The organism is Bradyrhizobium sp. AZCC 1588 (genome assembly GCF_036924735.1).
Lineage (GTDB): Bacteria > Pseudomonadota > Alphaproteobacteria > Rhizobiales > Xanthobacteraceae > Bradyrhizobium.
Genome location: NZ_JAZHSC010000001.1, coordinates 4,080,001 through 4,137,671, shown reverse-complemented (window position 1 = coordinate 4,137,671; position 57,671 = coordinate 4,080,001). Strand labels below are relative to the sequence as shown.

The following is a 57,671-nucleotide window of genomic DNA, read 5'->3' as shown; positions in this document are numbered from 1 at the left end:
ATTCCGATCGGGCGGCAGGTCCATCGCCGGGTTCTCGGCAAAGAAGCCGTTCGGCTTCAGCGTAAAGCCGACATATTCGACCGGCATCACCGGAAAATCCTCGGGCCTGCAGACATGCGTCGCCCCAAAACTGTGCCAGACCACGATATCCTGGTTTTCGATGGCGCGGTTCTGGGCGATATATTTCGGCAGGCCGTCGCCGCCGGCATGCTGGTTCGGAAACTCGCCGCTCGCGTAGCGCTCGTCGGGCGCATAGCGGGTCACCCAGACGTGCTTGGTCGCAAAGCCGCCACGCGAGGTCATGTAGCAGCCCTCCTGAGCCAGCATTGCGGGCGCGCTGTGCGCTATCAGCTTATACGCTGTCGGACCGCCAACACTATTCTTTCTGTTGGGGTTGCAGATCTTCCAGTATCGCCCGGTTCGGCCGTCGGCCTCTCTGACCGCGTCGCGCTCGCGCGAGAGCGTTCGGGCCGTGACATCGAACACGTTGCCGTATGGGTTGTCCGTACCCCACGGCCGCGGGCGGAATTCGTGTTCGGTGACGGTGTTGCCTTCGCCGTCGAGCATCATGTGCAGGCGGGCATTGAAGAAGTGCTGATGGGTTGGGCCGCCGAGATTCTCGGCGACCATGCCGCCCCACGGGTAGTCCTTGCCTGCGGCGATCGCCGCGGTCTGGATGATGCCGGTCAGTTTGACTTCGAGCTGGATGGTGCCGTCCTGGTAAAAATACCAGAAGAAGCCGTAGTCGTAGTTTCCGACAGTGGTGAAGAAGGAGATGACGAGGCGGCGCGACCGCCGCACCTCGAACGTCTCGTTGCGGAACTCGTAATGCTTCCAGAGGATCCCGTAATCCTCCTCGTGCAGGCAGATCGCGTTCTTCATGATGCTGGGCTTGCCGTAGTCGTCGGCGACCGGCACGTCGAAATAATTGATATGGCCGAGGCAGTCGCAGCCGAGTTCGAGCGCGTTGGCGAGCTTACCCAGTCCATACTCGCCGGCATCGAAGGCGCATTTCCAGAAATGGTTCGCGGTCGGATCGGCATAGGGCACGATCATGTCGGTGACGCTGGCTCGATAAATGATCGGCCGTTCGAGCGCACCGTCGCGGAACGATATCTGGTGCAGCACAAGGCCCTCGCGCGCGGTCCAGCCGACGCGGAACGACCAGTTCTGCCAGCCGACCTTCCAGCCCTCGACCGTAAAGCTCGGGCCGTCCTTTTGCACAACGTCGAGCGGCTTGACGTCCTTGCGCGTTTGCGGGATCGACGCCCGGTCGTAGTTGCGTGACTTTTTCGGGATCGGGATGATGTCAGGCTCGTCGACCAGATGGACGATCCTGTTCTCGATCAGGTCGACCAGCGCAACCACGCCCTCGATCGGGTGCGCATAACCGTTGTCCTTGATATCCCTACGCCAATATGACACGGCGCTGACCAGCCTGCGGCCCTTCTCCACCTCGCGGTCGAAATAGCCGGCCGAGAACGGATCGACCTGAACCAGCTCGATGTCCTTGTCATCGAGGCCGCGCCGCTTCATCGCGCGCCGCCAGTCCGCGTCGGCCTTGACGATGTCGCCGACCTTGAACACCTCCTCGATGGTGATCGGCGGCTGGCCGTAAGGATGCGCCTTGGTCGAATATTCGCGCCACGCCGTCACGGACTCTGATTCAAGGTCCACGGTGGCGACATGCGTCGCGCCGGTCTTGCAGTCGAACAGGGTGGCGGCAGCCCGTCGCGGCAGGCCAACGCCCGGCTCCCAGCCGAGGACGTCGGACTTGGCCGGCTCTTCGAGCTGCACATGGGTAAATCGCGCGTGGGGCCCGAGCCGCTTTTCTTTCTTCAATATTTCGGACGTCAGCGCGACTTCGGCCTCGCTGAGCGGGTCGAGCGGGTGATCGGCATCTGTGCCGACAGATGGCTTTGTAGGTATCATATCGGACCGAATTCCCATGGACTGGTTGCAGGTTACGGCGGTCCGAGACGGCGTGTCTTGAATGAACCTGCCACGCCCAGCGCTGGTTCGGCCCTTGCCAGAGCCCCCAATCCTGCGCGACGCTGGGGGTTCATCAACCGGATCTCGTTACGCGATGCCGATCAGCGTCTCCACCGACCCGATCCGTCCGACGGAGCGTCAGGCCTTCTGGACCGAGGCGATCTGCCGGTCTTTCGCCAACATCGAGACCAAGCCGCTCGGCTCCGCCATCGTCAGTGGCCACTTCGAGTTCGTCGAGATCGGCGATGCCAAGCTGGTGCGCTTCGACAGCAGTCCGCAATGCTACACCCGCGATGCCAGGCTGGTGAGCCGGGCCGGCTCGGACGAATTCATGTTCGATTTTCAGCGGCGCGGGCGCAGCGCGATGGTGCAAGCCGGCAACGAGGGCACGATCGATCCGGGATATGGCGTGCTCTACGACGCGCGGCGTCCGTTCGAGGATCGGCTGTTCGGCCCCGAACAGTGCGCGGAACTGCTGATCGCAACCGTCCCCGCCGCGCCGCTGTTGCGGTCCGTTCCCGGCGCGGAGCGATTATGCGCCAAGCCTGTGCCGCTATCCGGGACTGTTGCGCGTTCGATTGCCGCGATGGTTCGCAATGCGATTTCCTTGCCCGACGCGCCGGGGCGACAAGATGAGCCAGATATCGTTGCCTTTCTGTCGGCTCTGCTACGTCTCGCCGCAGGCGAGAGCCATCAACTCACCCGTCCCAGCCTGTTCTGCCTGATCGATACCTATCTGAGGGCCAATATCGCCGCTGTCCGGCCAGTGCCGGCGCTCGCCGCCGAATTCGGCATCTCGGAGCGGACCTTCCATCGCATCTTCGCCGACCGCGACACCACGTTCGAACGACATGTCCTTCATCTGCGGGTCGAGCTGTTACGCAACCTGCTGCGGCAGGCTTCGCTGGCCAACATTTCGATCGCGAGATTGGCGCATCAGTGCGGGTTTGCCGATGCCGCTCACGCTGCACGCGCGTTCAAGAACAAGCATGGCACCACGCCGCGGGATTTTCGCGCAAGCGTGCCGGTTCGGTTCTAGATTTTTGTTTTGACGCGTTTTCTTGACGCGAACCGGTGTCCACCCACGGATCAAGTCCGAGGGCATGCTTCGCTGGAAAACGCTCTAGGATGCGGCCATCGCCTGGTTTGCTTCGTAATAGCTGCGATACCAGGCCGCGAACCTCTGGATGCCGTCCTCGATCGGGGTTGCCGGGCGAAAGCCGACGTCGCGCACGAGGTCATCGACATCGGCATAGGTGGTCGGCACGTCGCCCGGCTGCATCGGCAGCAGTTCCTTGTTGGCCTTGCGCCCCAGCTCACGCTCGAGGATGTCGAGTACGAGCATCAATTCCTGCGGCTTGTTGTTGCCGACATTGTAGATGCGCCAAGGGGCGATGCTCGATCCCGGGTCCTGAATTCCGTCCAGCCCGGGCCCGGGCTGCCCGACCTGCGGCGCGCGATCGATCAGGCGGACCAGAGCCTCTGTCACGTCGTCAATATAGGTGAAGTCACGAAGCATCCGGCCGCCATTGAACAGCTTGACCGGATTTCCGCGGACAATCGCGTTCGCAAACACGAACAGCGCCATGTCGGGCCGATACCACGGGCCGTACACCGTGAAGAAGCGCAAGCCGGTGCACGGGATTCCGTAGAGATGGCTGTACGAGTGGGCCATCAATTCGTTGGCCTTCTTGCTCGCGGCATAAAGGCTGATCGGGTGATCGACATTGTCATGCACCGAGAAGGGCAACTTCCTGTTGGCCCCGTACACGGACGACGAGGATGCGAACAACAAATGACGGCAGCCATGGTGCCGGCATCCCTCCAGGACATTGGTGAAGCCAACCAGATTGGCGTCGACATAAGCGTGCGGATCCTGCAGCGAGTAGCGCACGCCCGCCTGCGCGGCCAGATGGATGACGATGGGAAACCGATGGCGCGCAAACAGCGCCGGTATCGCGACGCGATCCGCCACGTCCAGCTCCTCAAACTGAAAACGCGAATCGTTGCGCAGGATCGCGAGCCGGGCCGCCTTCAGTTGCGGATCGTAATATGAATTGAGGTTGTCGAGCCCGACCACGCGATGGCCCGACTGCAGCAACCGTTGCGCCACGTGAAATCCGATGAAGCCCGCGGCTCCCGTTACCAGAATTGCCTGATCCGGCATCATGCGTGCATCCTCCCCACCAGCCGTTGTCATGACGGCTCATGCTTGTCAGTACGCCACCGATTTCGGCCGCCCCACGCCGCAGTACAGAAAACCGTTCCGCCTCACCTCCTCCGGAGAGTAGATGTTGCGCAGATCGACAATCACGGGACAGGCCATGATGGTGGACAACTCCTTGAGGTCCAGCGCCCGGAACTGCTCCCATTCCGTGACAATGACGAGCGCGTGGCATCCTTTCGCGCAACGATAGGCGCTGTCGCAGAAGGTAACGTTCTCGAACACCTTCTTCGCCTGCTCCATGCCGACGGGATCGAAAACGCGCACCTCGGCTCCCATGTCCTGCAGCGCAGTGATCAGCGGAATGGATGGCGCGTCGCGCATGTCGTCGGTATCCGGCTTGAACGTTACGCCGAGCACCGCGATGGATTTGCCCCTGATGTTGCCGCCGAACGCATTCGCGACCTTGCGCGCCATCGCCCGCTTGCGCTGGTCGTTGACCGCGACCACCGTTTCTACGATTCGCACCGGCGCTTCATTGTCCTGGCCGGTCTTGATCAACGCCATCGCGTCCTTGGGAAAGCAGGAGCCGCCGAAGCCCGGCCCCGCATGCAAAAATTTCTGGCCGATCCGGTTGTCGAGGCCGATCCCGCGCGCGACCTCCTGCACATTGGCGCCGACCTTTTCGGCGAGATCGGCGATCTCGTTGATGAAGGCGATCTTGGTGGCGAGAAAGGAATTGGCGGCGTATTTCGTCAATTCGGCGGTGCGGCGATCGGTATAGAGGATTGGGGAAGCATTGAGGTGAAGCGGCCGGTACACCTCGGCCATCACGCTGCGGGCGCGCGCGTCGTCCGTTCCAATCACGATCCGGTCGGGATGCTTGAAGTCGCGGATCGCCGCCCCTTCGCGCAGGAACTCGGGATTGGAAACGACAGCAACTTTGGCCTCGGGATTTTCTTCGCGGATGATGCGCTCGACCTCGTCGCCGGTCCCGACCGGGACCGTCGACTTGGTGACCACCACCGCCCGGTCGGGAAGTACGCCGGCGATCTCGCGCGCCGCCGCATAGACATAGGAAAGATCGGCATGGCCGTCGCCGCGGCGTGACGGCGTGCCTACCGCGATGAACACCACTTCCGCACCGCTGACGGCCGATTTCAGATCGCTCGAAAATGAAAGGCGGCCTTGGCCAACGTTTCGTGCCACCAGTTCGGCCAGTCCGGGTTCGTGGATCGGCATCTCCCCGTTATCGAGGCTCGCAACCTTCTCCGCATTGCTGTCGATACAGACGACCTGATGGCCGAAATCGGAAAAGCACGCCCCTGACACCAGCCCGACATAGCCGGCGCCAATCATCGCTATATGCATTACGGTTCCTGTCTGAAAAGCCGCGCGGCCCAAAGGCCGCGCCGGCGGAGAGGCGGTGAAACGACGAGCTAGCTGCTCAATATCGATTCGCCGTCGAGATGCCGGGGAAAGAAGAAGAAGTTGTTGACGTAGAACTGTCCGTTCTTGCGGCCGCCGTCCGGCCGCAGCGCATCGGCATCCTGAAGCCTTCGGGAATCGAACTGTTCCACTCCGATCACGTCGTTGTCCTTCAGGAAGAACCCCCGATAGGATTTATTCCGGAAGAATTCGAACACCAAGCGGGTCGCCTCGGCGCGGTGGCGGTCCTCCGCCTCGACCAGGAATACCGGCTGGCAGCGTTCCAGAAGCTCGACGGCGCCGTTCAGCACATTCAACTCGTGGCCTTCGACGTCGATCTTTACGAACGCCACGTCCTGGTCGATGACCGCGTCGAGCCGCGCGATCGGCACATGGGCGGAAACGAGTCTTGCCGATGAATCGGCTCGCGCCTCCAGCGAGGCAAGGCCGTACACTAGGCCATCTTCGCCTTGCGGGATGAACAACTCGGCATCGCCGTCATGATCCGACAGCGCGATCTCGTGGACGCTCACATTGCGCGCCGAGGTTCGGCGCAACAACCTCGCCATCTGCTGCGAAGGCTCGAAGGCATGAACCTGCCGGGAAAGGCGCGCCAGCTGCCGCGTGTAGAGGCCGCAGTTCGCGCCGACGTCGACCGTCACCGCGTCGTCGGGAATGACCTTGTCGAGATACGACAGTTCACGCTCCGCCGATTTGGGGCGCTTCATGAAATGCCATTGCAGCCATATCGAGGGAAACGCATCCTTCACCAGCTCCTTGACGTGTTGTTTTGTGTTCATTGCTGCTTCCCTTCGTGTCGCGCGCGCACGCCTCGTTGCGGCGTGCGCCGTCCTCGATGCGGATGCTGCCTCCCACCCCACCACACCTCAAATGCGGTCATAGATGTCCTGCACGCGGACGATGTCGTCCTCCCCGAGATAGGCGCCCGACTGGACCTCGATCAGGTTGAGGGGAACCTTTCCGGGATTCTCCAGACGATGCATGCATCCCAAGGGGACGAAGATCGACTCGTTCTCGCGCAGCAGGATTTCCTCGTCGTCGCGCGTAACGATCGCGGTGCCGTTCACCACGACCCAATGTTCGGCGCGGTGATAATGTTTCTGCAGCGACAGCTTGGCGCCGGGATTGACGGTGATGCGCTTGACCTGAAACCGCTCCCCGGCATGGATCGACTGATAGTATCCCCAGGGGCGATGGACGCTGTGGGTCTGGGTTGCCGAGCGATGGCCGTTTGCCTTCAGGCGCTCGACCAGTTTTCCGACATCCTGGTCGCGTTTCCGGCTGGTCACCAGCACCACGTCCGGCGACGTGGCGATGACGAGATCCTCGACGCCGAGCGCCGCAACCAATTGCCCGTCGCCCCGCACGTAGCAACCCGAAGCATCTTCCACTACCGCATCGCCAATCACGACGTTGCCCGACGAATCCTTCTCCGCCATCGACCACAGGGCCGACCAGCTTCCGACATCGCTCCAGTCGAACGTGGCGGGAACGACTACCGCGTTGTCGGTCTTCTCCATGATCGCGTAGTCCATCGAGATGGTCGGACAGGCCTCGAAAGCGCGCTCATCAAGCCGGAGAAAATCGAGGTCGCGGGTTGCGCCCGTCAGCGCCTTGCGACAGGCGGCCAGGACCTCCGGCGCCCGGTGCGCCAATTCGTCGATGAACTGACGCGCCGGCAGCAGAAATATCCCGCTGTTCCAGACATGCTCGTCGCAGGCCAGCAGGCGCTCGACCGTCACCAGGTCCGGCTTCTCGACGAAGCTGGCGACGTTACGAATCGGAGAGGCGGCTTCCAGCTCATCGCCCATCCGGATATAGCCGAATCCGGTCGCTGCCGACGAAGGCCGCACACCGAACAGAACGAATCGGCCGTAGCGCGCGGCTGTGATGCCCGTCGATATGGCGGCGCGAAACGCGGCGTGATCCCGCACCCAGTGGTCGACCGGCATCGCCAGTATCACGGCGTCGGGATCGGCCTCGCTGGCGAGCAGCGCTGCAACCGCGACCGCAGGAGCGGTGTTTCTTCCGAACGGCTCGAGCACGATGGTCGGGCGATCGACGCCGACCGCGCGCAACTGCTCACCGATCGCAAAACGATGCTCGGCGTTTGCGATCACCATCGGGTCGGTAAACAGCGAGCGATCGTCGACCCGTAGCGCCGTTTGCTGCAGCAGAGTGTTCTCGCCGAGCAGCGAGAGCAGTTGCTTGGGATAGGTTTCGCGCGAAAGCGGCCACAGCCGCGAGCCGGCGCCACCGGACAGGAGAACGGGTACGATACGGCCGCGCGGCTCGATCATCGGCATTGCATGGTCCTTCGATGTTGCGACGTTGAGCTCGGTCAGAATCCGCTTCCCGACAGGAATTCTTTGCGGATCGTGCGGATGATGATCATGATGTCCATGCGCAGCGACCACCTCTCGATGTAATCGAGATCGTAATCGATCCGTGAAACCGCCGGACCGAATTCGGCCGTGCTTCCCCTGCAGCCGCTGACCTGCGCGAGCCCGGTAATGCCCGGCCGCGCCGTATGCCGCTGAAAATAATAAGGCACGAGGTGTTCGTAGGGCAGATCCGCGGCCAGCATTCCCGGCACATGCGGCCGCGGCCCAACCAGCGACATGTCGCCCTTGATCACGTTGATCAGTTGCGGAATTTCGTCGAGGCTGGTCTTGCGCAGAATTCGCCCCACCGGCGTCACGCGCGCGTCGCCCTGAACCGTCTGCCTTACGCCGCGCACATCACCCGCATCCGCGCGCATGGTGCGGAACTTGTAGATCTTGAAGCGGCGATTGCGATAGCCGTATCGATACTGGAAGAACAGCACCGGGCCCGGCGACGTCAGCTTTATCGCAACTGCGATGACGATCAGGAGCGGCGCGAAGAACAGTAATGCGCCGCTTGCCGCAGCAATATCGAACACACGCTTCGCAAGCGACGAGGACGGTTCGTTTCGTGCCCTTCGGCGCGACCGCCGGCGGGCTCGATACGCGCCATGCGTACCGCCGCCGGCAAATTCGACAGGACGGACTGATATCTCAGTTCGCTCTCTTCGAATCGGTGCAACGTTGCTCCTCGGCGCAACGTCGCTCCGATCGAAGTTGGCTGTCACGATGGAGGCCATGACTCTCCTCTCTGCGGGAACCGGACTGTGAATCAAGCGCGTGGAATTCACCCGACAGCGAGTGCGACGATTTCGCAGCAGCGAACGTCCGCACTTCGCGGTCGCTAAGACTTTCCAGAATCTTGAGCGAAGTTTGGCGCAAATGCGAAAACGGTGCCGCGCCACCACGGAACTGAATCGTTAACGAGATTTGTGCGACGCGATATTCCGATTTGTTCGGAGATGCTTAGACTCGATTTGCCTGGTTAATGAGCTGCGCGTGACTCGAGGCTGCCATGCATAATCGAAAAGCGCGGAACAAATTCCATTGTTCGATTCTCGACGAATGTAGCTTCGCTGCACGGGCAACAAATGCCTGTCTCGTCGTTGTTTTGATCGAGTTTGTTAATCGAAAGCCAAGCGATCTTCTGCAGCCTGACGACTGGTAGTGACTAAGGCGCACGGGCTGGTGCGGTGGTCGCAACGTTTGGAAAGAAAACAGAGACGGCAGCGATTCGCGAGCCGTCCACCTTGCGGAACGCTTTCCAGGGAGGCGCCCATGATGGCCGAACGTCTGCACAGCCGTGCGCTGGTGCCGCACGGCACATTGTCGTCCGATCGCAGGCTGAGGAACCTCATCATCATCGCGAACGCGGTTGCGTGGATTGCGATCGTGATCCTGATCTGCCTGCTCTTTTTCTAATCTATTACTTGTGGCTGCATCTCGGCGCATGGTGTCATGGATTGACCGCCGCGCGGTTCCATGATCGACATCGCACACCATGCACCAAACGTCTGCGGGACCTTCACGCTCCGTTAACGCTTCAACGCCTGCCGATACACGCATCTATGCGGTCGGCGACATCCACGGCCGCGCCGACCTGCTGAGCGAGATCATTGCACGCATCGACGATGACATAAGGCGTCGACCGATCGCGCACACGGTCGAGATCTATCTCGGCGATTATGTTGATCGCGGACCACACTCCAGGACGGTGATCGACCTGCTCACAGTCAGACTCGTTGCCCATCACGCGGTATGTCTACGCGGCAACCACGAGGCCGTGATGGAAGGGTTCCTTCAGGATCCGGCCATCCTGCAGTATTGGCTGCCACTAGGCGGCACGCAGACGCTTGCATCGTATGGTGTTGAACTGCATGACGAAACCGCGACGGCGAACGAAGTGCATCGCCGCTTTCTCGACGCGTTTCCGCGTGCACACGAACTGTTCATGCAGTGTTTGCGCAATCAGTTCAGGTGCGGCGATTTCCTGTTCGTGCACGCCGGCATTCGTCCGGATGTCCCGATCGAGCATCAGGATCCCAACGACCTGATTTGGATTCGCGATGCGTTCCTGGACTCTACACGGGATCACGAACAATTCATCGTGCACGGCCATACGCCGGTGCCGCATCCGGATATCAGGCATAACCGAATCAACATCGATACTGCTGCGTGGCGAACGGGAACACTGACCTGCATTGCGATCGAAGGATCGGCGATCCTCTTCCTGTGACTCGCATGCAACGTCTCGTTAACGCATGCGCGCATATTGGGCACATGGAACTTCGTCATCACATTCTTTCGCCGTTTTTGCTTCCCTATCATCCGCGGCTGTTACGTGCATTCATGGAGATGCAGCCATGCAGCAACGGTCGTCCAGCGCCGGCCCGACGCTTCCCTCTCTTCTCTTCGTCCTTGTAATCGCCGGCATCAGTGCCGGATTTTCGATTCGTGCTTCAGCACAAACGCCGCCATCCGCATCGTCTGCGGAGCGTTACGTTCTCGGTCCGAACGATCGAATCAGGCTGAAGGTCTACGGCGAACCTGACATCACCGGCGAGTATGAAATCGACAATGGCGGTCAAGTTTCGATTCCGCTCGCCGGTCTCATCAAGGCTGCAGGCGCCACGACGCGGCAGCTTGAAAAAGCGATAGCATCCGCGCTTGCAAAGGGAATCGTGCGCGATCCGCGCGTCAACGTCGAGATCGCGCAGTATCGCCCGTACTACATTCTCGGCGAAGTGAAGAAGAGCGGTGAATATCCATACCGCAATGGGTTGACTGTCATGGACGCGATCGCAAGCGCCGGCGGATTCACGTACCGCGCCAACGAAAACAAGGTCTATCTGCGCCGTGCAGGTGCCGGTGCGGAAGAGACCCACCCTCTCGATGCTCCCGTTCCGGTCTATCCCGGCGACAACATTAGGGTTCCGGAACGCTACTTCTAGCGTCTCGGAATTCAGATGGAGTGCATGCGCCCGTGAGCGGATGATGGCGCGCATGTTGCGCTGTTGTCACAGTTCGCATTTTGCACATGCGAAATATTTTGCGACGCGAGGAAAACTTTTTCCGGCAAGGCGCGTTGCAAGCGAGCGCATCACTTCAATCTCACAACTCAAAAACCTTGCGCCCGCGTACCGAGTAGAGGCCTGCCGTTCTTATGCGCAGTCGACGATCATTATTTGAGCGATGGGCCTCGCCCGATAAGTGTTCGCCGCCTTCGCGTTCCCGCAAGGGATGGGTGATGGGATTCGATTCTGCATCGCTGAATACGTCTGAGGGAAGCGGAGAGCGATCGCGTTCCATAGGCGTGCCCGGCCGATGCCGCTTCAACCTGTTGCCTGCTCCGGCGGCGGCCATCCTGCTCGGTCTCGGATCGTCCGCGAATGCACAAGCCATTCCGTGGACCGGAGAGTTCGCTTCACCCTGGAACGCGCAGAAGATCTTTGAACCGTCATCGCTGCCGGACAGGACCGATCCGGACAACCGCGAAGAGATACCGCCCGAGGACATGCCGGTGAAAAAGCGGCAACAGCCTGGCTATGAACCCATCGGTATTCGCGCCGGCTCCTGGATGTTCAACCCGTCGCTGACCGCCGGCACTTTTTACGACAGCAACGTCTTTGCGTCGAACACCACCAAGCGTTCCGACATCGCGGCGGTGATCGAGCCCACCCTTCGCGCGCACTCACTATGGGGACGGCATGGCGTTGATCTGAAGCTGAATGCGCAGCAGACGCTCTACAACCAGAATTCGAGCCTGAACCAGACCAGTGCCAGCCTGAAGGGCAACGGCTGGCTCGACATTACGAAAGACACTATGCTGCTGAGCAGCTTTCAGGTCGCGCATCTGAACGAAGGCGTCGGCACGCTCGGTTCGCCCAGCAACGCGATATCGCCAACGCCGTATAACCTGATGTCCGGCGACGTCACGCTGCGCAGGGAGTTCAACCGGCTAACGACCTCGATCGGCTTCCGAACCGATTCCTACGACTTCCAATCGACGCGCGCGCAGGACGGCACCATCATCAACCAGGATGCCCGCGACGGGCAGATCTATGCACTGCACAGCCGGATCGATTATGCGATCTCTTCCACCCTCGGCTGGTTCGGCGGCGTGGAAGGCAATCAGCGCGATATCAAGGGAACGCCGGGCCATACCCTGGATTCGCAGGGTTATCGCGCGCTGTCCGGCATCACCGTCGGGCTGAGCAACCTTGTCACCGGCGAATTCGGCGCCGGTTACGTCCAACAACGTTTCGACGATCCGTCGATCGGCATGGTCGAGGGTCCTTCCTATCGTGCGCGGCTGACATGGCGGCCCACCCGGCTGCTCGACGTGCATTTCAATGCCGAACAGCTCGTCACGCAGACCTCCGACACCAGCGCCACCGGCGTGCTTGCGAATGCGGTTCAACTCGGCGTCGACTACGAACTGCGGCGCAACGTGATCGTATCGCTCGCGGGCGGTTACGAGAACGACCGGTTCTTCGGCCAGGTCCGCAAGGACAACGTGCTGACATCAGACACGCGGGTCAAATATCTCATCAACCGCTTCGGCGCCGTTTCCGCCTACTACCGCTACACCAAGCGCGACAGCGACGTTCCCGTCTTCAGCTTCGACAAACACTTGGTAGGAATGAATGTTACAGCGCAATTCTGACCTGCCCTATGTGGTCCCCGACGAGCCTCCGGTTCGCCCCGCGGAAAGCTGGCAGTATCCGACCGTCGATCTGCGCGAGATGGGCCGCATCCTGCGCCGTCGCTACAGGCTGGTGGTTCTGCCGGTCGCCGTCCTGCTCGGGTTGGCGCTCACCTATCTGATGCTCACGACTACTTTATATACGGCGACGTCGACCGTACTGGTCGATCCGCGCCGCGCCAATGTCGTCGAGACCAATCAGTCCGTGCTGTCGAATTTCGGCACGGACGATGCAACCATCGAAAGCCAGACACTGCTGATTCAGTCGGTTGCGATCCTGGTGCGCGTCGTCGGCAAGCTGAAGCTGACGGAGGATGCGGAATTCAAACCCAAACCCGGCCTGCTTGATCCGATCAGACGGCTATTCAGCATGTTCGGCAGCAGCGGGCCAAGCGACGGTGCAAGCGCCGAAGACGCCGCCAGGGCGCGGTCGGTCGAGATCCTTCAGAGACGGATGAAGGTAACAAGGCAGGGCACCACCTTCCTCGTCGATATCGCCGTCAATTCGGAATCGCCGCAGAAGGCCGCAACCATCGCCAACGCGGTTGCGGACGCCTATTTCGACGAGCAGGTCCGCGCCAAGCACGACGCCACGCGTATCGCCGCAAACTGGCTCAACGGTCAGATCGACGAGTTGAAGTCACGAGTCGTTGCGTCCGAGAAAGCGGTCGAGGACTATCGTTCGGCCAACAACCTGATGGTCTCGCAGGGCGTAACCCTCAACGACCAGCAGCTCACCGACATCAACAACAAGCTGATCGCCGCGCGCGTGCAAACGGCGGAGGCGCGGGCAAAGTACGAGCAGGTCCAGGATATCGCGAAATCAGGCGGCGATCCCGGCGGCATCAACGCGGCCATTTCCTCGGAAATGATCACCAAACTGCGCACGCAATATGCCGACATCGCCAAGAACGAGGCGGATCTGTCGAGCAAATACGGCGCGCGTCATCCCCTCGTCGCCAATGTGCGGGCGCAGCGGCGCGACACCCAGAAGCTGATCAACGACGAAATCCGGCGGATACTGGACAGCACGAAGCACGACTATGACGTCGCGCGTTCGCGTGAGATGTCCCTGCAGCAGAACCTGGACCAGCTCCAAGGCGTGTCCACTTCCTCCGGCCAGGCGCAGGTGCGCTTACGCGAACTGCAGCGCGAGGCCGAAGCCAGCCGCACACTCTACGAATCCTATCTGGCGCGCTCCAAGGAGACCACCGCGCAAGAGAGCCTGGAGATGCCGGATTCCCGGATCGTGACCAAGGCCAGCATCCCGATCAGGCCGTCGTCACCCAAGACGATGCTGATCCTGGGGCTTGCCCTGATGCTCGGGCTCGGGGCGGGCAGCGTGCTGGCCTTCCTCACCGACTATCTCGACGGCCGCATCAAGACACTCGAACAGGCCGAATCCATTGCGGGTGTCCCGGCCCTTGCCGCGGTTCCGTTGATCGGCACGCGAGAGCTGGCCCGTCTCGCGCGGCGCGGACGCAGCGAACTGGACAACTACGATCCGAAGACCACCAAACTGCTGCCGCCGGCGTTGCAACCGCCTTTGACGCGTTACGCGATCGACGAGCCTGGCACGTTCTTCGCGGAGGCCATCCGCGCGGTCCGCCTGTCGCTGCAACGGACGATGCGGTCGCAGCCGGTGAAGGTCGTGCAGGTCACCTCGGCACTCGACAGCGAGGGCAAAACTACGCTTGCCATCAACCTGGCGCAGTCGTTGGCGACCCTTGGCATCCGAACGCTGCTCATCGATGGAGACCTCCGCAATCCACAAGTGACCCGTTCCCTGTGTCCGCGCACCGAAGCCGGACTGCTGGAAGTCGCGATCGGACACGTCGCCCCGGAACACGCCGTCCTCGTGGATCAAAGCACCGGGCTCTCGGTGTTGCCGTCGACCAGGATCAAGCAGGTCGAGTTCATCACCGAACTGATGTTCTCCGACCGGATCGTCGACGTGCTCGATTATTTCCGCCACCGCTACGAATTGATCGTGATCGACTCGCCGCCGCTGGTGCCCCTGGTCGATGGCCGCGCGCTCGCCGAACTGTCCGATCGCATCATCCTGGCGCTCGCGTGGGACCAGACCCCCCGCGAAGTGCTGTCCCATGCGATGGACCTGCTGTCCCCCGTCAGTGACCGGATCATGGGAACGGTGCTGACCCGCGTCGATCTCAGCCGCCTGCAATTCTATGACTATTACCGCAGCTCGGCCTACCTGAAGCCGTACGGCACCGCGGGCCTGCATGCCGGAGCGGCGCGGTGAGAGCGCGCGGACCGTTGAACGGATCGGCGGGTGTCGCACGGGTGCATCCTCGCCACCCTGCTTCACCGGCAGTGCGGGCAGCTTCTCCTATGAGTGTGCGCGCCGCGATTGCCGACGCGTTCATCGAACGGATCGCGACCGGCGTGATGCTGCTGGCCGTCATGGCGACCTTCACGCTCTCGTCCTCCGTGCTGACCAACTGGAAGATCCACTATTTGACGTCGGGCGGAAATTTTTTAGAAAAGCTGCACCCGGCGACTTATTTCATTTTGCTGGCATTCTCCCTGCTGTTGATGCGCAGCCGCGGACCGGTCGGCGAGATCAACCGGATGTTTTCCGAATCGAAGCTGCTGCTGGCCTATCTGCTCTGCTGGCTGTTTCTGCTGGTCCAGGTGATCGTGCTCGCACGCCCGTTCACGGTCATCATCGACACGTTCCTGCTGCCTATCCTGATCGCGATGGTGATGTGGCAGTTGTCGCCGGCGCAAAGGCGCCCGGTGGCCTGGGCCATTCACCTCACGATCCTGCTGAATGTCGTGCTCGGATATTATGAGTATTTCTCCGGCCATCGGCTGATCCCGCTGACGCTCGGCGACATCGTGGTGATGGGCGAATGGCGCTCTGCGGCGCTGCTGGGTCACCCGCTCACGGCATCCGGTATCGTCGGCGGCTACGTGCTGGCGCTGGCGCTTCGCCCGGCGATTTGTCCGCCGATCCTGCTGCGGCTGCCCTTGATCGCGTTCTGCCTGGGATCGCTGATGGCGTTCGGCGGCCGAACGGCGCTGGTCACGGTACTGGGAGTCCTCGGGCTGATCGGAGCCTTCGAGGTGGTGCGCCTGATACAGGGAAAGCGAACACAGCTTCCCGCGGCCATTCTGGCCATCTGCGTGCTGTTTGCTACAGGCGCCATCGTCTTCGCGGCGCTCGATCTCGGCATTTTCGACAAGATGCTGCTGCGCTTCTCCTCCGACAAGGGCAGCGCGCTGGCGCGCTTCGCCACCTTCAACCTGCTCTCGCATTTCGATTGGAACGAACTGATCCTCGGCCCCAACCCCGTTCGAGTTAATGCAATGCAGTCGCAGCTCGGCCTCAACTACGGCATCGAGAACTTCTGGATTTCCGCCATCGTCCAGTTCGGCCTCATCCATACCGTCGTTCTGACGATCGGACTGATCTGCTTCTTCGTCGAATTGCTGCGCCGTTCGAACGCCGCGGCATGGGCGATCGTGCTGCTGATCATCGTCATCGCCGCGAGTTCAGTAAGCTTCTCGTCGAAGAACATTCAGCTCGCGCAGTTCGTGATCCTCATTTCGGTCCTGCTGCCGCGTGAGCAGCGGCGCATCGCCGCGCCCCCGCAAGTCCGCGCGCCTGTCACCTACCGGTCCGTTCCGGCATAACTTTAGGATTCCCGTTCGTATGGCCATCTACGTCGACAACACCCACCTCGGACGCCACGTCACCGGTCTCGAACGCATTACGCTGGAGCTGTTCTCCGCCGCAGCGCTTGCGCCGCTCGATGTCGTGCCGGTGACGGCGAAGGGTCTTCGCCAGATGTTGACGACACAGACGCTGGGCCTGCCGATGCGGCTCGCCGCGTCGTCGTCGATCCTGCTCTGTCCCGGCTTTCCGCCCAGCCCACTGCTGCGGCCGTTCGCATCGCGGGTGCTACCCTATATCCACGATGATTTCCTGATCACGCGGCGCGCCGAGCTCAACATGCGGGCGCGTCTCTATATGGCCGGCCCCTTCAAGCTCGCGCTGCGCCACTATCCGCGCTTTCTGGCCAACTCCGGCGATACCAGGCGCAAACTTGCCGCGCATTGCCGGTCCGATGCCGAAGTGACGCTCTATCGTCCCGCGGTGCGCAACGTGTTCGGCCTCGACCCCGGACAGCGCGGCGAACGGAGCGCGCGGCCCCAACCGCTTCGGCTGATCGCGCTGGGCACGGTCGAGCCGCGCAAGAATTTTGCAGCGGCGGCGAAAATCCTCGACGCGTTGCGCATGCAGGGATTTCCCGACGCTACGCTGGATATCGTCGGAAGGCCGGGATGGGGCAACGACTGGCAAGCCCTCGAGAAGCAGCCGGGCGTTACGCTGCACGGATATCAGTCCGCCGACCGCGTCAATCAATTGCTTGACGCCGCCGACCTGTTCATCTGCACCTCCCATGACGAAGGTCTTGGCTTGCCGCTGCTGGAAGCGCAATACGCCGGCCTGCCGATCATCGCCCCCGATGCCTCCATCTTTCGCGAGGTGCTCGGCGAGTCCGGCATCTACATCGATACCGCAGATCCTGCTTCGGCGGCCACGCGGATCGCGGCTGCGCTCTCGAACGAGGACTGGCGCGCCGGCTACGTGGCGCAGGCACTACGGAATCTGGCGCGCTGGAACGATCTGGCCTGCGGCGACCGCGAAAATGTCATCAGCCTGATTGCCCGCCTTGCTCACCTCCAGGGAAGCGCTACTCCGGAGTACCGCCGCCTTGCATGACACCAGCGCCACAAGGCACCAGGATGGATTGCGGATCATCGCGGCCGGCGCCGTGGTGATCCTTCACTATTCCGACTACTTCAAGGACTTGCCAATCGGCCGCTTCATGGTCGCGCACACCTGGCATTTCAATCTGTTCGTTGACCTGTTCTTCGTGGTCTCCGGCTTTGTCATTGCCCGTCAATACTTTGGCCGCGTGGACGACGCCGCATCGATCGGCCGCTTCCTGTGGCGTCGCCTCGCCCGCATCTATCCGCTGCATCTCGCCACGCTCGCCTTCTATGTGGCGCTTGCCGGCGCACTCCATTTCGGCGCCGCGCGGACGGACAACCCGGCCCGTTATCCGCTTTCCGATCTGCCCGCGCAATTCCTGCTGCTTCACGCGTTCATTGGCGAGCGCCTGACGTTCAACTTCCCGAGTTGGTCGCTCTCGGCGGAGATGTTTTGCTATCTGCTTTTTCCGCTCGTCGCGCTGATTGCGCAACGTCGCAAGGAGGCGGTTATTGCGCTCGTGGTCCTTACTGCGCTCGCCAATTCGCTTTGGGCATCGGCTGCCGGAACGGCGCCGTGGGCCGATTGGATCAACCAGGGCGGCGCCTTCAGGGCGCTGCCTGCCTTCAACCTCGGCATGGCCGGCTATCTGTTTCGCGATCGGATCGCGCGTTGGCCTGCGATGCCGGGCGCGCTGGCGGTCTCGCTAGCGGCGTTCATCCTGTTCGGCTCCCTGCTGCCGACGACGACCGCGCTGCTCGCGGTCTACGCCATCGCGATGCTTGCGATTCAGGCCGACTGCGCCGAACGTGAGACGCTGCTGTCGCGGCTCGGCTTCGATCGCTGGTCGTCGCTGACCTATTCCTGTTACATGCTGCATATCCCGGTTGCGACCGTCGTCATCACCCTTGGATCGCGCCTGCTTTCCTTATCGGAGCATGAACGACTGATTCTGGCGCCGGTGGCGATCATCGTTCTTGCATTTGCGAGCGTCGTCTCGCTGCGCACGTTCGAAACGCCGCTGCGGCGATATCTGACCGAAGTTTACGACCGCCGCGCCCTCAAACATGTGCCGTCTCCCGCGATCTCGCGGCAGGAGAGCACATGATGACGGTCGTCGAACGCGTATCAGCAAACCTGCCATCTCTGAGCGTCTCGCGCGCCAGGGCACAAAGCCGCGATAGCGTCGTCGACACCATGCGCGGGATTGCCATTTTGATGGTGATCGGCATCCATTCGCTGCCGCAGCCGCTCGACGCCATCTGGGCAAAATCACTTGATGCAGCGCTACGGCCCTGCGTGCCGGTGTTCCTGTTCGCTTCCGGATATCTCACGACGCTTTCCGGCCGCGTCCCGCTGGCAAAGCGGTTAAAGGCGGCCCTGGTCCCTTACGCGATCGCGTTCGCTGCCGCCTACATCTACATGGCCCTGCATAATCCGGCGATGGATCATCGCATCGGCACGACGCTCGCCCGGTTCGGGCTAGCATACGTATTCGTCTACTATTACGTCTTCGTCTATGTCTGCTGCACGCTCGGTCTGTGGCTCGTTTTTGCGGCCGGCGGGGACGGACAAACCGCTTCAAGGCAACGGACCACCACTCTGCTGCTGCTCTCGATCGGCTGCGGTTTGCTTGCCGGCAGTTATTTGGATCCCGCCATGTCGAGGCTCGGAGCGTCGGAGGCACAGCTCGACGAAATCCGCATGCGCGACATTCCGTTCTGGTTTTCGTTTGCCGCGCTTGGCGCGCTGACCGCGATGTTCAGAGACCTGCTCGAACAGGATATGCGCCGCGCGCTCCTTGGCGCCGCGCTGGCCGCCTATTTGTTCTATGCCGCCGTGCGCATTCTCAACCTCGGCGACGCCGCCACTTACGATTCGACCGCCTTCTTCCTCTATGCGGCCCTGTTCTGCGTTTCGTTGTTCGCCATCCAGCCGAAATCCCCGCTACTCGGGTGGATCGGCTCGGGCAGCTACTTCATCTATCTCTGGCACATCTTCATCGTGATGGCGCTGCGCGATCACGCCGGGCTGCGCCAACTCGGCGGCGTTGCCAGCTTTGCCGTTTCCTATGGCTTGACGGCCCTCGTCTCTGTCGCGGCGCTGCTCGCCGTACGGCAACTCGCCTCGCCCCGAATCTGCCGCTGGCTGGGGGCTTGAGCGATGCTCCTGAAGCACACTTTGCTCTATCTGCCCGCGCAATTCGTCGGACCGCTGTTCCAGCTTCTGGCGATGATCGTATGGACGCATGTCGTCGACGAACACACGCTCGGCGTCATCACGCTGATTACGGCCACGCACGAATTGCTGCAGATCGGCCTTCTCGCCTGGTGGTCGCAGTTTGCGTTGCGTTTCCTCGGACGGTACCAAGACGTCAACGACGCGCCGCGCTTCTATCGCACCGAAAATGCGGTCCTGCTGGCGTCCCTCGCGTTGCAAAGCGCGGCCGTCGTCGGAATCCTGCATGTGGTCATCGCGCCCGGCGCCGGAACGGGTCTTCTGCTCGCCGCCATCGCCTATGTGATAACCCGGTCGCTCAACCTCTACATCGGTGAACGCGCCCGCGCGCGGCAGCAGATCCGCGTCTACACGATCCAGCAGGTGTTCGGGCCATCCGTTGGATTTGTCGTGGGCCTGGTGTTGATCAAACTGCTTGGCCAATCCCCGGATTGGCCACTTGCGGGTTACGCGGCCGCGCAACTTACGGCCGCGCTCATCGTCCTGCCCTGGATCGGCTGGGGTCACCGCTTGTGGCCGATCGACCGGGAGATCGTGGTCCACGCCCTGCGCTACGGCATTCCGCTGATCATCGGCGGCGCGCTCGGCTGGGTCGGCCTCAATGCATCGCGCTTCATCGTCAACGAAATGTCCGGAGTGGCCGCCGCCGGTCTGTTCGCCGTCGGCTATGGCCTCGGCCAGCGGGCCGCGGCGGTCGCGGCCATGCTTGTGACGGCAGCGGCGTTCCCGCTGGCGGTGAAAAGCATGGAGCAACACGGCGACCAGGCCGGAATGCGCCAGCTCGCCAACAACAGCGCTCTCCTTGTCGCAATCCTGGCGCCAAGCCTCGCCGGCATCATCATACTGAGAACGGAGATCGTGCATCTCCTGATCGCAGCGCCGTTCCAAGCGGTGACGCTCGCTATCCTGCCGCTTTCCACGCTCGCCGGCGCAATCCGCAACCTGCGCGCCCATTTCGGCGACCAGGTCTTTCTCCTGCAAAATCGCACGCGCTGGATGATGGCCATTGCCGCAATCGACGCGTCGATGACCGTGGTGTTGAGCGTCTTGTTCCTGCCGCGATGGGGACTGCCCGGCGTCGCCGGCGCCACGGTGCTGGCGGCGCTGGCCGCCGCCACCGTGAGTTTTTCAATCGGGTTTACACGATTTGGCCTGCGCCTTCCGGTCGGCCATCTCGTACGCATCGCATTGGCCACCATCGCCATGGCGGCCGTGCTGCGGATATTTCCGGAGGCCCGAACGACCCCGATTCTGGCGGCCCACATTGCGGCAGGCGCTGCCACCTATTTCGCAGCGCTTGCCCTGCTCTATGCACCGTCGCTGGTGCGGATGCTTCGGCCACGCCCACAGCATTCAGGAGCGTGAGCGCATTCGACACCCCCGGCGCCTACGACTTTCTGGCATTCTCGAACGCGCGCGCCATCGCGAACCAAAGCGGCTTCTTCTGCATCGACGAATCGAACGGAAGCGGCCGAGGTAGCCGTTGCGCGCGTGGATCCTTCTTCTTCGCCGCGTCGGTATAGAACGAGTAGTTATCGGCGAGCTCCCACGCGATCACCATTTTGACGGCCGGCACCCGAAGCGCGTTGGTCAGGAACTTCTCCGCCGTCTCGGCGATCATGGCATCGCGCGCTGCGATGTCGTCCGGAAACGTGTCGTCGCGCACGTCGAATTCGGTCAGATAGATATCGACGCCACGTCCGGCGAGGGCGTGAAGGAATTCGGTAAACCGTCCGGGATCGTGCGGGTAGCGAGGCTGCAGGTGACTCTGCAATCCGACGGCATGCAGCGGCACGCCGGCATGCTTCAGTTCGTCGACCAGTTGCAGCAGGCCGCGACGAACGGCGAGGCCGACGTCGTCGTCGCGTTCGCTCTGCGCCTCGTTGAGAACCAATTTTGTCTTTCGGTCGATCCTCGCCACGCGCTCGAAGGCACGGCGCACATAGCCGGTACCGAATGTGTCGTACCACGGACCGAGCCGGTAGCCGCCAGGCGCCTTGTGCCCAGGCCAGAACGGCTCGTTGACGACATCCCATGAGTGCAATTTGCCTACATAGCGAGCAGCCACCTCGTCGATATAGGAATCGAAAAACCTCTCACGCTCGGCACCGCTCATGCTCTTGATCCATTGCGGAACCCATTCGTTCCAGATCAAGCAGTGACCGCGCATCGGAATGTTGTGATTCGCACAAAATTGCAGCAGACGATCTGCGCTCTCGAATCGCTTCGGCCCCGGTTGCGGCGCGATGGTTCCCATCTTCATCGCAATGTCCGTTGTAACGATGCGCACCTGCGTCTGATACAGCTCGCGATACGCTAGATCCTTGTCGATCACCGGACCTGCAGCCGCGCCGAACACGATTCCGTTACGAGCCGCGATGACGCCGAGACTCTGCGCAGGCTGCGCGGCGAACGCTTCCTTCCCGCACGAAGCAACGCTTGCTCCTGCGATGAGAGCAAGCGCATCTCGCCTCGACCACTGCTGCATAGCTGATCTCCATGATGTGAATGATTCGCCGCGATGTCTCGTCCATCGCAACGCGGCATCGCCATCGTTGCGTCGCATTAGTTCGATTTCGTGACGAATGTCCGTCGAGAAAATTTTCGGCACGCAGTTCCCCTCGCGAAGCAACGCGTCTGTCGATCGTCCCCCACGAGTGCGTCTCTCGATTATCATCAGCAGGAGTCGACATGTTGGAACCACCAGCGCAGTTGCAGCCCAGCCTCACTGTCGATGGGATAACGATCAATGTTCCCTCGCTTCCGGTGGCCGTATCTTCGATCGTGTCGGCCGCGCAACATGGCGACAACTTCAGCGTCTGCACGCTCAATCTCGACCACGTCGTCCAGCTTCAACACCACGCCAATTTTCGCGCGGCCTATCGTCGTGCCCGATTTGTCACCGCCGACGGGTTCCCCATTGTCGTGCTGAGCCGCCTCATGGGCGTACAAATCGAACGCACGACCGGTGCCGATCTCGTCGAGCCGGTTTGCGCGGAAGCCCGAAGGAAGGGACTCCCGGTCTTTCTGCTAGGGGCGAACGATCTCACGCTCAAGATAACGGCTCGGCGTTTGTCGGAGCGCTTCAAGGGATTGCAGATCGCGGGATGCTTTGCGCCGGGAGCAGGCTTTGATCCCTATTCTATCGAAGCCGATGCTGCGATCGAGCGCATTCGTGCCTCGGGCGCCAGACTTTGCTTCGTCGCGCTGGGTGCGCCACGGCAGGAGCTGTTCGCGGCGCGATGCCTCGACGAGCTGAATGGAACCGGCGTGTTGTGCATCGGAGCCGCACTCGATTTCATCGCCGGCACGCAAAGCCGCGCGCCGGCCATCGCGCGCAACACCGGCATGGAATGGGCGTGGCGCATGCTGCGCGAGCCGCGCCGGCTCGGCCCCCGCTATATCAAATGCATGACAGTCGTTCCGCGCCTCGTTGCGCGAACCATTCCGCAAATCGTCCAGGCACGCATGAGGAAAGCGGCATGACTTCAACATTGACCCTGGCGCTACGGGCGCGAAATGCCAACCGGGTAAAGCCACGTTATCAGATCTGCCTGATTCATCCGTTCGATCCGCGCGGCGAAAAGGTCGGCGGCCTCGAAACTTACATCCGCGATTTCATCACGTTCCATCCAACCGACACCGACATCCTCTTCATCGGCGTCGACTCGACGGGCGAGCTGGAGCTCGGCCGTCTCCACCGGATGACATTCCGAGGTCGCGGCTTCGACTTCCTGCCGATCCTGCACTATTCGGACCAGCAGGCGCGCGAAGCGGCCCGCAGCATCCGCACCTCGCTGACCGGGCAATTCTTCATGGCACTGCTGCGCCACTTCGGCCCGATCGCAAGGCTGATCCGCGCCAGGCGGTGCTCGGTCGATCTGCGGCGGGTGGAATTCTCCTGGTTGCCGGCGATCCTGCGGTTGCCGTTCGTGCAGATGCTTCACGGCGAGGGCGCGCCGAAATTGCAGATGGATTCGCTGCTGCGGAAATACGCCTTCGTCCACAATACCGGCGAGCGGTTTGCCGTCGCCATGAGCGAAAAATTTCTCTGCGTCAATCCGTTCATCACCGAGCGGTTGCAGCGGACCTATCCGCGTCGCAAGGACAAGATCGACACGCTCTGGACATGGGTCAACACGGATATCTTCAAGCCGCAACTCTGGCCGCTCGACTCGTCGCCGTTCCAGATCGTGTTTGCCGGCCGGCTCGATGAATTCAAGGATCCGCCGCTGATGTTTCGCACGATCGACCGCGTGCGGCGGCGATTGAACGGCGATGTGCGGTTTCACTATATCGGCACCAGCGACCCGCACCGGTTCGAAGAGTTCGCCGCGATCGAAGACATCACCGTCCGCCACGGCTTCAAGGACGCCGCCGGCATGGCGGAGACGCTGGCAAGCGCGCATGCCGGCATCCTGACATCCGAATTCGAAGGCATGCCGCGATGCGTGCTCGAGACCCTCGCGGTCGGCCGGCCGGTCGTCGCCATGCACCTGCCGCAGCTCGAACCCGTGATCCACTCTGGCGTCAGCGGCTATCTGGTAGCGCGAAGCGGCAGCCGCGACGACATGGCCGATGCGCTCGCGCAGCGGTTCGTCGACGTCCGGAATGCCATCGAAGCCGGCACGATGAATCCGGTACAAGTCGCCGACTCCATCCGGGCGTTCACGCCGGGCACCCAGCTTGCGCGAGTCTTCCGCTATCATCAGGAAATTCAGGATGCCCGCGGACTTGCCGCAGCGGCGCCGACTTACTGAGGGCGCCGGGTTGAACATCCTTCTGTTGACCAGCGAGTTCGCCCCCGCGATGGGAGGAATTGGGACTTACGCGCGCGAAATTGCGGCGGCCGCCAGCCGGCTCGGCGCCAAGGTTACCGTGGTGGCGCCGGACTACGCGCGGCAAACCGCCGACGATGACCGCACCCTGCCCTTCGAGGTCGTCCGCTACAGCGGCGGCCTCCACTCCATGCGCGACATGCCGCGCAAGATCATGCTGGCGCGCCGCGGTGTCCGCGGCGACCGATATGACGTGGTCCATGCCGCCGATTGGCCGTTCTTCATTCCGGTTGCGCTTTCGAGATGGCGAACGCAGGCGCGGGTATTGATGACGGTGCATGGCACCGAGATCAACGAAACGCAGACGCCGCTGAAGCGCATGGCGATCCGCGGCGCCGGCGTGTTCGGACCGCGGACGGAGATCGTCGCCAACAGCGGTTTTACCGAGACGCTGTTCCGCGAGCGGTTTGCCGTCGACCCGCGCCAGATCAGCGCGATCAATCTCGGCGTATCGGAGTTCTGGTTCGGCGGACGACGGACGCGCCGGGAGATTCGCCTGGTCCATCGTCTGCCGGAAGACCGGCTAGTGATGGTCACGGTCGCGCGCATCACGCGCCGCAAGGGACATCATCTGACGCTTGCCGCGCTATCGCAGCTTCCGGACGATCTGCGCCATCGCATCACGTGGCTGGTGATCGGCCCGGACGGCGAAGCCGATTATGTCGATGCTCTGCGGCGCGACGCCAAAGCGGCGGCCTGCGACATTCGGTTCCTCGGCCCGCAATCGAACGAAGACATCCGCGATCTCTATGCGGCCTCGGATTTCTTTTGCCTGACGGGTCTCCCCGACACGACCGGCCGGGTGGAGGGATTTGGATTGGTCTATCTCGAGGCCGGGGCCGCCGGCCTACCGAGCGTCGCGACCGAGGTCGGCGGCGTGCCTGACGCCGTGCTCGCCGACGAGACTGGAATTCTCGTGCCGCCGTCGGTCGAGAGCATATCGCAGGCGATTGCAGAGCTGGCCGCCGATCGGAATCTGCGCGCCATTCTCGCGGCAGGCGCATCTTCCCATGCCCGCGCCCTTTCGTGGGAACGATGCGCAGCAATCACCTATGGCTTGCCCTACACCGGCAAGCCGGCATCTGCAGACCGCGCCATCGGAATAACGGCATGAGGCTGCTGGTCGCTACCGCGATGCTGCTGACGCTCGCAAGCGGTGCAGCGCGGGCGGACAACGAGAACTGCCGCAAGAGCCGCGAGTATCTCCTGGGAACGCCCGGCGGGGACCAGTCCCTGACGCCTCAGGCCTATAACGACCTGTTCAAGATCTGCGTCGCGGCATCAGCCATGCCCAACGTGAAGGATGCGTATATCCTGCGGGATGGCGGCATAGCCGTGGTCCCCAAACAGGATACCGTTTCAGCGACGGCAGCCACGCTGGCTCAGTTCTGCGACGCCTATCCTCGCGGCGTGCTCCGCTTCATCACGAGCAAGGAAAAGCTTTCCATCCGCTCCGTTACCGACGTCGCACGAATGTCATCGACCTCGTCCACGCCATGCAAAAAGATTAAAGGCGTTTCTTAGAACTGCGCCCCATCGGTCGGAACTCACTTCTGCCGGTTGTAGTAATCCGGCATGTCATGCGGATCCATCGCCTGTTCGGCCCTGCGCCCCAGAAAGAAGAAGCCGCTGGCGGCGTCTGCTGCGGCCCGGCCGCGACCGAACGCATCGAGATACCTGATCCAGAAGAACGGCAGCACGATCAGACGTGACAGCTTGTTGCCCGCACCGAGTGCGCGCGCGAAATAGCGGATCGACCATTCAAGCGCCACACCGGCACCGCCGACCGGTCCGGCGTTGATCTCGGAAAATCGCCTGAACAGCCAGCGATGACCGCTCTGCGTAAAACGCGAAAAGTCATAGGCCCGTTCGTGCACCTGCTGCATAAACGGCGTCTCCGCATAGACTAGGCCTTCCAGCCGCAGCACCCGATGCAGCTCGGCAACGACCGTTGCGGGCTCCAGCACATGTTCCAGCACCGCCTGCACCCAGACGCCGTCGAACACGCCGTCTTCGAAGGGTAGACTGTGAGCGTCAGCCACCAGCACGGTGTGCGGCGAAGCGTAGACATCGGTGCCGACAAGCTCGAGGGAATCGTCCCGGTAGAGTTCGTCTGCGCCCAAACCGATCGTCCCGCCTCCGACAACGAGTACGACCGGTCGCCTCGACTCCCGCTTCAACAGCTCGATGAACGTTGCGCTGTTGGCGACCGCAACCGGATTGCCTCCAAAGGTAAGGCGATGCAGCCGCGATCCAAGGGAACGGCGACTAACGTCCCGCTGCAGCGCCGAGCCATTCTCGGCCTCGTACATCCTGCGTTCAAAAATGCTGGTTGCGAAATCGATCAGCACCGGCTGCGCGCCGATCATCGGAAACCCGACTTTGCTATAATCGCAGGCACGGTTCGAGCAGGTTGGCCGTGACCACACGTTCCGCAGCGGCGACGAGCAGCGAGGACAGCGAAGGCGCTTCTTCCAGTGCGTGGGTTCCGTATTTGTTAACGAACGGTCGACGGCAGAAAGCTGCAAAGAAGGACCTCATATGTCATTTCTTCTGCCCTGCCCCGGTCATAGTTCGCAATCGATGCTATTTCGAATGCAACGACAGCGCAACAATGCGGGACCGGGAACAATTCGGATGGTTGCAATTGGATGTCGCAGGAAGCTGCAGCCAGATGCCACCGAGGGCTTGGACGCAACGCACAAACCCGCCCTGCTGTTTCGAACAAATTTTAGGATTTGTCGAAAGCCTTCCAGGCAACGCGTTTCGCGTCGCCTGGTTGGCGACATCGGCCTCAGCCGACGAAACCCCGCATCTGCCCGATCAGGTGAAGAGCAGGTGGTCCGATATCAGGTGCGTAATGTATGCATCATGACCGGGATCAATCTGGCTCACGCCGTCCCCGATTGACTCCCCTGCCTTGAAACCCCTTACCGCATCATGTCTGGCCGTCTCGCTGAAAATGAACGTATCGCGGCTAGCGCTGTTCAGGAGGTCGCCGACGGCCCTCGAGGTCAATGTGACTCCAGCGTCATCGGTGTTCCCGATAGATAAGCGGTCATGATTGTCGAAGGTGAGCCGGTCGCAGGCGCCACCGAAAAACGGCCTCAAGAACCCAAGGAGACGTCCCTCCGCATTTGGGCTAGCACTTTCGACCGTATCATCGCCATCGACCGGTGGCGGAGAGGCGGAGTTGCCGTCGGTCGCCAGCATTTTCAGCGTGCTGCCAGAGCTCTGCGCCGGACTGGCGGGCATCCCGCTGACGTCGATGACGCCGTCGGCGAACTGCAGGAATTCAATATGCGTGAGATGATCTTTGCCGTCGCGGCCCGCGACTCGGTCGTTCACCAGCAGTTGGCCGTCGACAATCGAGATGTCGTAGTCGCGCACATTGCCGAAAAAATTCGCCGTATCGATGCCCTCTCCGCCCTCGATGATGTCGTCGCCGGCGCCGGCCGTGATGAGATCGTTGCCCGCGGCGCCATCGATCACGTCGTTGTCCGTCGCCGCGCCGGAAAGCCAATCCTGGTGGTTGGTCATGTCGACATGGATATTGTGGACGTAGAGATCAAACGTGCCGGGCGAGCTTGCATTGGCGGCGTCGGCCGGTGTCAGCGCGACGCCGTTGATCAGGAAGTCCTTGATATGCAGCGCCCGCCCCGGTGTGGCGTTCGCCAGGTTGATGTCGATGGAGGCGATCGGGCCGAAATCGACGAAGCTTATCGTGAAGGTCTGGTATTCAGATGGATCCGCGGCTGGCTTGAACTCCATTAATCCGGATACCGGCTGGCCGTTGAACTTGATTTGGGCCTGCGCGCCAACGCCGCCAACCGCGGAGCCATAGCCCACGAGGGTAATCGTTGTTACCGCCAGTTTGCCGCTGCTTGCGGGCCCGCCGACAATGACATCCGCACCGGCGCCACCATGAATGATGTCATCGCCCAGCCCCGCATTGATCGTGTCATCCCCCCGGCCGAGGTCGATGAGGTCGACGACGGCCGATCCCCTCATCGCAAGATCGGGCACGGCCCCGTCGCCATGAAAATACTGCGAGACGATCGCCTCGGCCGGCTTTCCCATGACCGAATAGCCCGTGCTCGAATATTGATTGTTGAGATCCCATTGCCAGAGCTCGACGCCCTTGAACCAACTGCCGCCATGGGCGGTCCAGACCTGGAAGAAGGCATTGAAGGCGTCCGCCTGCTCCAGCAGGTCAGGCGTACCATTGCTCGTCCACGATCCCGGAGAGATGGCGGTGCCATCGATGCTGCGATAGCCGACCTCGGTCATCAGCAGCGGCTTGTCGTATTTGGTCGCGAGCGAATGGAGAAAATCGACCGGTGATTTGTAGTCGAACGCCGCCGCGTAATAGGGATTGACCGGAACGGCAGTCCAGGCGTCGACCAGATCCTGCACGGTTGGCGCATTGCTGGCCGTCAACGGCGGATAGGTGTTGACGCCGATGGTGTCGAGCTGATCCCAGAAGCTGACGTCTGAAGCTTCGTCGGTCGCCGCCGCATAGGTCAGCTCACCATGATAGACCTCGCGGACTGCCGCAATGAGATCGATCCAGTAGCGGCGATACGGCTCGCCGGACAGGCTGCTCATCTCGTTGCCGATCGCGAACATCTCCACGCCACCAGCCTGCGCGACGGTAGCTAGATGCACGATCTCGGACTTGTAGGACGCGAAAAAGCCCGCGACATCCGTCGGCGCCAGGCTGGATACCCTGGTTCCGTTCAACGTCGAGAGCGCGGCCTTGAACAGCACCGACAGGCCGGCATCGTGCGCCGCCTGAAAGCCGGACAAGAGGCTGGCGTCGCTTTCGGTCTTGGTTGGTTCGGCAAAGACCGAGTTGGACGTTCCGGTCTGAGTCCAGATCCGGACCGTGAGTTCGATCGAATTCGATCCGAGCGACGCAATCTTTTGAAATGCCTGTCTGGCCGAGGCGCTTGAGAACTGCCCGTTCCATTCGGACAATGCGCCAAAACCCTGAACCTCGAAAATACTTGCCACCCGCGCACCCCGCCCTGTGCGACGGATAGCGCGAGGGATTAACATTCAGCTTAAGATGACCTCGGACTTGTACGGAGCAGCCCTCGCTTTTTTTGGCGCGTGTTTCACGCGCTGAATGATCGCACGCCAAGTTCCGGCGCGGGAACACGTAGGCTTGCCGTCAAGCGCTGCGGTTCACCATTTCCATTTGGAACGTCCAGGCGCTGCGCGGCTGCTCGTAGAGCCGCCAATGCGGCTCGCCGATAAAATTGGTTGATAGCTGCTAGAAGCAACCTTTGATACCTCACGCGAACAATGTCGGCTAAGACTGGGGTCCTCACAAGAACTGTCGATGTCCATGGAGTGAAGACGATGCGCCTGTCTGCGGCGATGATTGCGGCCGCCCTGATGGCTGTGCCTGTAAATGCAAGCGAACTGACCGGAACGCTCCAGAAGATCAAGGAGACGAACAGGATCATCCTCGGCATTCAGGAAGCTTCGGTGCCTTTCAGCTATCTGAACGGCGATCAAAAGGCGATTGGGTATGCCGTCGACATCTGCATGAGGATCGTCGACGCGGTCAAACGCGAACTCAAAGTCTCGTCTGTTGCCATCGAAACGCTTGCAGTCACGTCATCCAATCGCATTCCGCTCATGATGAATGGGACAGTCGACCTTGTCTGCTCTTCCACCACCAACAATGTGGAGCGGCAGCGTCAGGTGACGTTCACAAATTCGCATTTCCTGTCGGCAACCCGCTTTGCTGCAAGGAAGTCCGACAACATCACGATGGTCGAGCATCTGAAAGGCAAGCCCGTTGTTGCGATATCGGGCTCGACCAACATGGTGCAGCTTAACCAGGTCAATAGCATGCGAAATCTCGGCATCGCAGTGCTGGCTGCCAAAGATCAGGCTGAGGCTTTTCTCATGCTGGAGACAGGACGCGCGGCCGCCTACGTCCTCGATGACGTGCAACTCGCCGTCGCGATCGCGCGATCAAAGGATCCGTCCGCCTACATGATCAGCGAGGAAGCCCTATCCAGGGCCGAGCCTTACGGGATCATGCTGCGCAAGGACGATGCACCGTTCAAGGCCGTGGCCGACCGAGCGACCGCGGATCTATACAGAAGCCCGGAGATCGAATCGATCTACAGGAAGTGGTTCGAATCGCCGGTGCCGCCCAACGGCCTCAATTTCAAGACTCCGATGTCGGCGGTCTTGCGCAAGGCATTCGCCCATCCGTCGGACAGCCCAGACCCGGCAAGCTACGAGCGCTGAGGACCCGCGGCCAGCATGAGATCCCGAAACGTCGGAAGTGAGGACAGGGAAGGTGGACCCTGCAACAGCAGAACGATCCTCGGCTCGATGGAGCCAAGATGAATAGAACTCAGGTCCATAAACGCAACTCGCTAAACAGCCTTTTAGCCCTCGGGAGAATGCCGCCTGCTTCGAGCGCCATTTGAGTACATTGCCGATACGTTCCAGGCTCGGCGCAGATCAGCGACCATCTTACGCCAAGCGTCGCCGTTCGACCCGCCGAAGCGGCGGACGTAGGCCGGGTGAAAAGTGATTTGCAGGGGACGGCCATCAAATTGGAGCTTTGCCTTGCGCGACGCTCGGATCGAACGCGACGCCCTGAATAGGCGAGCCGCCGTGCTGCCGAGCGCAACGACTACGCGCGGCTTGGAGCGCCGGATGTCCGTCAGTACCGCGGCGCCGTAATGATTGATTTCCTCGATAGTTGGAGCGCGATTGCGTAGCGCGGATTTTTCCGTGTATTCCATAGGCCGAAATGGAATTGCGTTGGCCAAACGCAGCTGTCTGAGGTCGATCCCAGCCTGCTTGAGCAATTTGCGCAACGCGCAGCCGGAAGGCCCGACAAAGGGCCTGCCCTGCTCAGCTTCTTCGGCGCCAGGTGCCTCGCCAACCAAGTATAGCCGTGGTTGCCGGAAGAGCCCCTCGGGCGCGACCCGGCGCTGATCGAGTCGCTTGTTGGCAGTGCTTGTCTCGGCCATCGGTGTCTACACTCGCCAAAGCATGGTAACGCGAATGTCGTTCGGCCATCTCATTTTGCTAGCGAGTGATGACGTACGCGTCCCGCAAACGGAGCCTTGAGATCAAGAGTATCCGTGCCGGTCGACGGCAAGAAGCTCTAACATCGGCCTTTAATGCGACATCAGTACCGGAACGGTCATCGTGCCGAGAATGCCGCGCGTCACGCCTCCGAGGATGAACTCGCGCAGCCGCGAATGGCCGAAGCCGCCCATCACGATAAGGTCGGCTGATAGATCTGCCGCGTGCGACAGGATTACGTTTGTGACATCGGTTCGATCGGCGGTGAGCGCTTTGGTGCTAGTATTCAAGTCGTGGCGCGCCAAGTGTCTGCCAACGGCCGCCAGGGATTCTTCGGCTTCCCGAGGCCTATTGCCTATATTGATCACCTCGATCGACTTCGCGCGCTCCAATAACGGCATCGAGTCTGCGAGCGCCCGCGCCGCGGTGCGGCTTCCGTCCCAGCAGACGAGAATGCAGCCGAGCTTGATGCCGTCCTTTTGGATGCTGGGTACGACGACGACAGGCCGTCCGGATTCAAACATCGCTGCTTCAGCGGCAAGCCCCGTGGAGGTCGTCATTTCGGGCTCGGTCTGCGCAACGATTGCAAGATCGAACGTCCGCGCAATACGGCCAAACGTCCTTGGAATTCCTTCAACGCTGGTTTCGACCATCTGCGCCTCGGCAGGAAGATGAGCCTGCGCCGCTGCCTGTTTGAATCTTTCGATGGCCCCGTTTGCCGCCCTGGCGCTCTCTTCGCGCAGGGACTCGATTAGGTCGGCCGGAACAGCCTCCATGCCGGCCACAATCGCCGGGGAGTGACACATTGCGATCCCTGTAATCTGGGCGTCGAACATCCTGGCGACGGATATCGCGTACGCTGCTGCAGGATCGCGAGAGTCACCGGTCGCCAAGTTGACGACAATATCCCGAATCACGGCCAGCCTCCTCATGATGAGCTGCCCCTTGTGGGGCAAAGGGCTTGCGAGTTCGTTCGTGCAAAACGGCCGCTTCAAAATGAAGAACTCCGGGCGGCCTGCATTAGTTCCGAGCGCAAGGGCCCGTGGAGCGGTCCCGCCGAAAGCAGGACACGTCCGTCCTCAGGTTTCGCGATTGTAGAAGGATTGCTCCATCATCCGCTGTGCCTCAGCCGCTGCTTGGGCAAAGTTGCCGGCTGCGGCGAGAGTCGTCCACCGTGCGCCTCATCGTGCATCGACCGCAAGTAGTGCTCGGCGTGCTGAAGATAATTTTCGGCTGCGATCAGATCGCCCTTCAGCGCTTCAGCGCGCGCCAACTCTACGTAGCGCTCGTAATTCCTTTGTGCGTTCTGAGACTGCCTCGGGGGGCGGGTCCTGACGACTTTGCTTTTCCGTGACCGTGTTCTTCTCGCCATTGTGGTAGCTTTAAAATTGATCTTCGGCGCAAGGCTATCGCCGACGACGCGTTCTGGTCCGGGCTGCCTTTTTGGCTGCCGCAGAGCGCTGCGCCGGGCCTTTGGTCTTTACGGCCTTCCGAGCCGCCGCTGAGCGGGCCGAGGCGGAGCGACGCGAGGCGGCGCTTCGTGCTTGTTTCGACAGTGCTGCACGCGACGCCGTGCCGCGTGGTTCACGCTTGAGGGTCTGCGATACAGCACGTGAAACGCGCGGCCGGCGTCGGGTCTTTCGCTTGCCCTGCCCCGCCTCATACGCGTATTCGGCGCTTCTGCGGGTTCTTGCCTTGGCCTTGCCTTTTGCCGGCGGACGGAGCGGAACGCCCGCACGCCGTGCCTTGGACAAGCCGATTGCAATCGCCTGCTGCGGCGATCTCGCTCCATGTTGGCCGCGGCGGACTTTGCGAATCTCCTCATGCACAAACTCGCCCGCCTGGGTGGTTGGCGATTTGCCCGCGCGCTTGTCCCGCCTGGCCTTCTGCACTGTTCTTCGCTCTGGCATGATCGTCTCCAGTTGGTGGTGCATCGCCCCACGAAACGGCTTTGCCAGTGGCCGTTCTCTCAAGAAACTAACGTCCGACTACGGGAAATGGTCCCGCAGGCGCGAAGCTCTGACCGAAGCGCTCAACGGGTCGAAAGCGACAAAAGCTGAGCGAAGCCTGATCGAACGGATTGTTCAGCGCTCTGGGCTCACGCGGGAAACGTTCTACTTCAGTTCCACCGCGGGAACATCCATCGCTGAATGTCAGGCTTCGCGGCGGGGGATCGGCGCGCTGCGCTGCTGCACCGAGCTTGATCCGCTCGAAGCTCGGCATCAAGCCGTGTCTACCGCAGATCGTCTGGCGAGTTGTGACGAGTCGGCATTCAACAAAGTCCAAACCACCGCGAGCACCCCTGGCACAGCGCTATTCTCAAGTTGTTGCCGAAGCTTGTCGTGCACTGAGGGCTGCGATCGCCGGTGCGTATCCCGCCGGCGTTGTGACTGCGTGTTCAGGATGCGCCTAGCGAGAATCGTCGCCGTCTATGATCGATAAAAATACAACATCCAACAAAAACGAACGCTGTTTTGAAGGCTTCTAACGCCCGAGACATGTCTGCTTGCCAAACGATTCAGTAAGAGGCCGCCACGATGACGATCAGATCGGGGTGAGGATGAATCTTTCGACGAAGAAGCTCTACTGTGCCGTTTGTTGTGGCACAGCGAGTTACCTGGCACTGTCCTTTCAATTAGTACAAGAAGCTCACGCAAGAGAACCAGTCTCCTTACCTGCCGTCACGATTGACTCACCAAAACGTCAAGCCGCACGACGTCTACAGCCTCAGCAGGGCGCAAGGAGCGCGCGCGTCGTTGCTCCGCGCGCCGCAGCTCCAGCGAGACAGGCCGCGGCTGTCCCATATCTCACGCCTTCGACCGGCACCATTGGTCAGCCGCCGGCTCCGTATGCGGGCGGCCAGGTCGGGACCACCACACGCGTTGGCATGTTGGGCAATCGCAATGTCTTTGATACGCCGTTCAACACGACGGGCTACACGGACAAGCTCATCCGCGACCAGCAAGCCAACACCATCACCGACGTCACCGACAACGATCCCTCGGTGCGCACGAACTCACCACGCTACAGCGGACTCGACGGATTCTTGATCCGCGGCTTCCCGGTCTTCGCGAGCGACATCGCGTTTGACGGCCTCTACGGCATCACCGATACGCGCCGCCCTGCTCTTGAACCCATCGAGCGCGTGGAGATCCTCAAGGGACCAAGCGCCTTATTGTATGGGATTTCGCCGTTCGGAAATATCGGCGGCACCATCAACCTCATCCCGAAGCGCGCCACCGACGATCCGATAACGCGATGGACTACGGGTTTCGTGTCCAACGGAAATGTTGGGACGGCGATCGATTACGGCCGGCGCTTTGGCGCCAACAAAGAATGGGGCGTTCGCGTCAATGGCGCCTATCGCGATGGCCGGACGCCGATCGACTTCCAGACGGATGGGTTCGGTGTCGGCGCGGTTGCTCTCGACTACCGTGGCGAGCGGTTCCGGGCCACCGTCGATTTCGGTTACCAGCAGCAGGACCTGAACGCACCCACACGCGTGCGGCAAGTGGACCCGAACTTTCCCATCCCGGCCTCGCCCTCGCTCACGATCAACCAGCAGCAGCCCTGGGAATACTACAATTCCAACCATCGATACGCTGCGGCCCGCGCCGAATATGACCTCAACGATTTCTGGACGCTGTATGGAGCCTACGGTCGCAGCCGATCCAAGGAGATTTTCTTCGGCGGAACTGTGCGCATCAGGGACGCACTGGGCAAGTTCACGTCACAGCCGGCCCTCACCGTGCAGGATGCCGATCGCGAGACTGGCGAGATCGGGCTACGCGGCCGTTTCACCACCGGACCGGTGAAGCATTCTACCGTGCTTGCGGCAACCGGGCTGTGGCAAGACAGCGGGACTGCCACGACCAATGTCGGACCATTGATCACGTCGAACCTCTATAACCCGATCTACGTGGCTCCGCGTAGCGCGGGGGGCCTGTCGCACAACGCGCCACTTTCCGCGCGGCGGATCAATCAAAGCGTCGCGATCGCGGACACGATGTCGATCCTCGATGATCGCGTGCTTCTCACGCTGGGCGGGCGCTGGCAGGGCATCGACGTCACCAACTTCAACACGACCACGGGTGCCGTGACCACACGCCCGCAGAACGAGGCGGTCACCCCTGCTGTGGCTCTCGTGGTGAAGCCAATCAGCAACCTGTCGCTCTACGGCAACTACATCGAAGGCCTGACGTCGGGTGGAACGGCGCCGCCCGGGACCAACAATCCACCAGGTGAAGTCTTTCCTGCGATCGTGACCAAGCAGATCGAGGTCGGTGCCAAGTACGACTTCGGGATCTTGGGAGTTACCGTGGCGGCGTTTGAGATCACGCAGCCCAACGGCATCACCGGTCCGACCAATTTCTTCTCGGTCGACGGCGAGAATCGCAATCGCGGACTGGAGCTCAACACCTTCGGCGAGGTCGCCCCGGGAATGCGCCTGCTCGGTGGCGTGACTTTCCTCGATGGCGTCCAGACCAAGACCGCCGGCGGCCGCTTCGACGGCAAAACCGCGGTCGGGGTGCCGGATATTCAATTCAACCTCTATGGCGAATACGATCTTCCCTTCTGGCGGACATCGGGAGTGGCGACCCTGACCGGGCGGATCATTTACACCTCGCCGCAATATTACGATCAGGGGAACACGCAGCAGATCCCGGACTGGGTTCGGACCGACATCGGAGCGCGCTACGTCACCAAAATTGACGGCAGGCAGCTGACGTTGCGTGCGGCGGTCGAAAACGTCTTCGGTGTGGACTACTGGGCAACGACGGGACGTGGCTTTTTGACTCCGGGCACACCGCGCACCTACCGGCTCTCGGCGAGCATCGACTTTTGAATCGCCGTGAGACAGTGATGTTGTGAACGACCTTTCAGGAGCCAAAGCAGCAGCCGCCTGGACGCCCACAAAGGCGCCCCGGCTGCGCGTTGCGCTCGTCTGGCTCCACCGTTGGATTGGCCTCAGCCTGGGCCTCCTCCTCGTGGCGATCGGGCTCACGGGCAGCTTCATCGTCTTTTATCGCGAGATCGATGCGGCATTGAATCCGAGCCTGTACACCCCGGCCGGACCTCAGCACGGTCTCGATGCGGCCGAGGTCATGCGGATCGCGGCCGCGGTGGATCCGGCGCCGATCCGATCCGTCATCGCACCTGACCGGACTTGGCCGGTCTGGGTCGTCATGCACTCCCACCCGACGGAGAGAGGTCGGTATCCGAGTCTCTGGACCACCATGATCGATCCCTCGAACGGGAAGGTGCTGGGCCGGCGCGACTACACGAACTGCTTCGCGTTCACCGTCTATCGCGTACACTACAATCTGCTGCTCTATGACTGGTGGGGCAACGAGCTGGTCGGCGTGACCGGCTTCCTGCTGCTCGGGATGGCTTTCTCGGGCCTGTATCTGTGGTGGCCGAAGCGAGGCCGGTTCTGGCGCTCGGTCTCGATCCGCAGGCACGTGTCGCCGCAACGCTTTATGCTCGATCTGCACAACACCGCAGGCTTTTGGAGCCTGGCGTTGCTTGCTCTGATCTCCGTTACGGGTATCGGTATCGTGTTTCCCGGTGTTATCCGCCCGGTAGTCGGCCTGGTCTCGACGGCCACTCCTTATCCGTCGCCGACCATCAAGCCTGCACCGCCAAGCGGTGCCGCACGATTGTCCGCTGATGCGATCGTTCTCGCGGCGCGCGCCGCCAAGCCCGGCTACGACATAGCGCAATTGAATCCGCCGAACGAGAGCCGCAACACCTGGCGTGTGCTGTTGCGCCCGCCGGGCTCCAATCCAGCCCTTCGCACCCGCGGCGCCATCTGGCTCGATCCCTGGACGGGCGCGCTCGCGCACGACCGCACGCCCGATTCCATGTCGCTGGGCGATCGCTATATGACCGAACAGCTCTGGCTACATAACGGATCGACCTTCGGCTTGCCCGGCCGTCTTCTGGTCTTTGCTGCCGGCTTCGTGCCGCTCATTCTCTTCGTGACAAGCTTTCAGGTTTGGCGATCCAGAGGGAGGCACAGAGCAAAAAGGAGCGACGCGCGAAGCTCATGAGTGTGGCCTCGTTCAATGGAGCGAATGAGCTCCGAACGCATGCGAGAGCACCGACGCCACCTTCCAAAACGAACGCCGCCAAGTCGTTGACCTGGCGGCGTTATCTGGTTGCGGGGGCAAGATTTGAACTTGCGACCTTCAGGTTATGAGCCTGACGAGCTACCGGGCTGCTCCACCCCGCGTTAAACCGTTGCACTGCCTTCGAAAAACCGGACCCGACGTGAAAGCCGGCCAACGCGTGGTCGCGCCGATCGATCCCGTCCGGAGGCTTCCTGAGAAGGCGACCCGGGCAAGGCCATCGGGTGCGAGGGGTATGTATCAACGTCACCCTGCTTTGAAAAGGGGCAAGAAGGTGCTTTTGCAGATTTTATGACAGCAAAAACGAGGGGTTGGAGCGCCAAAACCGGCCTTTGGAACCGCTCTTGCCATAAACGCCGCAAAAGCGGAGTTTTGCGCCCAAAGCCGCGGCCCATCAGGTCGCCAGAACAAAAATCCGGGAGGGGGATGGGCGTGACCGATATCTTCGATTTCGTGGTGGTGGGTGGCGGCTCCGGCGGCTGCACGGTGACGGGACGGCTATCGGAGGATTCGAAGACGTCGGTGGCGCTACTCGATGCCGGCGGCCAGAATGACAATTGGGTGGTCACGACGCCGTTCGCGCTCGTGCTGATGGTCGCAGGCAACGTCAACAACTGGGCCTTCAGCACGGTGCCGCAGAAGGGCCTCAACGGCCGCATCGGCTATCAGCCGCGCGGCAAGGGGCTCGGCGGCTCCTCGGCGATCAACGCGATGATCTATATCCGCGGCCACCGTGCCGACTACGATCAATGGGCCTCGCTCGGCAATGCCGGCTGGTCGTTCGCCGACGTGCTGCCCTACTTCAAGCGCGCCGAGGATAATGCCGATTTTGACGGCGAGTATCACGGCAAGGGCGGTCCCCTCGCGGTCAACAAGTCGCGCACCGGCAATCCGGTGCAGCAGATTTTTCTGCAGGCGGCGCAGGAGGCACAGTTTCGCCTGCGCGAGGATTTCAACGCCGACGAGCATGAGGGCCTCGGCATCTATCAACTGACGCAGCGGAACGGCGAACGCTGCAGCGCCGCGCGCGCCTATATCCACCCGCATATGGGCAGTCGCGCCAATCTGCGCGTCGAGACCCACGCCCACGCCACCCGCCTCCTGTTCGAAGGCAAGCGCGCGGTCGGCGTCGAATACCGGCAGGGCAAGGAGCTGAAGCAGATCCGCGCCCGGCGCGAGGTGATCCTCTCCGCCGGCGCGTTCCAGACGCCGCATCTCCTGATGCTGTCGGGCATCGGCGACAGCGCCGAGCTTGCAAAGCACGGTATCGCCACCGTGCACCACCTGCCCGGCGTCGGCCAGAACCTGCAGGATCACCCCGACTTCGTGTTCGGCTACATGTCCGACAATCCCCACTTTAACGGCATTTCACTTAAAGCGTTGCCGCGGCTGCTGCGGGCCATCCGACAGTATCGCCGCGATCGCACCGGGCCGATGACGTCGAATTTCGCCGAATGCGGCGGCTTCCTGAAAACCCGGCCCGATCTCGACATCCCCGACATCCAGCTTCATTTCGGCATGGCGATGGCCGACGATCACGGCCGCAAACGCCATCGCGGCACCGGCTTCTCCTGCCACGTCTGCCTGCTGCGGCCGAAGAGCCGCGGTAGAATTTCGCTGCTCGGCGCCGATCCATTTGCGTCGCCGCTGATCGACCCGAATTTCTTTGGCGAGGCGGACGACCTGGAAACCATGGTCGCCGGCTTCAAGACCACGCGCCGGCTGATGGAGACCCCGGCGCTGCGCGCGTTGCAGAAGAAGGAGATGTTCACGGAAGGTGTGCATAGCGATGACGACATCCGCGGCCTATTGCGCGCCCGCGTCGACACCGTCTATCACCCGGTCGGATCAGCCAAGATGGGCGTCAACGATCCCATGGCCGTGGTCGATCCGAAGCTGAAAGTGTACGGCGTCGAAGGATTGCGCGTGGTCGATGCGTCGATCATGCCGACCCTGATCGGCGGCAACACCAATGCACCGACGATCATGATCGGGGAAAAGGCCGCCGACATGATGAGAGCGGAGATGCGGGCGGGTTGATTGCCCGTCATCGCGAGAATCCGTAGGGTGGGCAAAGCCAACGGGTCGCGCGAATGCGCGCCCGATGACAGGCTCCGCGTGCCCACCATTGCAGTATCGATGTGGATGGATGGTGGGCACGGCGCAAGGGCGCCTTTGCCCACCCTACGATTCTCGCAATGATGAGAGAGCCGTTTCCGGGATCGCAATATGCATTATCCGCACGCCTCCGCGGCTTATCAGCAGCATCCGACTTGGCTAGAGTGTCCGCATCGGACTACAAGAACATCACCTGACGGAACGGGAGAGAAAAAGTGGATCTTGGGATCAAAGGCCGCCGTGCCATCGTCTGCGCATCGAGCAAGGGATTGGGGCGCGCCTGCGCCATGGCGCTGGCCAATGAAGGCGTGCATGTCACGTTGACCGCGCGCGGCGCGGAAGCGCTGAAAAAGGCGGCCGACGATATCCGCAAGGCCAATCCCGGCGTCACGGTAACCGAGATTGTCGGCGACATCACGACGCCCGCCGGCCGCGAAGCCGTGCTGAAGGCCTGCCCCGAACCGGACATCCTGATCAACAATGCCGGCGGCCCGCCGCCCGGCGATTTCCGCAACTGGACCCGCGACGACTGGATCAAGGCGATCGACGCCAACATGCTGACGCCGATCGAACTGATCAAGGCGACGGTGGACGGCATGATGGCGCGGAAATTTGGCCGTATCGTCAATATCACCTCGGCCGCGGTGAAGGCGCCGATCGACATATTGGGGCTTTCCAACGGCGCGCGCGCTGGACTCACCGGCTTCATCGCGGGACTGTCGCGCAAGACCGTGATCAGCAACGTCACCATCAATGCGCTGCTGCCGGGACCGTTCGACACCGACCGCCTGCGCGGTGTGGGGAAGGCAGAAGCCGAGAAGCGCGGCATCCCGCCGGACCAAGTGTTTGCCGAGCGCGCCAAGCAAAATCCAGCCGGGCGGTTCGGCGATCCGGACGAGTTCGGCTACGCCTGCGCCTTCCTGTGCGGCGCCAAGGCCGGCTTCATCACCGGCCAAAACATCCTGCTCGACGGCGGCGCATTTCCCGGCACGCTATGAAAGCGGTCTGGTACGAGCGTATGGGGCCGGCGTGTGAAGTGCTGGCCTACGGCGAGATGCCGACGCCGGTGGCCGGTCCCGGCGAAGTCCGGGTGCGGCTGGAGGCGTCCGGCGTCAATCCCGCCGATGTCGGCCGCCGCGGCGGCGGTTACCGGCCGATGGAATATCCGCGCGTCATTCCCAATAGCGACGGCGCCGGCACCATCGATCAGGTCGGCGACGGCGTCACGCGGCTCAAGATCGGCCAGCGGGTCTGGCTGTTCAACGGTCAGCGCAATGGCCGCGCGTTCGGCACCGCGGCTGAATATATTGCGCTCGCCGAACATCTGGTGACGCCGCTGCCGGACGATCTGTCGTTTGCCGAAGGCGCTACGCTGGGCATTCCCGGCATGACGGCATGGTGCTGTCTCTATTGCGACGGGCCGATCGTGGGGCAGACCGTGCTCGTCACCGGCGGTGCCGGTGCGGTCGGGCACTATGCCCTGCAGCTCGCCAAATGGGGTGGTGCCAAGGTGATCGCGACCGTCAGTTCGGCGGCCAAGGCCGAGCAGGCACGTCTCGCCGGCGCCGATCTCGTCGTCAACTACAAGACGGAGGACGTTGTTGCGAAGGCGATGGCCTTCACCGGGCAGCGCGGCGTCGACCGCGTCGTCGATGTCGATTTTGGCGGCAATATCGAGACCACACTGAAGCTGATGGGCGTGAACTCGACGATTGCGGTCTACGCCACCAACGGCAACCGCACGCCTATCGTACCAATGCGCGAATTGATGGAGAAATGCATCGCGGTCCGCGCGCTCGTGCTGTTTGCGCTGCCGCCGCCGCTACTGGCGGCGGCCCAGGCCGACATCACGAAATGGCTGTCGGCAGGCCGGCGCATCCATAACGTCGCCGCGCAGTTTGCACTCTCGGACACCGCGCTGGCGCACCTTGCAGTGGAGAAAGGCAACAAGCTGGGCACCGTTATCGTGGATTGCGCTCGTCTTCTTCCCGCGCGCTGAGACCAGAGGAATCGGCCGTCGTTCGCTCCTCGTTCCAGGTAAGGCCGAACTCGTCGAGCCCCTGCGCCAGCAAATCTCCAAGCATCGGCTCGCCGAGAAGATAGCGCGCGGTGTCGCGGTCTCGCTGGCCGGCCGCCTCCGTACGTAGATCCTCCCATTCCTCGATGGTGGCGTCGCCGCGCCCCAGTCGCATCAGGGCGACGAGAGCGACCCTCTCGTCCTCGGAAAGCGAGTTGATGAAGCCGCTGATCTCGCTGACGACCGGATCTTTTCCGTTGTCCTGCAGCACGTCGATCATGTCGTCATCGCCCGCGTTCGACCCTGAATCCGGATCGGATGTCCCTTCCTTGACGTCGAATTGCCGGGCTTTCTCGATCAGAAAGCCGATTTTTTCGGGCGAAATCATGAGTTCTGGCATCGCATGTTCCTCATACGGGCTATGCGATAACGCCGAACGCTGTCGGATGATCCATTGCACCGGCAGATGGAAACCCGCATCCTTGCCCGAACAACCAGAAACGAGAGGATGCGCCGGATGCACTGGAACGTGGGCAGGGTCAGGATCACGAGAGTTGTCGAAATGGAGACTGTCGGCAGCACCCGTTTCATCCTTCCGCTCGCGACCAACGAGGAAATCCGGAAACTGCCTTGGCTGATCCCGCAATTTGCGACCGAGGAGGGCCGGCTGAAAATGTCGATCCATTCGTTCCTGGTCGAGACTCCCTCGCGCCGGATCATCGTCGATACCGGCCTCGGCAACGACAAGCAGGGCCGCAATGTGCCGACCTGGAACAACCGAAAGCATCCGTTCCTCGACATGCTGACAGCGGCGGGCTTCCCGCCCGGCAGTATCGATACCGTGCTGTGCACGCACCTGCATGTCGACCATGTCGGCTGGAACACGAAACTCGTCGACGGCAAATGGGTGCCGACCTTCGCCAATGCCCGATATGTGTTCGGCAGAGGCGAATACGAACACTGGCGCGACCACAGCGATGCGCCGGATAAGCTCGCCGTATTCGACGATTCCGTGAAGCCGATCGCCGACGCCGGCAAATCCGAGCTCGTCGCCAGCGATGCCAGGTTGACGGATGAAATCACGCTGATCCCGACCCCCGGCCACAGTCCCGGCCATATGAGCGTCCACATCAAGTCGGACGGTGAGGAAGCCCTGCTGACGGGGGACGTCGCCCATCATCCGTGCCAGATGGCGCATCTCGACTGGTCCTCGACCGCCGATTCCGATCCCCGGCAATCGGCCGAAACCCGCCGCGAACTGTTTTCGCGCTTCGCCGACACGCCAACGCTGGTGATTGGCGGGCACTTCAGTGCCGGTCACATCAAGCGAGATGGCAACGCTTTCCGGTTCGTGGCGCTGTAGCGCGGGTAGGGTGGGCAAAGCCACCGGGTCGCGCGAATGCGCGCCCGATGACAAGCTCCGTGTGCCCACCATTTTATTGCCGCTGGCGATCCATGGTGGGCACGGCGCAAGGGGCGCCTTTGCCCACCCTACCCTGCGCTTTCGGCAGTTGAATTTCCTGCCCCGCTGTTCCATGAAGCGTCTGAAGTTTACGGAAATCCGCCCGAAATCCTCAAGAAAACCCCGCAGGGAGCGATAAAATGAAGCTTGTTCGTTACGGCGCCAAGGGTGCGGAAAAGCCCGGCCTGATCGATAAATCCGGCCAGTTGCGCGATCTTTCCGCCCACGTCAGGGATCTCGACGGGGACGCCTATTCGCCGGCCTCGCTGGCCAAGCTGGCGGCGCTGGATACCTCCAAGCTTCCCGCCGTCGACGGCAAGCAGCGCCTCGGCGCGCCTGTCACCGGCATCTCGAAATTCGTCGCGATCGGCCTGAACTACAGCGACCACGCCAAGGAGACGGGATCGCCGATCCCGACCGAGCCGATCTTCTTCATCAAGGCCAACACCGCGCTGTCGGGCCCGAACGACGCGGTCGAAAAGCCGCGCGGCTCCACCAAGCTCGACTGGGAAGTCGAGATCGCCGCCATCATCGGCACCCGCGCCAAATATGTCTCGGAGGCCGACGCGCTCAACCACATCGCCGGCTACTGCGTCTGCAACGACGTGTCCGAGCGCAATTTCCAGATCGAGCGGCTCGGTCAGTGGACCAAGGGCAAGTCGCACGACACGTTCGGCCCGCTCGGCCCGTGGCTGGTCACCAAGGATGAAATCCCCGACGTGCAGAAGCTGTCGATGTGGCTCGACGTCAACGGCAAGCGATGCCAGACCGGATCGACCTCGACCATGATCTTCTCGATGGCGAAGTGCATTTCGTATGTCTCGCAGTTCATGACACTGTTGCCCGGCGACATCGTCACCACCGGAACCCCGCCCGGCGTCGGCCTCGGCATGAAGCCGCCGACCTTCCTCAACGTCGGCGATGTCGTCACGCTCGGCATCGAAGGACTCGGCGAGCAGCGTCAGGAAATCATCGCGGCCTGACGTCATACCCCGCGAATGCGGGTGTCCAGTACGCCGCGGCTTTGGTGCGAAAACCGAATCGCCGCGGCGTACTGGATCATCCGCTTGCGCGGATGATGACATCGAGTGGTCGTCATCGCCGGACAAAACAAGAAGAAACCTCCGAGGAACTCCTCCATGAAACTCACCTTCTCTCCCGCCTCGCCGTTCGCCCGAAAAGTCCGCATCGCCGCGATCGAGACCGGCCTGATCGACAAGATCGAATTAACCCCGGCCACCGTCGCGCCGGGTCAACCCAATGAGGAATATTCGAAGATCACGCCGCTGAAAAAACTGCCGGTGCTGATCCTCGACAATGGCGACGTCATTCTCGATTCCTATGTCATCGTCGAATATCTCGACGAACTCGCCGGCGGCGGAAAGCTGATACCCGCATCCGGGCCTGAGCGGTGGAAGGTGAAGAGCGACCATTCCCTGCTGCAGGGCATGCTCGATTCCATGCTGCTGTGCCGCTACGAAAAAATGGTGCGCCCGGAAGGGCTGCGCTGGGACGCCTGGCATGACGACCATTGGAATCGCGCGTGGGCCGGCATGGCGCGGTTCGAGAACAAGCCCGACGTGCTGTCCGGTCCGTTCAACATTGCGCAGATCGGCCTGGTTTGCGTGCTCGGCTATGCCGATTTCCGCTTTGCCGATTGCGGCTGGCGCAAGGCCTACCCAAAGCTCGATGCCTTCCATCAGAAGATGATGGAGCGGCCATCGGTGAAGATTTCGGTGCCGCCGCCGGCGTAACAGCGAGAGCAGGAGACAGCGGCATGACCGAGGCGAGCAACAAACTGCGGCGCCTCGGCTTGGCCGCCGTATTCGTGCTGGCGGCATCCGGCGCAGCCGCACAGCTACAAGAATTCTCTACCGGCCAGCGCAATCTCGCCTGCGGCAGTCCGGCCACCATTGGCGATGGCTGGCCGACCGCGACGCCGGAAAGTGTCGGCCTCGATGGCGCGCGGCTGTGCGGCATCGCGGCGCGACTTGCTACGATCAATGCCAACGTTCATGCAGTGGCGATCGTCCGCCGCGGCACACTCGTGTTCGAGCAATATTTTCCGGGCTATGACGAGCCTTGGGGAATGGGCGGCGGACGGCACGAATTCGATGCGACGACCAAGCACGACATGCGCTCGGTGTCGAAGAGCGTGATTTCCCTACTGGTGGGGACCGCGATCGATCGCGAGCTGATCAAAAGCGTCGACGAACCCGTCGTCAAATTCTTCCCGGATTATTCGGCGGTGAAATCGCCGGGTTGGGACAACATTACCCTTCGCCATCTGTTGACCATGTCGTCGGGCATTCAGTGGGACGAGAACCGCGCCTGGAAAGACCCGCAAAACGACGAACCGCATCTCGGTAGCGAGGCAGATCCGTATCGCTACGTGCTGTCGAAACCGATCGCGGCGCCGCCGGACACTGTGTGGAATTACAATGGAGGCGGAACGGACCTGCTCGGCAACATCATCGAACGTGTGTCGGGCCAATCGCTGGAGGCGTTCGCGCGCGAGGCGCTGTTTGCACCGCTGGGCATCTCGGACTGGGAATGGATGAAGTACCGAAATGAAAGAGTGGCCCCTGCTGTCGGCCTTCGTCTTCGTCCGCGCGACGCCGCAAAAATCGGCCAGCTCGTGCTCAACAAAGGGGCGTGGGGTGACCGTCAGATTATTTCGGACAAATGGATCGAGCAATCGGTCACGCCGCGCTTTCAGGCCATCGGCTATTTCGGCGGCCTGTTCTATTACGGCAAGCAATGGTGGATGGGCCGCACCTTGTCGGGCGACAGGGATGTGAAGTGGATTGCCGCCATGGGCCTCGGGGGTCAGCGGATCTTCATTGTTCCCGAGCTCGATCTCGTCGTCGTGACCACATCTGGACTTTATAGCAACCCGCGCCAAGGCCAGGCAGCACTCGACATCCTTGCGAACTTCATCATTCCGTCCGTCCGAGATAACTACAACGCCCGCTAAGTCGGCAGGAAAACATGAGCCTGAAATTCACCGTTGGCGACCTCACCATCCACCGCATCATCGAGCAGGAAACCACCTTCGTGCCGGCTTTGGAGATGCTGCCGGGGCTGACGCCGGAGGTTCTGGCGGAGCACCGCTCGTGGATGCAGAGGAGCGGCGCGCTCGACGACAGGGATGTGCTGATCCTCTGCTTCCAGTCTTACGTGGTGAAGACGCCGCACCACACCATCCTGATCGATAGCTGCATCGGCAACGACAAGCCGCGGCCGCAACGTCCGAAATGGAACATGAAGACCGACGACACCTACATGCGCGGTCTCGCCGCCGCTGGGTTCTCGGTCGAAGACATCGACTACGTCATGTGTACGCATCTGCATGTCGACCATGTCGGCTGGAACACCCGGCTCGACAATGGCCGCTGGGTGCCGACTTTCCCGAAGGCGCGTTACGTGTTCGACAAGACCGAATTCGACTACTGGACCGAGACGCACGCGAAGACGCCGGTTCCGCCATTTGGCGACAGCGTGCTACCGGTTGTCGAGGCGAAACAGGCCGAAATCGTTCGCAGCGATTTTGCGATCGGCGACCACACCCGCATCCTGCCGACGCCGGGCCATACGCCCGGCCATGTCGCCTTCACCTTTGGTCGGGCTAAGGATGACGCCGTTTTCTCGGGCGACCTGATGCATTCGCCGCTGCAGACGCGCTATCCGGAACTATCCGTGAAGTTCGACGTCGACCAGGCGCAGGCGGCGGCGACGCGGCGCGGCTTCCTGGAACGCTACTGCGACACCGATACGCTGTGCTGCACTGCGCATTTTCCCTCGCCGTCGATCGGAAAGATCCGGCGCAAGGGCAACGGATTCTCCTGCGAGGCGATATGAGTTCGAACCCATCCGCTTTCGAGACGCTTTCGGTCGAAACTGTCGACGAGCACGTGACCATTGTCCGGCTCAATCGGCCGAACGCTTCGAACGCGCTCAATACCCAGATGGGCCGCGATCTCGTGCGCTATTTCGAGGACGTCGCGCTCGATCCGAAGAGCCTGCGCTGCATCGTGCTGACCGGCGCCGGTGACAAGGCGTTCTGCGCCGGCGGCGACCTGAAGGAGCGGCGTGGCATGACGGACGAGGCGTGGACGCGCCAGCATGTCATTTTCGAGCGGATGGTGCGGGCGCTGATCGACTGCCCGATCCCGATCATCGGCGCCGTCAACGGCGCGGCCTATGGCGGCGGCTGCGAGATCGCAGGCTGTTGCGATTTCCTCTACGCCGCCGAGAGCGCGCGCTTCGCGCTGACCGAGGTGACGCTCGGCATCATGCCGGGTGGCGGCGGCACGCAGACTCTGCCGCGCGCCGTCGGCGAGCGCCGCGCCAAGGAGTTGATCCTGACCGGCAAGCCGTTTACTTCAGCGGAAGCACGTGACTGGGGTTTTGTGAACGAAGTCTTTCCGCTGTCCGAACTATTGCCGTCGGTGCTGGCGACTGCCTCGCAGATCGCCCGCAACGCACCGATCTCCGTCCGGCAGGCAAAGCTCTCGATCCATCGCGGCCTGCAGTTATCCCTGCGGGACGGCCTCGCGCTCGAGATCGAGGCCTATAACCGCATGGTGCCGACGGAAGATCGCCGCGAGGGCGTGCTGGCCTTCAACGAGAAGCGGCAACCCAATTTCAAGGGGAGGTGAAGCTTAATCGAATAGGCTCGGCGTGTGGTTCACCGCCGCGCCTTCGATCGCCAGCATCTTCAGCTTCGTCACCACCCCGCCATTGGCGGAAAAGCCGCCGGGCTTGTTGCCCGCCGCCAGCACGCGATGACACGGCACCACGATCGGACAGGGGTTGCGCCCGAGCGCCTGACCGACGTCGCGCGACAGTTCCACGCCGCCCAGCTTCTTGGCGATATCGCCATAGGTCATGGTCTTGCCCGGCGGTATCGTGCGCGCGATGTCGTAGACGCCGCGGTTGAATTCGGGGACGCCGTCGAGATCGAGCACGACGTCGGCGAGATCGTTCGGCTTGCCTTCGAGCAGTTCGACGATGCCGTCGATCGCGGCCTGCACCTTTGCCGGCGGCGGCGTCTCGATCAGGTCGCCATGGCGCTGCTGCAGGCGGGTGCGGGTCTTCTTCTCATCGCCCATCGGCAATTGTACCGAGGTAATGCCGCGCTCGCCCCAGACGATGCCGCAACGGCCGATCGCGGTGTCGAATATCGTAAAATGGTGCCCGGTCATGGCTGGCTCCATATTCTCCCGTTCAGTGCCACCCAGCTTCGCATCTCGAGCCAAATCTAGGCTTGGAGATTATTGCTATCCACCCGAATCCCGGGGGAACTTGACGGCATGAACAACTTCCGCTGATCTGGGGCTCCCGCCGACGGCTTACAATGGCCCTTCCAATGGCCCCTCGCCTGCTTCCAATTCCACGAGCTTCGTATGCAAACCCTTCACGTCAACGGCTATGACATGGCCTATCTCGACGTCGGCCAAAGCGCCGGCAATGGCCCGCCGCTGGTGTGCGTGCATGGCTCGCTGTGCGATTTCCGGATCTGGTCGTCGGTGCTGGGACCGCTGGCGCGCAGACACCGGGTGATCGCACCTTCGTTGCGGCATTTCTTCCCGGAGCAGTGGGACGGTGTCGGCGACACCTATTCGATTGCGCAGCATGTTGACGATGTGATCGGCTTCATCGAAAAGCTGGAGACAAGGCCGGTCGACCTGATGGGGCATTCCCGCGGCGGGCATATCTGCTTTCGCGTCGCACAGCGCCGGCCTGATCTGCTACGCAAGCTGATCCTGGCCGAGCCCGGCGGCGAACTCGATGCCACGCTCGATCCGACCTACAAGCCTGGCCCCTCGCCGCTGGCCGGAATGATCGCGGCTTCCGCCAAGGTGATCGCCAAGGGCGACATCGACGGCGGCCTGCAGATTTTCATGGATGCGCTGGAAGGTCCCGGCGCCTGGAAGCGCCTGCCGGCAGCGCCGAAGCAATTGCTGCGCGATAACGCCACGACGCTGATCGGCCAGATGCGCGACCACCGTCCGCCCTTCTCCAAGGCGGATGCGGAAGCGATCACGACGCCGACGCTGTTCATTGGTGGCGCCAACACCAAGGGCACGCTGCCAAAGGTGCTGAATGCCTTGGCCGCCAACGTCAGGGCATCGCGCGTCGAGATGATCCCGGGGGCCACGCATCCGATGTTCGAACAGGCGCCGCAGAAATATTGCGAGATCGTGCTGTCGTATCTCGCGGAGGATTGATCGCGATGCAGACCTTGAACGTCAACGGCTATGACATGGCCTATCTCGATGTCGGCCAGGGCGCTGGCAACAGCCCGCCGCTGGTTCTCGTGCACGGCACGCTCGGCGATTTCCGCACCTGGAACGCAGTGCTGGGGCCGCTGTCGAAACGGCACCGCGTGATTTCGCTGAGCCTGCGGCGGTTCTTTCCGGAGCATTGGGACGGCATCGGCAACGACTATCTGATGGCGCAGCACGTCGCTGACGTCATCGGCTTCATCGAAAAACTGAATGCCGGGCCGGTCGATCTGATCGGCCATTCGCGCGGCGGCCACATTGGATTCCGGGTGGCGCAGGCGCGGGCTGATTTGTTGCGCAAGGCCGTCCTTGCCGAACCGGGCGGCGATCTCGAGCCGTCGCTGCAGCCGAGCAGTCCGCCTCCCGGTCCCGTGCCGCCGGGCCCGCGCATTCCGGTCGCGGCCGAGATGGTGCGAAGCGGTGACATTGACGGCGCGCTGGCGCTGTTTGTCGACGGCATCGACGGCGAAGGTGCATGGGCGCGATGGCCGGCAGCGGCGCGGCAGCAATTGCGCGACAACATCTATACGCTGCTCGGCCAAGTTGGCGAGAACCGCCAGCCATTCCTGAAGAGCGAAGCGGAGACGATCAGGACGCCGATGCTGTTGATCGGCGGCGGCGACACCAGGGGCGCGCTGGCGGTGAACTGGCGCGTGCTGGCCGAACATATTCCGGGCGCACAGACGGCGGTGATCCCCGGCACGCGACACTGGATGTTCGAACAGGCGCCGCAGGAGTTTTGCAAGGTCGTGCTGGAGTTTCTGGCGGCGTAGATGCGCCGCCGGCTTCTTACTTTTGGTCGAGCCGCCACGCACCATCCCAATCGGCGGCCGGCGGGTTGACCTGAAAATTCTCGACACGCTTGGCCAGCGCCGTGGCCGGTCCGTCGCTGGGGACCGCCTCGAGCGCGGCATGAAAGGCCCGACGCGCGTCGTCCCAGCGGCGCTCCCGATAGGCGGCGAGCCCTTCGGCATATCGCTCCCGCAACGCCAATTGCTTTTCGGTGAGTTCGCCCTTGCGCCCCAGGATATCGAACACCGCTTGGGCAACGGTCTGACCGGCAACCACCAGCCGATCGATCTCGCGGGATTCGACCGCATCGCCGGCCGCCGTGATCGCAACCTCCGAAACCAGCGAATGGCTGCCATAGACCTTGTTGGCGTTCTCCAGTCGCGATGCGAGATTTACCGCGTCCCCCATCACCGTGTAGCTCATCATGAATTCCGAGCCGATGCTGCCGACCAGCACTTCACCGGTGGCGACCCCAATGCGAACGTCGCAGTCGCTCGGCACGGTGCGTATGCCGAGCAATTCGGGCAACTCCCTGCGCAGCGCCGTACCGCGATCGGCCATCTCGACGGCGGCGAGGCAGGCCAGGCGCGCCTGCTCGCTGTGCTCGGTAAAGGGAGGCCCCCAATAGGCCATGATCGCGTCGCCGATATACTTGTCGATGATGCCGCGATGGCTGCGGATCGGCCCCGACATCGTCGATAGATAGTGGTTCATCACCTTGACGAGGCCCTGCGGTGTCATGCCCTCGCTGAGGCTGGTAAAGCCCTGCATGTCGCAGAACAGCACGGTCATCACCCGCCGCTCGCCGGCGCCGGCAGTCAGCGACCGCTGGTCGATCAACCCTTCCACCACGCGCGGATCGACGTAGCGGCCGAAAGTCTCGCGCAGGTGCTCCTTGTGGCGCAGTTGCTCGACCATGTTGTTGAAGGCGGCCGTGAGCTGGCCGATTTCGTCGCGCGTGGTGACGTCGATCGATCCGTCGAGCCGGCCGGCCTCGACGGCGCGGGTGCCGTCCAGCAGCCGCCGCACCGGGCGAGTAATACCGATGCTGACAAAAAACGCGAACGTCAGTCCGAGGATGGCCGCAAGAATCGTCACGATCGCAGAGATGACAATCGCGCGCTGCTGATCCCGCATCGTCACGGCCGCATCGGCGCGGACCTGCTCCAGCATGTCGTGCCGGATTTCCTCAATCTTGCGATTGAATTCGTCGCGAAGCGCGTCGGTCCGAACAAGGCTGGCCCGTACTTCCGGCATATTGCCGGCTTCGAGCAGCGGCCACATCCGCTTGTTCTCTTCATCCAGGTAACGGCGAAGATCGCTCGTTATGGTTTCGATCCGGTTTTCGATCCGACCAAGGTTGGCGTCGTCGGAGACGGTGGTCGGATCATTGATGATCGCGTTGATGAGAACGCGCGCAGCTTGCGCCTCCTGGCCGATCTCCCGCCCTTTCGCCTCATAGATGGCTTGCTGATCTGCAAAGGCAGTCTCGTCCGGCGGCGTCTGTATCTTGAGGAATACCATCCGGCGAACCACCACCGCCTGCTCCAGCGAGCGGACATTCATCCGCGCCAGATGCCCATATGCTTCGACATATTTTGTCGTCAACTCATCGAGCTGATGCGCAATTTTTCGCGTCATCACCGTCGACAGCGCCGAGATGATCACCATCAGAAAGATCAGCCCGATGGCGATGCCGAGGATTCGCTTGCGGATGGTCGGTCGCAGCATCGAGGTATATTCTAAAGCCAAGGACATGTTGGGAAACGGGATGACAGCAACACGAGCGAAAGCCCGGCCGATCCGGCCGGGCTTGTTGTTTAGCGCGCGCCGGTGAATTAAGCACGTTCCGGCGCGTTAAAATTGGCCATAGTTTTGGGGATTCCCTTCCCGCTAGACCTTCCAGGCGCCCACAGGCTGACGCACGGCGACGTTGAGCCTGTTCCAGACATTGATTTTGGCGATCGACAGAATCAACGCCGCGAGTTCCTCCTCATCGAAATGCTTGTCGGCCTCACGCCAGACCTCGTCCGGCACCGGATCGGCGCGGTCGCTGATCCGGGTCAACGCTTCCGTCAACGACAGGGCCGCGCGCTCGGCTTCGGTGAAATAGGGCGTGTCGCGCCAGGCGGCCACCGCGAACAGTCTCTCGTCGGTCTCGCCGGCCCTCCTGGCGAGTTTCGCGTGCATGTCGACACAGACACTGCAACCGTTGATCTGGCTGGCGCGCAGATACACCAGTTCGAGCAGCTTTTCCGACAGGCTGTTTTTGGTCAGGTCGCCCAGCGCCTGCAGCGCCTTCATGGCGTCGGGAACGACCATGACGGGGTGATTCATTCTGGCTTGCATCATTTTGCGCTCCATATGCTTGGTTCTGTTTTTGACGCGGCGGCGCCGATTTGCTGTCACATCGGCACGCTTTCGTTCGTCATGACCATGACGGAACGCGACATGGGAATGTGACCGATGGATGAGAAAAAGTTTCTGGCTGAGAAATTCGAGGCCAACCGACCGCATCTGCGGGCGGTGGCCTACCGCATGCTGGGCTCGACCAGCGAGGTCGACGATGCCGTGCAGGAAACCTGGCTGCGGCTGAGCCGGTCCGATACCAGCGCGGTCGAAAACCTCGGGGGTTGGTTGACCACGGTTGTCGCGCGCGTCTGCCTCGACATGCTGCGCTCGCGCAAATCGCGGCGCGAGGAACCGATGGGTCCGCACGTGCCGGAACCTATCGCCGATGACCAGCATGGGCGGGACACAGAGATGGCCGACTCCGTCGGCGCAGCGCTGCTGGTGGTGCTGGAAACACTCGCGCCCGCGGAGCGGCTTGCTTTCGTGCTGCACGACATGTTCGCCGTGCCGTTCGAGGAGATCGCGCCCATCGTCGGCCGCACGCCTGCCGCGGCAAGGCAACTGGCCAGCCGCGCCCGCCGCCGGGTGCAGGGCACGCCGCCGCCGGATGCCGATTTCGGCCGGCAGAAAAGCATCGTCGAGGCCTTCATCAAGGCGTCCCGCGAGGGCGACTTGGAAGGGCTGCTCGCGGTGCTCGATCCCGACGTGGTGTTCCGTGCCGATTCCGCCGCACAGCGACTGGGCTCGTTCGCGGAAATCCGTGGCGCTACTGGGGTGGCCGAGGCCTTCAAGGGACGCGCACAAGCCGCCAAGCCGGCGCTGGTCGACGGTGCATTCGCGCTCGCTGTCATTCTCGGCGGGCAACTGCGCATCGTGGTGCGGCTGACGATCAGCGGCGACAGGATATCGGCGGTGGAAGCACTGGCCGATGCCGAGCGGATCGGCCAGTTCGACGTAAACCTGCTCACGTGAGTGACGTCATCTTTGTTGCGGAGAACACGATCGCCTGAACCGGCATCCGGCCGGGATCGCCGAATTCGCGGCGGAACGCCTGTGCCATCGTGTCGACGATCTGGTCCGGATCGACGCCGCCGCGCGCCCGGACCTGATCGATCAGCGGATTACCATGGACGGCTGCCCGCGCGAAGGTCGCGACGTCAGGGAGTTCTCTTACCTGCCTGATCACAGCAATGCCGATGTCGCCGAAGCCAGCCGTGATCAGCATCTCCTTGATCGGATCGATCTGGTGGCAGGAGAACGGCACGTTGTAAAACTGCGGCGGGTCGGTCGCGAAGAAACGGCCCGCCACTTCATGCGCGATCCGGCCGAACGGATTGTAGCGGTGAGAGTCCCAAACGCTGAGCACGTAGCGGCCGCCGGGTGCGAGCACACGATAGGCCTCGGAAAAAGATTTTGCCTGGTCCGGAAAGAACATTAGGCCGAACTGACAAACGATCGCATCGAAGCTTGCATCGGCGAATGGAAGGGCGACCGCATCGGCAGGCTGGAAAGCGACCTGCTCACCGGTCTGAAACTTGGCGCGGGCAATATCGAGCATCGGCGGATTGAAGTCGGTCGCCGTAAGCTGTCCGTCTCTTGGCAACACGTCGCGCAACTGCCGCGTAACGATGCCGGTGCCGGCGGCGGTTTCGAGCACCCGCGCCGGACCGCCGCTGGCGACCCGCTTGGCAATGTCCACCGCGTATTCAGCGAAGATGATCGGGCCCAGGCCTTGATCATAATATTGAGGGATATTGCCAACGAATCCGGCTGCGTCGTCGCTCATGACCGACCTCCGATCGCCCCTGCCACAGCATACCCAAGGCTGGCCAGTCGTCAGCCTTGACCGGGGCTGATTTACCCGCTAGTTTTGAATTCGGAATTCCGTATTCCAAATTTGGACGGCCGGCATGATCCCACTGGATCCGCTTCCCAACCTGATCGACCAGGTCTATGCCCGGATCCTCGAGGCGATCACCGATCGTTCGCTGCCGCCCGGGCATCGCATCCGGCAGAACGAGCTTGCAGAAAAGCTGGGCGTATCGCGCCAGCCGGTGTCCCATGCGCTGCATCTGCTGCATCGGCAGGGGCTCGTCGCCGAAAGCGGCCGCCGCGGCTTTGAAGTCACCCGGCTCGATCCCGAACGCATTCGCCAGCTCTACGAAGTCCGAGGCGCGATCGACGCGCTGGCGGCAAAACTGGCGGCTGGGCGGGCGAGAGCCGATGCTTCCGGGCGCGCGCAACTCGAGGCCGCGCTGCAGGCCGGGCGGCGCATCGGCAAAGACACGCCGCTTTCGCGGCTGATCGCCCTCGACGTCGATTTTCACAGTGCCGTCTATCGCCTCGCGGGCAATCCGGCGATCGAGGAAATGATCGCGCCGCAATGGCCGCATATGCGCCGCTCGATGGCGACGGTGCTGGCGGAGCTCGATTACCGCGAACGCGCCTGGGCCGAACATGAAGCGATTGCGGCACAGATTCTCGCCGGCAATGCCAGGGCGGCGGAGGCCGCAGCGCTGGCGCATGCGCAGACGGCGGGGCGGATGACTGAGGAGAGACTGAGGGCGACGACGGATAAGGCGGCGTGAGGGAAACGCCGTCATTCCGGGATGGTCTGAAGGACCAGACCTCAGATGCGCAATTGCGCATCGGGGAATCTCGAGATTCTCAGGTGCGCAAGTGCGCACCATAGTTCGATGCTTCGCATCGCCCCGGAATGACAACAAAAATGCAAAAAAACAACAGGAGGAAGCACCATGAAACTGATGCCACAGCAGATCGAATTCTTCAACCGCGAAGGCTGGCTCTTCCTGCCGGAGCTATTCAGCCCCGAGGAAGTGGACTATCTCGCCCGCGAGGCCGTCAGCATCTACGACACCGACCGACCCGAGGTGTGGCGCGAGAAGAGCGGCGCGCCGCGCACCGCCTTTGCCGCGCATCTCTATAACGAGGCGTTCGGCGCTCTCGGCGCGCATCCACGCATGATCGAGCCGATCGAGCAGATCTTCGGCGAGAAGGTCTACATGCATCAATTCAAGATCAACGCCAAAGCCGCCTTCACCGGTGATGTCTGGCAGTGGCATCAGGATTACGGCACCTGGAAGCGCGACGACGGCATGCCGGAGCCGCGCGCGATGAACATCGCGATCTTCCTGGACGAGGTAATGCCGATCAACGGCCCGTTGATGCTGGTCCCGAAGAGCCAGCACGCCGGCGACCTCAAGGCCTCGCATGACCTGGAAACGACGTCCTATCCGCTGTGGACCCTGGATGAGGAGACTGTCACGCGGCTGGTGAAGGAAGGCGGCATCGTCGCGCCCACCGGCAAGGCCGGCGGCATGCTGATGTTCCACGGCAATCTGGTGCACGGATCAAGCGGCAACATCACGCCCTACCCGCGCAAGATCGTCTACCTCACGCTGAATGCGGTCTCGAACTACATCCGCACACCGACGCGGCCGGACTACATCGCGCATCGCGATTTTACACCGATCCAGCCGGTGGAGGATGATGCACTGTTGCTGCTCGCGCGTGCGCATCGGCAAGCCGCGGAGTAAGATGAATCTCCGCGCCCCGGACGCAGCGCAACGTGCAACGTTGCGCTGCTGAGCCGGGCCCACCTTGATTTCTCATCGGTCCCGGCTCTGCGGAGCAGCGTTGCGCGATGCACCGCGTCCGGGACACGTTTCAAATAGAGAGCCCGATCTCCCATGAATCTTCACCACCTCCTCAACGCCCGCCTGGCGGCCGGCAAGCCGGTTCGCGTCGCGCTGATCGGCGCCGGAAAATTCGGCTCGATGTTCTTGTCGCAGGTGCCGCATACGCCGGGACTCGAAGTGCCCGTCATCATCGACATCGATCGCGATCGCGCCCGCGAAGCCTGCCGCACCGTCGGCTGGGATCAGGCGCGGATCGCGCGGACGGTCTTCACCGACGACGGCGCACGCGCGATCGCCGACAGCACAGTGGACGTCGTGGTGGAAGCTACCGGTAACCCGGCCGTCGGCATTAGGCATGCCCGCGCGGCCATTGCGGCGAGCAAGCATGTCGTGATGGTCAATGTCGAGGCCGACGTGCTGGCCGGACCGCTATTGGCGCAGGAAGCGCGCAAGGCTGGCGTGGTCTATTCGTTGGCCTATGGCGACCAGCCGGCGTTGACCGCCGAAATGGTGGATTGGGCGCGCGCGACGGGCTTTCGCGTCGTCGCCGCCGGCAAGGGCACCAAATATCTCCCCGCCTATCACGACGTGACGCCGGACGGCGTCTGGCAGCATTACGGGCTGACGGCGGGCGAAGCGCAATCGGCCGGCATGAATCCGCAGATGTTCAACTCGTTTTTGGACGGCACCAAATCCGCGATCGAAATGGCGGCGATCGCCAATGCGACCGGACTCGACGTGCCGTCGGACGGTTTGCTGTTTCCACCTTGCGGCGTCGACGATCTGCCGCATGTGATGCGGCCACGCGAGACGGGCGGCGTGCTGGAGAAGGCCGGCCTTGCGGAAGTCGTGTCGTCGCTGGAGCGCGACGGCCGTCCTGTATTCCGGGATCTGCGCTGGGGCGTCTATGTCGTGCTGGAAGCGCCGAACGATTACGCTGCCGATTGCTTCAGGCAATATGGGCTGAAGACCGACGCATCAGGCCGATATGCGGCGATGTACAAGCCGTATCATCTGATCGGACTTGAGCTGAATATCTCGATCCTCTCGGCCGCCCTACGCAACGAGCCGACCGGTCAGCCGCATGATTTTCGCGGCGACGTCGCGGCGGTTGCAAAACGCGATCTGCACGCCGGCGAAATGCTGGACGGCGAAGGCGGCTACACCGTGTGGGGCAAGTTGATGCCGGCATCGAAAAGCCTCGCCGCCGGCGCGCTGCCGATCGGGCTTGCTCATCGCGTCAAGCTGAAGAACGACGTCGCCCACGG

At 62.1% G+C, this 57,671-nt stretch carries 50 protein-coding genes and 1 tRNA gene (2 of these 51 only partly in view); 33 read left to right on the top strand and 18 right to left on the bottom strand.

Annotated elements, in window-relative coordinates; all coding sequences use genetic code 11:
• Positions 1–1,932: the 5' portion of a primary-amine oxidase gene (locus V1277_RS19410; protein ID WP_334417688.1), read on the bottom strand. It extends 45 nt beyond the left edge of the window; 1,932 of the gene's 1,977 nt are visible here — the first part of the coding sequence; the start codon lies at positions 1,930–1,932; the stop codon falls past the left edge of the window.
• 154 nt (positions 1,933–2,086) lie between these two features.
• On the opposite strand from V1277_RS19410, the gene V1277_RS19405 reads away from it, so the two are divergent.
• On the top strand, positions 2,087–3,031 hold the full coding sequence (locus V1277_RS19405) for a helix-turn-helix domain-containing protein (RefSeq protein WP_334417687.1): 945 nt from the start codon (positions 2,087–2,089) through the stop codon (positions 3,029–3,031).
• A gap of 84 nt (positions 3,032–3,115) precedes the next feature.
• On the opposite strand, the gene V1277_RS19400 is transcribed toward V1277_RS19405, so the two are convergent.
• The 5 genes from V1277_RS19400 to V1277_RS19380 all read right to left on the bottom strand — a co-directional run bounded on the left by V1277_RS19400 (position 3,116) and on the right by V1277_RS19380 (position 8,528).
• Positions 3,116–4,159 (bottom strand): NAD-dependent epimerase, encoded by a 1,044-nt coding sequence (locus V1277_RS19400; RefSeq protein ID WP_334420408.1) that lies wholly within the window; start codon positions 4,157–4,159, stop codon positions 3,116–3,118.
• 48 nt (positions 4,160–4,207) lie between these two features.
• The gene (locus tag V1277_RS19395) at positions 4,208–5,527 is read right to left on the bottom strand and encodes a UDP-glucose dehydrogenase family protein (protein WP_334417686.1); all 1,320 of its coding nucleotides are present in this window, start codon (positions 5,525–5,527) and stop codon (positions 4,208–4,210) included.
• A 68-nt stretch (positions 5,528–5,595) separates the two neighbouring features.
• Positions 5,596–6,384, bottom strand: coding sequence for an FkbM family methyltransferase (locus V1277_RS19390; RefSeq protein ID WP_334417685.1), 789 nt, complete (start codon positions 6,382–6,384; stop codon positions 5,596–5,598).
• Between the two features lie 87 nt (positions 6,385–6,471).
• Positions 6,472–7,905, bottom strand: coding sequence for a mannose-1-phosphate guanylyltransferase/mannose-6-phosphate isomerase (locus tag V1277_RS19385; RefSeq protein ID WP_334376931.1), 1,434 nt, complete (start codon positions 7,903–7,905; stop codon positions 6,472–6,474).
• Between the two features lie 41 nt (positions 7,906–7,946).
• Positions 7,947–8,528 (bottom strand): sugar transferase, encoded by a 582-nt coding sequence (locus V1277_RS19380; RefSeq protein WP_334370378.1) that lies wholly within the window; start codon positions 8,526–8,528, stop codon positions 7,947–7,949.
• 739 nt (positions 8,529–9,267) lie between these two features.
• On the opposite strand from V1277_RS19380, the gene V1277_RS19375 reads away from it, so the two are divergent.
• The 10 genes from V1277_RS19375 (at position 9,268) to V1277_RS19330 (ending at position 21,041) form a co-directional block, all read left to right on the top strand.
• Entirely contained in the window at positions 9,268–9,411 is a 144-nt protein-coding gene (locus V1277_RS19375; protein WP_334417684.1) for a hypothetical protein, read from the top strand.
• Positions 9,412–9,490: 79 nt separating this feature from the next.
• Complete coding sequence (locus V1277_RS19370) at positions 9,491–10,225, top strand: metallophosphoesterase family protein (protein ID WP_334417683.1); 735 nt, start codon at positions 9,491–9,493, stop codon at positions 10,223–10,225.
• A 25-nt stretch (positions 10,226–10,250) separates the two neighbouring features.
• Positions 10,251–10,940 (top strand): polysaccharide biosynthesis/export family protein, encoded by a 690-nt coding sequence (locus V1277_RS19365; RefSeq protein WP_334417682.1) that lies wholly within the window; start codon positions 10,251–10,253, stop codon positions 10,938–10,940.
• A 296-nt stretch (positions 10,941–11,236) separates the two neighbouring features.
• Complete coding sequence (locus V1277_RS19360) at positions 11,237–12,655, top strand: outer membrane beta-barrel protein (protein WP_334417681.1); 1,419 nt, start codon at positions 11,237–11,239, stop codon at positions 12,653–12,655.
• The gene (locus V1277_RS19355; protein WP_334417680.1) at positions 12,636–14,957 is read left to right on the top strand and encodes an AAA family ATPase; all 2,322 of its coding nucleotides are present in this window, start codon (positions 12,636–12,638) and stop codon (positions 14,955–14,957) included. Before V1277_RS19360 ends, V1277_RS19355 begins: the two co-directional genes overlap by 20 nt.
• Before the next feature lie 89 nt (positions 14,958–15,046).
• Positions 15,047–16,354, top strand: a complete 1,308-nt coding sequence (locus V1277_RS19350) for a VpsF family polysaccharide biosynthesis protein (RefSeq protein WP_334417679.1) — start codon at positions 15,047–15,049, stop codon at positions 16,352–16,354.
• Between the two features lie 19 nt (positions 16,355–16,373).
• Positions 16,374–17,447, top strand: coding sequence for a glycosyltransferase (locus V1277_RS19345; protein WP_334417678.1), 1,074 nt, complete (start codon positions 16,374–16,376; stop codon positions 17,445–17,447).
• Positions 17,440–18,546 carry an acyltransferase family protein gene (locus V1277_RS19340; RefSeq protein ID WP_334417677.1) on the top strand — a complete coding sequence of 369 codons (1,107 nt, stop codon included), beginning with the start codon at positions 17,440–17,442 and terminating at the stop codon, positions 18,544–18,546. Before V1277_RS19345 ends, V1277_RS19340 begins: the two co-directional genes overlap by 8 nt.
• Positions 18,543–19,598 carry an acyltransferase family protein gene (locus tag V1277_RS19335; protein WP_334417676.1) on the top strand — a complete coding sequence of 352 codons (1,056 nt, stop codon included), beginning with the start codon at positions 18,543–18,545 and terminating at the stop codon, positions 19,596–19,598. Before V1277_RS19340 ends, V1277_RS19335 begins: the two co-directional genes overlap by 4 nt.
• A 3-nt stretch (positions 19,599–19,601) precedes the next feature.
• Positions 19,602–21,041: a lipopolysaccharide biosynthesis protein gene (locus V1277_RS19330; protein ID WP_334417675.1), complete on the top strand. Its 1,440-nt coding sequence runs from the start codon at positions 19,602–19,604 to the stop codon at positions 21,039–21,041.
• A gap of 22 nt (positions 21,042–21,063) precedes the next feature.
• Here V1277_RS19330 and V1277_RS19325 read toward each other — a convergent pair whose 3' ends face one another.
• On the bottom strand, positions 21,064–22,164 hold the full coding sequence (locus V1277_RS19325; protein ID WP_334417674.1) for an endo-1,4-beta-xylanase: 1,101 nt from the start codon (positions 22,162–22,164) through the stop codon (positions 21,064–21,066).
• A 20-nt stretch (positions 22,165–22,184) separates the two neighbouring features.
• Between V1277_RS19325 and V1277_RS19320 the strand changes: the two genes are divergently transcribed.
• Genes V1277_RS19320 through V1277_RS19305 form a run of 4 tightly spaced genes read left to right on the top strand, consistent with a single transcriptional unit; the run spans position 22,185 to position 26,038 of the window.
• Entirely contained in the window at positions 22,185–23,162 is a 978-nt protein-coding gene (locus V1277_RS19320; protein WP_334417673.1) for a WecB/TagA/CpsF family glycosyltransferase, read from the top strand.
• Positions 23,159–24,436 carry a glycosyltransferase gene (locus V1277_RS19315; RefSeq protein ID WP_334417672.1) on the top strand — a complete coding sequence of 426 codons (1,278 nt, stop codon included), beginning with the start codon at positions 23,159–23,161 and terminating at the stop codon, positions 24,434–24,436. Before V1277_RS19320 ends, V1277_RS19315 begins: the two co-directional genes overlap by 4 nt.
• Positions 24,399–25,628, top strand: coding sequence for a glycosyltransferase family 4 protein (locus V1277_RS19310; protein ID WP_334417671.1), 1,230 nt, complete (start codon positions 24,399–24,401; stop codon positions 25,626–25,628). Before V1277_RS19315 ends, V1277_RS19310 begins: the two co-directional genes overlap by 38 nt.
• Complete coding sequence (locus V1277_RS19305; protein WP_334417670.1) at positions 25,625–26,038, top strand: hypothetical protein; 414 nt, start codon at positions 25,625–25,627, stop codon at positions 26,036–26,038. The genes V1277_RS19310 and V1277_RS19305 overlap by 4 nt, the downstream gene beginning before the upstream one ends.
• A 23-nt stretch (positions 26,039–26,061) precedes the next feature.
• Here the strand turns inward: V1277_RS19305 and V1277_RS19300 are convergent, their stop codons facing one another.
• Complete coding sequence (locus V1277_RS19300) at positions 26,062–26,883, bottom strand: class I SAM-dependent methyltransferase (protein WP_334417669.1); 822 nt, start codon at positions 26,881–26,883, stop codon at positions 26,062–26,064.
• A 454-nt stretch (positions 26,884–27,337) separates the two neighbouring features.
• Entirely contained in the window at positions 27,338–29,530 is a 2,193-nt protein-coding gene (locus tag V1277_RS19295; RefSeq protein ID WP_334417668.1) for a glycoside hydrolase family 113, read from the bottom strand.
• 351 nt (positions 29,531–29,881) lie between these two features.
• Here V1277_RS19295 and V1277_RS19290 point away from each other — a divergent pair, with 351 nt between their 5' ends.
• Positions 29,882–30,787 (top strand): amino acid ABC transporter substrate-binding protein, encoded by a 906-nt coding sequence (locus V1277_RS19290; RefSeq protein ID WP_334417667.1) that lies wholly within the window; start codon positions 29,882–29,884, stop codon positions 30,785–30,787.
• 143 nt (positions 30,788–30,930) lie between these two features.
• On the opposite strand, the gene V1277_RS19285 is transcribed toward V1277_RS19290, so the two are convergent.
• The 3 genes from V1277_RS19285 to V1277_RS19275 all read right to left on the bottom strand — a co-directional run bounded on the left by V1277_RS19285 (position 30,931) and on the right by V1277_RS19275 (position 32,954).
• Entirely contained in the window at positions 30,931–31,524 is a 594-nt protein-coding gene (locus V1277_RS19285) for a uracil-DNA glycosylase (RefSeq protein ID WP_334417666.1), read from the bottom strand.
• Between the two features lie 150 nt (positions 31,525–31,674).
• Positions 31,675–32,514 (bottom strand): universal stress protein, encoded by an 840-nt coding sequence (locus tag V1277_RS19280; protein WP_334417665.1) that lies wholly within the window; start codon positions 32,512–32,514, stop codon positions 31,675–31,677.
• Positions 32,515–32,693: 179 nt separating this feature from the next.
• On the bottom strand, positions 32,694–32,954 hold the full coding sequence (locus V1277_RS19275; protein WP_334370415.1) for a DUF4167 domain-containing protein: 261 nt from the start codon (positions 32,952–32,954) through the stop codon (positions 32,694–32,696).
• A 1,188-nt stretch (positions 32,955–34,142) separates the two neighbouring features.
• Here V1277_RS19275 and V1277_RS19270 point away from each other — a divergent pair.
• On the top strand, positions 34,143–36,428 hold the full coding sequence (locus V1277_RS19270) for a TonB-dependent receptor (protein ID WP_334417664.1): 2,286 nt from the start codon (positions 34,143–34,145) through the stop codon (positions 36,426–36,428).
• A 22-nt stretch (positions 36,429–36,450) separates the two neighbouring features.
• The gene (locus tag V1277_RS19265) at positions 36,451–37,635 is read left to right on the top strand and encodes a PepSY-associated TM helix domain-containing protein (protein WP_334417663.1); all 1,185 of its coding nucleotides are present in this window, start codon (positions 36,451–36,453) and stop codon (positions 37,633–37,635) included.
• A 105-nt stretch (positions 37,636–37,740) separates the two neighbouring features.
• On the opposite strand, the gene V1277_RS19260 is transcribed toward V1277_RS19265, so the two are convergent.
• Positions 37,741–37,817, bottom strand: a tRNA-Met gene (locus V1277_RS19260).
• Between the two features lie 328 nt (positions 37,818–38,145).
• Between V1277_RS19260 and V1277_RS19255 the strand changes: the two genes are divergently transcribed.
• From V1277_RS19255 to V1277_RS19245, 3 genes are all read left to right on the top strand, one after another.
• Positions 38,146–39,753 carry a GMC family oxidoreductase gene (locus tag V1277_RS19255; RefSeq protein WP_334417662.1) on the top strand — a complete coding sequence of 536 codons (1,608 nt, stop codon included), beginning with the start codon at positions 38,146–38,148 and terminating at the stop codon, positions 39,751–39,753.
• 293 nt (positions 39,754–40,046) lie between these two features.
• A complete protein-coding gene (locus V1277_RS19250) occupies positions 40,047–40,829 on the top strand; it encodes an SDR family oxidoreductase (protein WP_334370421.1) in 783 nt (260 codons plus the stop codon).
• On the top strand, positions 40,826–41,830 hold the full coding sequence (locus V1277_RS19245) for an NADPH:quinone reductase (RefSeq protein WP_334417661.1): 1,005 nt from the start codon (positions 40,826–40,828) through the stop codon (positions 41,828–41,830). The genes V1277_RS19250 and V1277_RS19245 overlap by 4 nt, the downstream gene beginning before the upstream one ends.
• On the opposite strand, the gene V1277_RS19240 is transcribed toward V1277_RS19245, so the two are convergent.
• Entirely contained in the window at positions 41,793–42,248 is a 456-nt protein-coding gene (locus V1277_RS19240) for a DUF3775 domain-containing protein (RefSeq protein ID WP_334417660.1), read from the bottom strand. The genes V1277_RS19245 and V1277_RS19240 overlap by 38 nt on opposite strands.
• Positions 42,249–42,365: 117 nt before the next feature.
• On the opposite strand from V1277_RS19240, the gene V1277_RS19235 reads away from it, so the two are divergent.
• From V1277_RS19235 to V1277_RS19210, 6 genes are all read left to right on the top strand, one after another.
• Positions 42,366–43,211 (top strand): MBL fold metallo-hydrolase, encoded by an 846-nt coding sequence (locus tag V1277_RS19235; protein WP_334417659.1) that lies wholly within the window; start codon positions 42,366–42,368, stop codon positions 43,209–43,211.
• A 239-nt stretch (positions 43,212–43,450) separates the two neighbouring features.
• A complete protein-coding gene (locus V1277_RS19230; protein ID WP_334370428.1) occupies positions 43,451–44,293 on the top strand; it encodes a fumarylacetoacetate hydrolase family protein in 843 nt (280 codons plus the stop codon).
• Positions 44,294–44,449: 156 nt separating this feature from the next.
• On the top strand, positions 44,450–45,064 hold the full coding sequence (locus tag V1277_RS19225; RefSeq protein ID WP_334370430.1) for a glutathione S-transferase family protein: 615 nt from the start codon (positions 44,450–44,452) through the stop codon (positions 45,062–45,064).
• Positions 45,065–45,087: 23 nt separating this feature from the next.
• Complete coding sequence (locus V1277_RS19220; protein WP_334417658.1) at positions 45,088–46,287, top strand: serine hydrolase domain-containing protein; 1,200 nt, start codon at positions 45,088–45,090, stop codon at positions 46,285–46,287.
• Positions 46,288–46,301: 14 nt separating this feature from the next.
• Positions 46,302–47,171, top strand: coding sequence for an MBL fold metallo-hydrolase (locus tag V1277_RS19215; protein ID WP_334417657.1), 870 nt, complete (start codon positions 46,302–46,304; stop codon positions 47,169–47,171).
• The gene (locus tag V1277_RS19210; RefSeq protein ID WP_334417656.1) at positions 47,168–47,971 is read left to right on the top strand and encodes an enoyl-CoA hydratase/isomerase family protein; all 804 of its coding nucleotides are present in this window, start codon (positions 47,168–47,170) and stop codon (positions 47,969–47,971) included. Before V1277_RS19215 ends, V1277_RS19210 begins: the two co-directional genes overlap by 4 nt.
• 3 nt (positions 47,972–47,974) lie before the next feature.
• Here the strand turns inward: V1277_RS19210 and V1277_RS19205 are convergent, their stop codons facing one another.
• Positions 47,975–48,517 (bottom strand): methylated-DNA--[protein]-cysteine S-methyltransferase, encoded by a 543-nt coding sequence (locus V1277_RS19205; RefSeq protein ID WP_334366553.1) that lies wholly within the window; start codon positions 48,515–48,517, stop codon positions 47,975–47,977.
• Positions 48,518–48,718: 201 nt separating this feature from the next.
• On the opposite strand from V1277_RS19205, the gene V1277_RS19200 reads away from it, so the two are divergent.
• Together V1277_RS19200 and V1277_RS19195 are read left to right on the top strand one after the other, a co-directional pair.
• The gene (locus V1277_RS19200) at positions 48,719–49,543 is read left to right on the top strand and encodes an alpha/beta fold hydrolase (protein WP_334417655.1); all 825 of its coding nucleotides are present in this window, start codon (positions 48,719–48,721) and stop codon (positions 49,541–49,543) included.
• 5 nt (positions 49,544–49,548) lie between these two features.
• Complete coding sequence (locus V1277_RS19195) at positions 49,549–50,373, top strand: alpha/beta fold hydrolase (protein WP_334417654.1); 825 nt, start codon at positions 49,549–49,551, stop codon at positions 50,371–50,373.
• Positions 50,374–50,389: 16 nt separating this feature from the next.
• On the opposite strand, the gene V1277_RS19190 is transcribed toward V1277_RS19195, so the two are convergent.
• Together V1277_RS19190 and V1277_RS19185 are read right to left on the bottom strand one after the other, a co-directional pair.
• Positions 50,390–52,123, bottom strand: a complete 1,734-nt coding sequence (locus V1277_RS19190; RefSeq protein WP_334417653.1) for an adenylate/guanylate cyclase domain-containing protein — start codon at positions 52,121–52,123, stop codon at positions 50,390–50,392.
• Positions 52,124–52,285: 162 nt separating this feature from the next.
• Positions 52,286–52,741: a carboxymuconolactone decarboxylase family protein gene (locus tag V1277_RS19185; RefSeq protein ID WP_334420407.1), complete on the bottom strand. Its 456-nt coding sequence runs from the start codon at positions 52,739–52,741 to the stop codon at positions 52,286–52,288.
• 117 nt (positions 52,742–52,858) lie between these two features.
• On the opposite strand from V1277_RS19185, the gene V1277_RS19180 reads away from it, so the two are divergent.
• Complete coding sequence (locus tag V1277_RS19180; protein ID WP_334417652.1) at positions 52,859–53,716, top strand: sigma-70 family RNA polymerase sigma factor; 858 nt, start codon at positions 52,859–52,861, stop codon at positions 53,714–53,716.
• On the opposite strand, the gene V1277_RS19175 is transcribed toward V1277_RS19180, so the two are convergent.
• Positions 53,709–54,530 (bottom strand): class I SAM-dependent methyltransferase, encoded by an 822-nt coding sequence (locus tag V1277_RS19175; protein ID WP_334417651.1) that lies wholly within the window; start codon positions 54,528–54,530, stop codon positions 53,709–53,711. The two genes, V1277_RS19180 and V1277_RS19175, sit on opposite strands and share 8 nt — an antisense overlap.
• A 124-nt stretch (positions 54,531–54,654) precedes the next feature.
• Between V1277_RS19175 and V1277_RS19170 the strand changes: the two genes are divergently transcribed.
• The 3 genes from V1277_RS19170 to V1277_RS19160 all read left to right on the top strand — a co-directional run.
• The gene (locus tag V1277_RS19170) at positions 54,655–55,332 is read left to right on the top strand and encodes a GntR family transcriptional regulator (protein WP_334370443.1); all 678 of its coding nucleotides are present in this window, start codon (positions 54,655–54,657) and stop codon (positions 55,330–55,332) included.
• A 168-nt stretch (positions 55,333–55,500) separates the two neighbouring features.
• Positions 55,501–56,301 (top strand): phytanoyl-CoA dioxygenase family protein, encoded by an 801-nt coding sequence (locus tag V1277_RS19165; protein ID WP_334417650.1) that lies wholly within the window; start codon positions 55,501–55,503, stop codon positions 56,299–56,301.
• Positions 56,302–56,454: 153 nt separating this feature from the next.
• Positions 56,455–57,671, top strand: the 5' portion of a protein-coding gene (locus tag V1277_RS19160) for an NAD(P)H-dependent oxidoreductase (RefSeq protein ID WP_334417649.1). The gene runs 97 nt beyond the window's last position; the window shows 1,217 of its 1,314 coding nt (coding positions 1–1,217); it begins with the start codon at positions 56,455–56,457; its stop codon lies off the right edge, out of view.

What these genes read in the sequence shown, in the direction of transcription:
- V1277_RS19240 (WP_334417660.1), bottom strand. Translation starts at nt 42,248, where the DNA reads ATGCCAGAACTCATGATTTCGCCCGAAAAAATCGGCTTTCTGATCGAG.
- V1277_RS19385 (WP_334376931.1), bottom strand. Translation starts at nt 7,905, where the DNA reads ATGATCGAGCCGCGCGGCCGTATCGTACCCGTTCTCCTGTCCGGTGGC.
- V1277_RS19285 (WP_334417666.1), bottom strand. Translation starts at nt 31,524, where the DNA reads ATGGCCGAGACAAGCACTGCCAACAAGCGACTCGATCAGCGCCGGGTC.
- V1277_RS19375 (WP_334417684.1), top strand. Translation starts at nt 9,268, where the DNA reads ATGATGGCCGAACGTCTGCACAGCCGTGCGCTGGTGCCGCACGGCACA.
- V1277_RS19395 (WP_334417686.1), bottom strand. Translation starts at nt 5,527, where the DNA reads ATGCATATAGCGATGATTGGCGCCGGCTATGTCGGGCTGGTGTCAGGG.
- V1277_RS19290 (WP_334417667.1), top strand. Translation starts at nt 29,882, where the DNA reads ATGCGCCTGTCTGCGGCGATGATTGCGGCCGCCCTGATGGCTGTGCCT.
- V1277_RS19235 (WP_334417659.1), top strand. Translation starts at nt 42,366, where the DNA reads ATGCACTGGAACGTGGGCAGGGTCAGGATCACGAGAGTTGTCGAAATG.
- V1277_RS19390 (WP_334417685.1), bottom strand. Translation starts at nt 6,384, where the DNA reads ATGAACACAAAACAACACGTCAAGGAGCTGGTGAAGGATGCGTTTCCC.
- V1277_RS19305 (WP_334417670.1), top strand. Translation starts at nt 25,625, where the DNA reads ATGAGGCTGCTGGTCGCTACCGCGATGCTGCTGACGCTCGCAAGCGGT.
- V1277_RS19280 (WP_334417665.1), bottom strand. Translation starts at nt 32,514, where the DNA reads ATGAGGAGGCTGGCCGTGATTCGGGATATTGTCGTCAACTTGGCGACC.
- V1277_RS19200 (WP_334417655.1), top strand. Translation starts at nt 48,719, where the DNA reads ATGCAAACCCTTCACGTCAACGGCTATGACATGGCCTATCTCGACGTC.
- V1277_RS19275 (WP_334370415.1), bottom strand. Translation starts at nt 32,954, where the DNA reads ATGGCGAGAAGAACACGGTCACGGAAAAGCAAAGTCGTCAGGACCCGC.
- V1277_RS19345 (WP_334417678.1), top strand. Translation starts at nt 16,374, where the DNA reads ATGGCCATCTACGTCGACAACACCCACCTCGGACGCCACGTCACCGGT.
- V1277_RS19300 (WP_334417669.1), bottom strand. Translation starts at nt 26,883, where the DNA reads ATGATCGGCGCGCAGCCGGTGCTGATCGATTTCGCAACCAGCATTTTT.
- V1277_RS19320 (WP_334417673.1), top strand. Translation starts at nt 22,185, where the DNA reads ATGATTCGCCGCGATGTCTCGTCCATCGCAACGCGGCATCGCCATCGT.
- V1277_RS19175 (WP_334417651.1), bottom strand. Translation starts at nt 54,530, where the DNA reads ATGAGCGACGACGCAGCCGGATTCGTTGGCAATATCCCTCAATATTAT.
- V1277_RS19355 (WP_334417680.1), top strand. Translation starts at nt 12,636, where the DNA reads ATGTTACAGCGCAATTCTGACCTGCCCTATGTGGTCCCCGACGAGCCT.
- V1277_RS19325 (WP_334417674.1), bottom strand. Translation starts at nt 22,164, where the DNA reads ATGCAGCAGTGGTCGAGGCGAGATGCGCTTGCTCTCATCGCAGGAGCA.
- V1277_RS19330 (WP_334417675.1), top strand. Translation starts at nt 19,602, where the DNA reads ATGCTCCTGAAGCACACTTTGCTCTATCTGCCCGCGCAATTCGTCGGA.
- V1277_RS19180 (WP_334417652.1), top strand. Translation starts at nt 52,859, where the DNA reads ATGGATGAGAAAAAGTTTCTGGCTGAGAAATTCGAGGCCAACCGACCG.
- V1277_RS19365 (WP_334417682.1), top strand. Translation starts at nt 10,251, where the DNA reads ATGCGCGCATATTGGGCACATGGAACTTCGTCATCACATTCTTTCGCC.
- V1277_RS19165 (WP_334417650.1), top strand. Translation starts at nt 55,501, where the DNA reads ATGAAACTGATGCCACAGCAGATCGAATTCTTCAACCGCGAAGGCTGG.
- V1277_RS19315 (WP_334417672.1), top strand. Translation starts at nt 23,159, where the DNA reads ATGACTTCAACATTGACCCTGGCGCTACGGGCGCGAAATGCCAACCGG.
- V1277_RS19350 (WP_334417679.1), top strand. Translation starts at nt 15,047, where the DNA reads ATGAGTGTGCGCGCCGCGATTGCCGACGCGTTCATCGAACGGATCGCG.
- V1277_RS19335 (WP_334417676.1), top strand. Translation starts at nt 18,543, where the DNA reads ATGATGACGGTCGTCGAACGCGTATCAGCAAACCTGCCATCTCTGAGC.
- V1277_RS19360 (WP_334417681.1), top strand. Translation starts at nt 11,237, where the DNA reads ATGGGATTCGATTCTGCATCGCTGAATACGTCTGAGGGAAGCGGAGAG.
- V1277_RS19270 (WP_334417664.1), top strand. Translation starts at nt 34,143, where the DNA reads ATGAATCTTTCGACGAAGAAGCTCTACTGTGCCGTTTGTTGTGGCACA.
- V1277_RS19230 (WP_334370428.1), top strand. Translation starts at nt 43,451, where the DNA reads ATGAAGCTTGTTCGTTACGGCGCCAAGGGTGCGGAAAAGCCCGGCCTG.
- V1277_RS19370 (WP_334417683.1), top strand. Translation starts at nt 9,491, where the DNA reads ATGCACCAAACGTCTGCGGGACCTTCACGCTCCGTTAACGCTTCAACG.
- V1277_RS19170 (WP_334370443.1), top strand. Translation starts at nt 54,655, where the DNA reads ATGATCCCACTGGATCCGCTTCCCAACCTGATCGACCAGGTCTATGCC.
- V1277_RS19405 (WP_334417687.1), top strand. Translation starts at nt 2,087, where the DNA reads ATGCCGATCAGCGTCTCCACCGACCCGATCCGTCCGACGGAGCGTCAG.
- V1277_RS19310 (WP_334417671.1), top strand. Translation starts at nt 24,399, where the DNA reads ATGCCCGCGGACTTGCCGCAGCGGCGCCGACTTACTGAGGGCGCCGGG.
- V1277_RS19225 (WP_334370430.1), top strand. Translation starts at nt 44,450, where the DNA reads ATGAAACTCACCTTCTCTCCCGCCTCGCCGTTCGCCCGAAAAGTCCGC.
- V1277_RS19190 (WP_334417653.1), bottom strand. Translation starts at nt 52,123, where the DNA reads ATGCTGCGACCGACCATCCGCAAGCGAATCCTCGGCATCGCCATCGGG.
- V1277_RS19400 (WP_334420408.1), bottom strand. Translation starts at nt 4,159, where the DNA reads ATGCCGGATCAGGCAATTCTGGTAACGGGAGCCGCGGGCTTCATCGGA.
- V1277_RS19210 (WP_334417656.1), top strand. Translation starts at nt 47,168, where the DNA reads ATGAGTTCGAACCCATCCGCTTTCGAGACGCTTTCGGTCGAAACTGTC.
- V1277_RS19245 (WP_334417661.1), top strand. Translation starts at nt 40,826, where the DNA reads ATGAAAGCGGTCTGGTACGAGCGTATGGGGCCGGCGTGTGAAGTGCTG.
- V1277_RS19215 (WP_334417657.1), top strand. Translation starts at nt 46,302, where the DNA reads ATGAGCCTGAAATTCACCGTTGGCGACCTCACCATCCACCGCATCATC.
- V1277_RS19185 (WP_334420407.1), bottom strand. Translation starts at nt 52,741, where the DNA reads ATGCAAGCCAGAATGAATCACCCCGTCATGGTCGTTCCCGACGCCATG.
- V1277_RS19205 (WP_334366553.1), bottom strand. Translation starts at nt 48,517, where the DNA reads ATGACCGGGCACCATTTTACGATATTCGACACCGCGATCGGCCGTTGC.
- V1277_RS19220 (WP_334417658.1), top strand. Translation starts at nt 45,088, where the DNA reads ATGACCGAGGCGAGCAACAAACTGCGGCGCCTCGGCTTGGCCGCCGTA.
- V1277_RS19195 (WP_334417654.1), top strand. Translation starts at nt 49,549, where the DNA reads ATGCAGACCTTGAACGTCAACGGCTATGACATGGCCTATCTCGATGTC.